The organism is Patescibacteria group bacterium, from assembly GCA_041659765.1.
Taxonomy (GTDB): Bacteria; Patescibacteriota; Patescibacteriia; order UBA9934; family UBA9934; genus JAGORL01.
On record JBAZXR010000001.1, the window covers coordinates 1 to 54973 of the forward strand.

Annotated in this window: 62 protein-coding genes and 5 tRNA genes (1 of these 67 cut by a window edge); 39 read left to right on the forward strand and 28 right to left on the reverse strand. The window is 52.8% G+C overall.

All coding sequences use genetic code 11. The features are described 5' to 3' along the window. Window positions 1–50: 50 nt before the first annotated feature. A tRNA-Ile gene (locus WC813_00005) sits at window positions 51–127 on the reverse strand. 101 nt (window positions 128–228) lie between these two features. Beyond that, on the reverse strand, window positions 229–603 hold the full coding sequence (locus tag WC813_00010; GenBank protein ID MFA5946394.1) for a hypothetical protein: 375 nt from the start codon (window positions 601–603) through the stop codon (window positions 229–231). A 54-nt stretch (window positions 604–657) separates the two neighbouring features. On the opposite strand from WC813_00010, the gene WC813_00015 reads away from it, so the two are divergent. Next, entirely contained in the window at window positions 658–1782 is a 1125-nt protein-coding gene (locus WC813_00015) for a hypothetical protein (protein ID MFA5946395.1), read from the forward strand. A 257-nt stretch (window positions 1783–2039) separates the two neighbouring features. Here the strand turns inward: WC813_00015 and WC813_00020 are convergent. Further along, window positions 2040–2115, reverse strand: a tRNA-Pro gene (locus WC813_00020). 59 nt (window positions 2116–2174) lie between these two features. Between WC813_00020 and WC813_00025 the strand changes: the two genes are divergently transcribed. The 8 genes from WC813_00025 to clpP are packed head-to-tail and all read left to right on the forward strand — an operon-like array spanning window position 2175 to window position 8476. Beyond that, window positions 2175–2795 (forward strand): ribonuclease HII, encoded by a 621-nt coding sequence (locus WC813_00025; GenBank protein ID MFA5946396.1) that lies wholly within the window; start codon window positions 2175–2177, stop codon window positions 2793–2795. Beyond that, on the forward strand, window positions 2792–3481 hold the full coding sequence (locus WC813_00030) for a polyphenol oxidase family protein (GenBank protein ID MFA5946397.1): 690 nt from the start codon (window positions 2792–2794) through the stop codon (window positions 3479–3481). Before WC813_00025 ends, WC813_00030 begins: the two co-directional genes overlap by 4 nt. Window positions 3482–3520: 39 nt before the next feature. Next, complete coding sequence (sufB, locus tag WC813_00035; GenBank protein ID MFA5946398.1) at window positions 3521–4837, forward strand: Fe-S cluster assembly protein SufB; 1317 nt, start codon at window positions 3521–3523, stop codon at window positions 4835–4837. A 36-nt stretch (window positions 4838–4873) separates the two neighbouring features. Next, a complete protein-coding gene (locus WC813_00040) occupies window positions 4874–5557 on the forward strand; it encodes a SufD family Fe-S cluster assembly protein (protein ID MFA5946399.1) in 684 nt (227 codons plus the stop codon). Window positions 5558–5608: 51 nt separating this feature from the next. Then, complete coding sequence (locus WC813_00045) at window positions 5609–6757, forward strand: aminotransferase class V-fold PLP-dependent enzyme (GenBank protein MFA5946400.1); 1149 nt, start codon at window positions 5609–5611, stop codon at window positions 6755–6757. Then, window positions 6738–7100, forward strand: a complete 363-nt coding sequence (locus tag WC813_00050) for an iron-sulfur cluster assembly scaffold protein (protein MFA5946401.1) — start codon at window positions 6738–6740, stop codon at window positions 7098–7100. The genes WC813_00045 and WC813_00050 overlap by 20 nt, the downstream gene beginning before the upstream one ends. Window positions 7101–7158: 58 nt before the next feature. Beyond that, window positions 7159–7815: an ATP-binding cassette domain-containing protein gene (locus WC813_00055; GenBank protein MFA5946402.1), complete on the forward strand. Its 657-nt coding sequence runs from the start codon at window positions 7159–7161 to the stop codon at window positions 7813–7815. Window positions 7816–7870: 55 nt separating this feature from the next. Then, window positions 7871–8476, forward strand: coding sequence for an ATP-dependent Clp endopeptidase proteolytic subunit ClpP (gene clpP, locus WC813_00060; protein ID MFA5946403.1), 606 nt, complete (start codon window positions 7871–7873; stop codon window positions 8474–8476). 240 nt (window positions 8477–8716) lie between these two features. Here the strand turns inward: clpP and WC813_00065 are convergent, their stop codons facing one another. Beyond that, entirely contained in the window at window positions 8717–10651 is a 1935-nt protein-coding gene (locus WC813_00065; GenBank protein ID MFA5946404.1) for a VanW family protein, read from the reverse strand. 3 nt (window positions 10652–10654) lie between these two features. Then, window positions 10655–11005 carry an Hsp20/alpha crystallin family protein gene (locus WC813_00070; GenBank protein ID MFA5946405.1) on the reverse strand — a complete coding sequence of 117 codons (351 nt, stop codon included), beginning with the start codon at window positions 11003–11005 and terminating at the stop codon, window positions 10655–10657. A 491-nt stretch (window positions 11006–11496) separates the two neighbouring features. On the opposite strand from WC813_00070, the gene WC813_00075 reads away from it, so the two are divergent. The 6 genes from WC813_00075 to WC813_00100 all read left to right on the forward strand — a co-directional run bounded on the left by WC813_00075 (window position 11497) and on the right by WC813_00100 (window position 17911). Further along, a complete protein-coding gene (locus WC813_00075; GenBank protein ID MFA5946406.1) occupies window positions 11497–12873 on the forward strand; it encodes a sulfite exporter TauE/SafE family protein in 1377 nt (458 codons plus the stop codon). A gap of 6 nt (window positions 12874–12879) precedes the next feature. Beyond that, window positions 12880–15033, forward strand: coding sequence for a heavy metal translocating P-type ATPase (locus tag WC813_00080; GenBank protein MFA5946407.1), 2154 nt, complete (start codon window positions 12880–12882; stop codon window positions 15031–15033). Window positions 15034–15136: 103 nt separating this feature from the next. Further along, a complete protein-coding gene (locus WC813_00085) occupies window positions 15137–15394 on the forward strand; it encodes an RNA-binding protein (protein ID MFA5946408.1) in 258 nt (85 codons plus the stop codon). Between the two features lie 65 nt (window positions 15395–15459). Continuing rightward, window positions 15460–16512 carry an AI-2E family transporter gene (locus WC813_00090; GenBank protein MFA5946409.1) on the forward strand — a complete coding sequence of 351 codons (1053 nt, stop codon included), beginning with the start codon at window positions 15460–15462 and terminating at the stop codon, window positions 16510–16512. A 206-nt stretch (window positions 16513–16718) separates the two neighbouring features. After that, window positions 16719–17153, forward strand: coding sequence for a hypothetical protein (locus WC813_00095; GenBank protein ID MFA5946410.1), 435 nt, complete (start codon window positions 16719–16721; stop codon window positions 17151–17153). A 215-nt stretch (window positions 17154–17368) separates the two neighbouring features. Beyond that, the gene (locus WC813_00100; protein MFA5946411.1) at window positions 17369–17911 is read left to right on the forward strand and encodes a hypothetical protein; all 543 of its coding nucleotides are present in this window, start codon (window positions 17369–17371) and stop codon (window positions 17909–17911) included. A 110-nt stretch (window positions 17912–18021) separates the two neighbouring features. Here WC813_00100 and WC813_00105 read toward each other — a convergent pair whose 3' ends face one another. Next, window positions 18022–19248, reverse strand: coding sequence for a hypothetical protein (locus tag WC813_00105; protein MFA5946412.1), 1227 nt, complete (start codon window positions 19246–19248; stop codon window positions 18022–18024). 243 nt (window positions 19249–19491) lie between these two features. Then, window positions 19492–20043 (reverse strand): hypothetical protein, encoded by a 552-nt coding sequence (locus tag WC813_00110; GenBank protein ID MFA5946413.1) that lies wholly within the window; start codon window positions 20041–20043, stop codon window positions 19492–19494. Between the two features lie 89 nt (window positions 20044–20132). On the opposite strand from WC813_00110, the gene WC813_00115 reads away from it, so the two are divergent. Further along, window positions 20133–20207 (forward strand) — tRNA-Glu (locus WC813_00115). A 40-nt stretch (window positions 20208–20247) separates the two neighbouring features. Here WC813_00115 and WC813_00120 read toward each other — a convergent pair. Continuing rightward, the gene (locus WC813_00120; protein ID MFA5946414.1) at window positions 20248–21066 is read right to left on the reverse strand and encodes a carbon-nitrogen hydrolase family protein; all 819 of its coding nucleotides are present in this window, start codon (window positions 21064–21066) and stop codon (window positions 20248–20250) included. Between the two features lie 138 nt (window positions 21067–21204). On the opposite strand from WC813_00120, the gene WC813_00125 reads away from it, so the two are divergent. Continuing rightward, entirely contained in the window at window positions 21205–21726 is a 522-nt protein-coding gene (locus tag WC813_00125) for a hypothetical protein (protein ID MFA5946415.1), read from the forward strand. Window positions 21727–22000: 274 nt separating this feature from the next. Here WC813_00125 and pyrC read toward each other — a convergent pair whose 3' ends face one another. Next, complete coding sequence (gene pyrC, locus WC813_00130; protein MFA5946416.1) at window positions 22001–23026, reverse strand: dihydroorotase; 1026 nt, start codon at window positions 23024–23026, stop codon at window positions 22001–22003. Window positions 23027–23053: 27 nt separating this feature from the next. Further along, complete coding sequence (locus tag WC813_00135) at window positions 23054–24016, reverse strand: hypothetical protein (GenBank protein ID MFA5946417.1); 963 nt, start codon at window positions 24014–24016, stop codon at window positions 23054–23056. A 64-nt stretch (window positions 24017–24080) separates the two neighbouring features. Between WC813_00135 and WC813_00140 the strand changes: the two genes are divergently transcribed. Next, on the forward strand, window positions 24081–24536 hold the full coding sequence (locus WC813_00140) for a hypothetical protein (GenBank protein MFA5946418.1): 456 nt from the start codon (window positions 24081–24083) through the stop codon (window positions 24534–24536). Between the two features lie 94 nt (window positions 24537–24630). On the opposite strand, the gene WC813_00145 is transcribed toward WC813_00140, so the two are convergent. The 4 genes from WC813_00145 to WC813_00160 are packed head-to-tail and all read right to left on the reverse strand — an operon-like array spanning window position 24631 to window position 26625. Beyond that, entirely contained in the window at window positions 24631–25269 is a 639-nt protein-coding gene (locus tag WC813_00145; protein ID MFA5946419.1) for a hypothetical protein, read from the reverse strand. Window positions 25270–25276: 7 nt separating this feature from the next. Continuing rightward, window positions 25277–25672 carry a 6,7-dimethyl-8-ribityllumazine synthase gene (locus tag WC813_00150; protein MFA5946420.1) on the reverse strand — a complete coding sequence of 132 codons (396 nt, stop codon included), beginning with the start codon at window positions 25670–25672 and terminating at the stop codon, window positions 25277–25279. Window positions 25673–25690: 18 nt separating this feature from the next. Further along, window positions 25691–26299: a riboflavin synthase subunit alpha gene (locus WC813_00155; protein ID MFA5946421.1), complete on the reverse strand. Its 609-nt coding sequence runs from the start codon at window positions 26297–26299 to the stop codon at window positions 25691–25693. Then, window positions 26284–26625 (reverse strand): riboflavin kinase, encoded by a 342-nt coding sequence (locus WC813_00160; protein ID MFA5946422.1) that lies wholly within the window; start codon window positions 26623–26625, stop codon window positions 26284–26286. The genes WC813_00155 and WC813_00160 overlap by 16 nt, the downstream gene beginning before the upstream one ends. Window positions 26626–26675: 50 nt before the next feature. Between WC813_00160 and yjjX the strand changes: the two genes are divergently transcribed. Next, window positions 26676–27203 carry an inosine/xanthosine triphosphatase gene (gene yjjX / locus WC813_00165; GenBank protein MFA5946423.1) on the forward strand — a complete coding sequence of 176 codons (528 nt, stop codon included), beginning with the start codon at window positions 26676–26678 and terminating at the stop codon, window positions 27201–27203. On the opposite strand, the gene WC813_00170 is transcribed toward yjjX, so the two are convergent. Next, complete coding sequence (locus WC813_00170) at window positions 27200–27772, reverse strand: Fe-Mn family superoxide dismutase (protein ID MFA5946424.1); 573 nt, start codon at window positions 27770–27772, stop codon at window positions 27200–27202. The genes yjjX and WC813_00170 overlap by 4 nt on opposite strands. Window positions 27773–27835: 63 nt before the next feature. Here WC813_00170 and tsaD point away from each other — a divergent pair, with 63 nt between their 5' ends. Both tsaD and tsaE read left to right on the forward strand, forming a co-directional pair. Then, window positions 27836–28897 (forward strand): tRNA (adenosine(37)-N6)-threonylcarbamoyltransferase complex transferase subunit TsaD, encoded by a 1062-nt coding sequence (tsaD, locus tag WC813_00175; GenBank protein ID MFA5946425.1) that lies wholly within the window; start codon window positions 27836–27838, stop codon window positions 28895–28897. Beyond that, complete coding sequence (gene tsaE, locus WC813_00180; protein ID MFA5946426.1) at window positions 28894–29325, forward strand: tRNA (adenosine(37)-N6)-threonylcarbamoyltransferase complex ATPase subunit type 1 TsaE; 432 nt, start codon at window positions 28894–28896, stop codon at window positions 29323–29325. Before tsaD ends, tsaE begins: the two co-directional genes overlap by 4 nt. Here tsaE and WC813_00185 read toward each other — a convergent pair. From WC813_00185 to WC813_00195, 3 genes are read right to left on the reverse strand one after another with little or no spacing between them, the layout of a single operon-like run. Next, window positions 29322–30026, reverse strand: coding sequence for an RsmE family RNA methyltransferase (locus WC813_00185; GenBank protein ID MFA5946427.1), 705 nt, complete (start codon window positions 30024–30026; stop codon window positions 29322–29324). The two genes, tsaE and WC813_00185, sit on opposite strands and share 4 nt — an antisense overlap. A 3-nt stretch (window positions 30027–30029) precedes the next feature. Beyond that, entirely contained in the window at window positions 30030–31895 is a 1866-nt protein-coding gene (locus tag WC813_00190; GenBank protein ID MFA5946428.1) for a GspE/PulE family protein, read from the reverse strand. Between the two features lie 3 nt (window positions 31896–31898). Then, complete coding sequence (locus WC813_00195; GenBank protein MFA5946429.1) at window positions 31899–32891, reverse strand: hypothetical protein; 993 nt, start codon at window positions 32889–32891, stop codon at window positions 31899–31901. A gap of 261 nt (window positions 32892–33152) precedes the next feature. On the opposite strand from WC813_00195, the gene WC813_00200 reads away from it, so the two are divergent. Then, window positions 33153–33941: a hypothetical protein gene (locus tag WC813_00200; protein MFA5946430.1), complete on the forward strand. Its 789-nt coding sequence runs from the start codon at window positions 33153–33155 to the stop codon at window positions 33939–33941. A gap of 68 nt (window positions 33942–34009) precedes the next feature. Here WC813_00200 and ftsH read toward each other — a convergent pair whose 3' ends face one another. Both ftsH and WC813_00210 read right to left on the reverse strand, forming a co-directional pair. Then, the gene (gene ftsH, locus WC813_00205; GenBank protein MFA5946431.1) at window positions 34010–35860 is read right to left on the reverse strand and encodes an ATP-dependent zinc metalloprotease FtsH; all 1851 of its coding nucleotides are present in this window, start codon (window positions 35858–35860) and stop codon (window positions 34010–34012) included. Between the two features lie 97 nt (window positions 35861–35957). Beyond that, window positions 35958–37088 carry a S1 RNA-binding domain-containing protein gene (locus tag WC813_00210; protein MFA5946432.1) on the reverse strand — a complete coding sequence of 377 codons (1131 nt, stop codon included), beginning with the start codon at window positions 37086–37088 and terminating at the stop codon, window positions 35958–35960. A 105-nt stretch (window positions 37089–37193) separates the two neighbouring features. Between WC813_00210 and WC813_00215 the strand changes: the two genes are divergently transcribed. The 7 genes from WC813_00215 to gyrA all read left to right on the forward strand — a co-directional run bounded on the left by WC813_00215 (window position 37194) and on the right by gyrA (window position 43161). Continuing rightward, window positions 37194–37895 (forward strand): hypothetical protein, encoded by a 702-nt coding sequence (locus tag WC813_00215; GenBank protein MFA5946433.1) that lies wholly within the window; start codon window positions 37194–37196, stop codon window positions 37893–37895. A 107-nt stretch (window positions 37896–38002) separates the two neighbouring features. Then, window positions 38003–38314 carry a hypothetical protein gene (locus WC813_00220; protein MFA5946434.1) on the forward strand — a complete coding sequence of 104 codons (312 nt, stop codon included), beginning with the start codon at window positions 38003–38005 and terminating at the stop codon, window positions 38312–38314. 134 nt (window positions 38315–38448) lie between these two features. Continuing rightward, window positions 38449–39006, forward strand: coding sequence for a hypothetical protein (locus WC813_00225; protein ID MFA5946435.1), 558 nt, complete (start codon window positions 38449–38451; stop codon window positions 39004–39006). 185 nt (window positions 39007–39191) lie between these two features. Continuing rightward, a complete protein-coding gene (locus WC813_00230) occupies window positions 39192–39557 on the forward strand; it encodes a hypothetical protein (protein MFA5946436.1) in 366 nt (121 codons plus the stop codon). Window positions 39558–39700: 143 nt separating this feature from the next. Continuing rightward, window positions 39701–40339 (forward strand): MBL fold metallo-hydrolase, encoded by a 639-nt coding sequence (locus WC813_00235; protein MFA5946437.1) that lies wholly within the window; start codon window positions 39701–39703, stop codon window positions 40337–40339. A 10-nt stretch (window positions 40340–40349) separates the two neighbouring features. Beyond that, on the forward strand, window positions 40350–40661 hold the full coding sequence (locus tag WC813_00240) for a hypothetical protein (GenBank protein MFA5946438.1): 312 nt from the start codon (window positions 40350–40352) through the stop codon (window positions 40659–40661). Between the two features lie 4 nt (window positions 40662–40665). Beyond that, window positions 40666–43161, forward strand: a complete 2496-nt coding sequence (gyrA, locus tag WC813_00245) for a DNA gyrase subunit A (protein MFA5946439.1) — start codon at window positions 40666–40668, stop codon at window positions 43159–43161. A 47-nt stretch (window positions 43162–43208) separates the two neighbouring features. Here gyrA and WC813_00250 read toward each other — a convergent pair whose 3' ends face one another. Beyond that, entirely contained in the window at window positions 43209–44159 is a 951-nt protein-coding gene (locus WC813_00250; GenBank protein MFA5946440.1) for a hypothetical protein, read from the reverse strand. A gap of 92 nt (window positions 44160–44251) precedes the next feature. On the opposite strand from WC813_00250, the gene rpmF reads away from it, so the two are divergent. Genes rpmF through rnc form a run of 3 tightly spaced genes read left to right on the forward strand, consistent with a single transcriptional unit; the run spans window position 44252 to window position 45793 of the window. Next, window positions 44252–44533, forward strand: coding sequence for a 50S ribosomal protein L32 (gene rpmF / locus WC813_00255; GenBank protein MFA5946441.1), 282 nt, complete (start codon window positions 44252–44254; stop codon window positions 44531–44533). A 45-nt stretch (window positions 44534–44578) separates the two neighbouring features. Beyond that, window positions 44579–45097, forward strand: a complete 519-nt coding sequence (gene nusB / locus WC813_00260; GenBank protein MFA5946442.1) for a transcription antitermination factor NusB — start codon at window positions 44579–44581, stop codon at window positions 45095–45097. Between the two features lie 3 nt (window positions 45098–45100). Then, window positions 45101–45793: a ribonuclease III gene (gene rnc / locus WC813_00265; GenBank protein ID MFA5946443.1), complete on the forward strand. Its 693-nt coding sequence runs from the start codon at window positions 45101–45103 to the stop codon at window positions 45791–45793. Between the two features lie 80 nt (window positions 45794–45873). Here the strand turns inward: rnc and WC813_00270 are convergent. Continuing rightward, a tRNA-Arg gene (locus WC813_00270) sits at window positions 45874–45950 on the reverse strand. A gap of 67 nt (window positions 45951–46017) precedes the next feature. Here WC813_00270 and WC813_00275 point away from each other — a divergent pair. From WC813_00275 to WC813_00285, 3 genes are all read left to right on the forward strand, one after another. Continuing rightward, window positions 46018–46093, forward strand: a tRNA-Lys gene (locus WC813_00275). A 53-nt stretch (window positions 46094–46146) separates the two neighbouring features. Further along, a complete protein-coding gene (locus tag WC813_00280) occupies window positions 46147–46353 on the forward strand; it encodes a hypothetical protein (protein ID MFA5946444.1) in 207 nt (68 codons plus the stop codon). Window positions 46354–46379: 26 nt separating this feature from the next. Then, window positions 46380–47636: an aminoacyl--tRNA ligase-related protein gene (locus tag WC813_00285; GenBank protein ID MFA5946445.1), complete on the forward strand. Its 1257-nt coding sequence runs from the start codon at window positions 46380–46382 to the stop codon at window positions 47634–47636. Between the two features lie 453 nt (window positions 47637–48089). Here WC813_00285 and WC813_00290 read toward each other — a convergent pair whose 3' ends face one another. The 4 genes from WC813_00290 to WC813_00305 form a co-directional block, all read right to left on the reverse strand. Beyond that, the gene (locus WC813_00290; protein MFA5946446.1) at window positions 48090–48407 is read right to left on the reverse strand and encodes an HU family DNA-binding protein; all 318 of its coding nucleotides are present in this window, start codon (window positions 48405–48407) and stop codon (window positions 48090–48092) included. A 41-nt stretch (window positions 48408–48448) separates the two neighbouring features. After that, window positions 48449–49975: a ribonuclease Y gene (rny, locus tag WC813_00295; protein MFA5946447.1), complete on the reverse strand. Its 1527-nt coding sequence runs from the start codon at window positions 49973–49975 to the stop codon at window positions 48449–48451. Window positions 49976–50004: 29 nt separating this feature from the next. Next, a complete protein-coding gene (gene truB, locus WC813_00300; GenBank protein MFA5946448.1) occupies window positions 50005–50670 on the reverse strand; it encodes a tRNA pseudouridine(55) synthase TruB in 666 nt (221 codons plus the stop codon). A gap of 142 nt (window positions 50671–50812) precedes the next feature. After that, complete coding sequence (locus WC813_00305; GenBank protein MFA5946449.1) at window positions 50813–51280, reverse strand: NUDIX hydrolase; 468 nt, start codon at window positions 51278–51280, stop codon at window positions 50813–50815. A gap of 72 nt (window positions 51281–51352) precedes the next feature. Between WC813_00305 and WC813_00310 the strand changes: the two genes are divergently transcribed. Both WC813_00310 and mutM read left to right on the forward strand, forming a co-directional pair. Further along, window positions 51353–51901 carry a nucleoside monophosphate kinase gene (locus WC813_00310; GenBank protein MFA5946450.1) on the forward strand — a complete coding sequence of 183 codons (549 nt, stop codon included), beginning with the start codon at window positions 51353–51355 and terminating at the stop codon, window positions 51899–51901. 2 nt (window positions 51902–51903) lie between these two features. Continuing rightward, window positions 51904–52719: a bifunctional DNA-formamidopyrimidine glycosylase/DNA-(apurinic or apyrimidinic site) lyase gene (mutM, locus tag WC813_00315; GenBank protein MFA5946451.1), complete on the forward strand. Its 816-nt coding sequence runs from the start codon at window positions 51904–51906 to the stop codon at window positions 52717–52719. 40 nt (window positions 52720–52759) lie between these two features. On the opposite strand, the gene WC813_00320 is transcribed toward mutM, so the two are convergent. Both WC813_00320 and WC813_00325 read right to left on the reverse strand, forming a co-directional pair. After that, window positions 52760–53200 (reverse strand): hypothetical protein, encoded by a 441-nt coding sequence (locus tag WC813_00320; protein ID MFA5946452.1) that lies wholly within the window; start codon window positions 53198–53200, stop codon window positions 52760–52762. Window positions 53201–53295: 95 nt separating this feature from the next. Then, window positions 53296–53658 carry a hypothetical protein gene (locus tag WC813_00325; GenBank protein ID MFA5946453.1) on the reverse strand — a complete coding sequence of 121 codons (363 nt, stop codon included), beginning with the start codon at window positions 53656–53658 and terminating at the stop codon, window positions 53296–53298. 58 nt (window positions 53659–53716) lie between these two features. On the opposite strand from WC813_00325, the gene WC813_00330 reads away from it, so the two are divergent. After that, the gene (locus WC813_00330) at window positions 53717–54214 is read left to right on the forward strand and encodes a hypothetical protein (protein ID MFA5946454.1); all 498 of its coding nucleotides are present in this window, start codon (window positions 53717–53719) and stop codon (window positions 54212–54214) included. A 38-nt stretch (window positions 54215–54252) separates the two neighbouring features. After that, a protein-coding gene (gene infB / locus WC813_00335; GenBank protein MFA5946455.1) for a translation initiation factor IF-2 crosses the window boundary here: on the forward strand, window positions 54253–54973 show its 5' portion. Its footprint extends 1304 nt past the window's final position; the window shows 721 of its 2025 coding nt (coding positions 1–721); it begins with the start codon at window positions 54253–54255; its stop codon lies beyond the right edge, outside the window.

Consider the following 54973-nt stretch of genomic DNA (forward strand, 5'->3'; position numbering starts at 1 on the left):
CGACACAAGGTTCTTCAGACCTTTGCTCTACCACTGAGCTACCCCGGCCCTGGTGGGCGTGCCTAGGATCGAACTAGGGACCTCGACATTATCAGTGTCGCGCTCTAACCATCTGAGCTACACGCCCGAAATTGACTTCGGTAGTGTAGCTTCGGTCACAGTAAGAGTCAAGATTAGTCTAATCAAAAAACCGACCCTCACGGGCCGGCTTTTTTAACCTTTTTAACTCTATAGATCCACGATGAACCACTTACCGTTCTTCTCTACTACCTGAACACCATTAGTAGTGTTCCTGGTTTCGCCATCAACGGAGAGGACCATGTCTACGTTTACGGTGTTACCGTCCACCTTCTTGATGGTGAAGGCGGTCAGTGGAACCTTTATGACATCACTCCAACCTTCGTCAAACTGCTTGGCGATGTCACTATCTGGATCAGCTACTGCTTTAGCCGAAGCCTTATCCTGATTTTTGATGGCGTTCATGAACGTGGTCACTACCGCTTCCGGAGATGATTGGTCCACTTTCGCACCACCTGCACAGCCTGCGCCCAAGAGCGCGAGCATGCATACTGCACCGGCCAAAACCTTGTTGAGTTTTACCATAGGCAAATAAAGTATTATGGATGTATGATAGCATGCAGAAATCCATTTTTCATTATGAAACGTCTTTTTTCCGCCTTCGTACTTGGCTCCATGTTTCTTCCGTCCCTAGCTTCGGCTCAGGCTCTGACGGACGTCTACGGTGATTTAATTTTTGCTCAATCGGCTTCTAATATCTTATTTGCTGATCGTGCTACGGGCGGTCCTGATGGTCAGTACGCTGATTTTAGAGCTAAAGACGCTTATCTAACCATAGATATGGGCGAGGGAGAGGAAGGGTTCAATGATCTCATTATTACGATGAAGATTTTTGATCTGAATGCAGTTGGCCGGGCTACTTTGTATGATAAAGATTGGAACGTTCTCACTACCTCTTTTCCGGCGCCTTTCTCAGTAGGTCAAACATCCTGGATCATTCCGTACAGCGGCGAGACGCCGTATCGTTATGTGAAGATTGAATCAACCGACACAAAACAGTGGAGTGTGGACGCTGTGCAGGCAACGCAAGTGAGCACGCCAGCCCCAGTGGTTACAGAGCCAGCGGTTGAAACTATCCCATACTGTACGTTTGCCGATTGTGGGAGGGCTGGTGATATTTTGAAATCTCCAGACAGCTCGTCTGTTTATTTTATTGGACTTGATGGCAAACGCCATACATTCCCCAATGGAGCCACCTTAACATCCTGGAGTTATTCATTCGATCAAATTTTTGGTCTGATCGCTGACCAGCTGACCAATGAACAATTAGCCGTTTACCCAATTGGCAGAAACATGACCGTTCGTCCGGGGACGTATATGGTAAAGATTGTTCATGACCCAAAAGTCTACGCCGTTGAACCTGGCGGAGTGCTTCGTTGGGTAGTCAGCGAGACGGTCGCGACTGAGTTGTACGGTGATGATTGGAATAAGCAGATCATCGATATTGATGAAACCTTCTGGAAAAACTATACCGTTGGCACGCCAATTACTGATTCATTTGAACCGCCAGTAGGTTATTACTTCATTGATCATGATAACCACTATATCGTGACTAAGGACGGGGCGAGACCATTAAACGCCGAAGAAGTGACCGCGCTTAGACTCGATGCTCAGTTTGCAGGAAGCTACGAGGTAGCTGCGCTAAACGCCACCCCTGGCTTGGCCGATAACTCAGACCTGTCCGTGTTCGTCGAAGCATATTAAAGAAAGCCGCCCCGCAAGGGGTGGTTTTTGGTAAAAAACAAAAGTACCTACACAGCAGTGCAGGTACTTTTGGTCGGACCGGCGGGGCTCGCCCTCGGCTCTCGGGTCGTCGTCATTCCCCTCGGCCTGGGCACCGCCTCGCGGTTCCGTCTGGTGACGGAACATCGCTCCGGCGTTCTCGCCCCGACGCAAGCCAAGCAGTTGGCTTGCTCCGGTCGGTGCAATCAAAAACACCCATACAGCAGTACGGGTGTTTTTGGTCGGACCGGCGGGGCTCGAACCCACGGCCTCCTGGTCCCAAACCAGGCGCGCTACCAACTGCGCTACGGTCCGACAATAAGAAGCGGGGAGAGTGTACTAGGAAATGATAAACTTGGGAAGGAGGCTAGGATATGTATGAAATAGAACGCTTTACCCAGGGGGTCCAGGTCATTATTGGTTGTGATGAGGTCGGTCGAGGTTGTCTCGCTGGTCCAGTGGTGGCGGGGGCGGTGTTTTTTGATTGGTCGAAGCCGAAAATTGTCGAAGAACTCGGTCGGCGGGTGCGGATTGCAGACAGTAAGACGCTAACTGACCTACAGAAGGCCGAGTCTGACCGGGCGATTCGGGAGGTGGCGATAGGAATTGGGATCGGGGTTGTCCGAGTAGAGGTAATCGACGAAAGAAATATCTTGCAGGCGAGTTTGTTAGCTATGCGTAAGGCCGTCGCCAAAGCACTCGAGGGTGCACCCGAAAATACTCGGTCATTTGTATTCATCGACGGGAATCAAAGGATTCCATACGCCAGGTTTGATCAAGAAACGGTTATAGACGGAGACGCGAAAGTTTTCTCTATCGCCGCGGCGTCTATCATTGCTAAAGTGTACAGAGATACCCTCATGAAGCGCCTTCACAAGCGTTTTCCGGTGTACCATTGGGACGAGAACGCGGGGTACGGGACGCCAGCGCATAAGGCGGCTATCCGCGAACACGGGCTAACACCTTTTCATCGAACATCATTTAAACAACTATGAAGGCACTTTTTGCGACCTCGACCGCCACCGACGGCCCAATGGATAGCACTAGCTCTTTAACGGAAGTAGGCAAGGTTAACCGGGCAAAATTCGTTAAGGATAACTTTGGTGAAGGTGTTCTGGTTCCTGTCATGCTTCAGCAGACGCATAGCCCAAGCATCCATGTGGCTATTGCCGGGGACGCGGGGAGTGTCATGCAACAGTGTGACGGCCTTTACACAGAAACGCCAAACCTCCCGATCATGATTACGCATCAGGACTGCGTTCCGGTGACCATCACGGATACTGCCCAGTCATTTGTGTGCGTGTTGCACGCTGGTTGGAAGGGCACGCTGGCAGCCATTTTGCCGAGAGCAATTGATTTGTGTAAGTCGCGCGGAAAAAAAGTCGAGGATCTTCATATTAACTTTGGCCCAGGCATTCAACCTTGTCACTTTATAGTTAAAGAAGATGTGGCCGGTAAGTTCCGAGCTCTGTCTCGGTCTAGTGTAGTAGAGCTGGCTGCCGGTGTATTAACCGTGAATCTTTATTCGGCTTTGCACGGCCAGGCTAAGGCCGCCGGTGTTCATCCGGCCAACATCAAGTATTCCGCTGAGTGCACTTTTCATGATCCCGGCTACTTTTCCTGGCGCCGTGACCATAAGGCTGAGACAAATATGGTGACCGTGGGGATGCTGATGCCGTAGCTCGACTAAGCCGGGCGCAGGTTGTAGTGTGGTGGCATTATGGCCCTGTCGGAAGCCACAATTCGCGATATATCAGCGAAAAAGAACGAGCCTGCTTGGATGCTAGAAAAGCGTCTATCGGCCTTTTCTTTTTTTGAGAAAACCCCGATGCCGAACTGGGGACCGTCGCTTGCAGGACTCGACCTGAACCAAATTGTCTATTTCGTGCCGTCTACGACCGAGTCGAAGAAGTGGGAAGACGTGCCGGCGGAGATTAGGCAGACCTTTGAAGACCTTGGCATTCCTGAGGCCGAGCAGAAATCCCTCGGTGGAGTTGGCGCACAGTACGATTCAGAGATGGTGTATCACAACCTGCGCGCTGATCTTTCGGCGCAGGGGGTTATTTTTGAAAATATGGACGTTGCTGTCCGCGAGCATCCGGAACTTGTCCGCGAGTACTTCATGACGCAGTGTGTTCCTATCTTCGACCACAAATTCGCCATGCTGCACGCGAGTGTGTGGAGCGGCGGGACATTTATTTATGTGCCAAAGGGCGTGAAGGTAGAGATTCCACTTCAGGCCTATTTCAGAATGAACGCCGAGCGTGGCGGGCAGTTCGAGCATACTTTGATCATCGCCGACGAGGGTAGCGATATTCATTACATCGAGGGTTGTTCTGCGCCGAAGTATGACCAGGCGGCGCTTCACGCTGGGTGCGTAGAACTCATTGTGAAGAAGAATGCCCGCATTCGTTACTCGAGTATCGAGAACTGGAGTAAGAACACCTATAACTTGAATACGAAGCGGGCGATTGTGGACGAAGACGGAACTATCGAATGGTTGAACGGTAACATGGGCAGTGGCACGACGATGCTTTATCCGATGTCGATTCTGCGAGGAGAGCGTGCCAAGAGCGATTATCTCGGCGTTGCCTTTGCGGGGCCTGGCCAGGAGCAGGATACTGGGCATAAAGTAGCCCTGGTGGCTCCTAGAACGTCTGCCACGGTGCGGGCAAAGAGTATTTCAGCCGGGGGAGGGATTTCGACATATCGAGGTCTTGTCAAAGTGACCCACGGAGCAGTCGAGAGCGCCGTAAAAGTGCAATGTGACGCGTTAATGCTCGACGGACAGTCGATTTCGAAGACCATTCCCGTTATGCGCATTGAAACGGGCCGGTCAACAGTCTCGCACGAGGCGTCGGTCGGTAAGATAGGTGAAAAAGAGATGAACTACCTCGCGTCCCGAGGTTTCGACCAAGAGCGGGCGACGCACCTACTCGTTGGTGGGTTCCTTGACCCCATTACGAGAGAGTTGCCACTCGAGTACGCAGTAGAGTTTAAGAAGTTGATTGAGTTAGAGATGAGGAGCGTAGGGTAGGGGCACAACGCGTTGTGCCCATACGAACGCGACGATATGAAAACGATGTTTAGACCAATTTCAGAGATGTCGTTGATCCCCCCAGTGGGGGACAGGATTGTCGTTGGCGCGAACGAGAAAAAGTTTTTGAGTTTTGGGGTCGAAGCACTTGCAGGGGAGAAGAAAGAATTATTCTTTGCGGCTGATGTTTTTGAAAATGCATCACTTGAGGTGGCAGTTTTTGTGCGGGGTGGAGGAGAGATTTTGCTTAGTCGAACACTGAACGTACTCGGTTACGGGGCGAAAGTTTCACTCAAATGCTCAGGCATCATGGAAGGAACGGGGCGAGTGTTAGCGGGAGATGATGTTCGAGTAACCGGCGAAAGAGCACAAGTAGATATTCGAACAAAAATTGTACTCAGAGATTCCGCAGTTTCAGAATCTCGCTCGCGCGTTGTACTCGAGCACTCCGCGAGGGGCGCAAATGCGTTCGCACGGATCGATCACTTGCTCCTAGGCGAGCACGCGAAGGGATCATCCATTCCCGAACTCGACGTACGGATAGACGACGTGACATGCGGGCATGCGGCGAGTTCATCGTCCCTCGCGCCCGCGAGTCTTCAGTATCTGACCGGGAGAGGACTCGATGAGAAGACGGCGAGTGACCTGCTAGTACATGGATTTCTTGATCAGGGTGTCTCCATCCTGAGCGAGAGCGAAGGATCCGACTTTCAGGCCTGAGGGTCGGACTCTGCGCATGGCTCAGAGTGGGAACCAGAAAATGACGACATTATGGACGACTTCAGACATTTATTCCCTGAGTTCACGCTCGGCACATACCTTGACTACGCTGCAACGGCGCCGGTGTTTTTAAGCGTACTCGATGCGATGCGGGAGTATGAGATGGGCGGTCGAGGTAATCCTCGGCGAGGCCTGCACGCCTACGCAGCGCGAGCGTCTGACGAACTAGAGCGCTCGCGCGCAACGGTCGCTGGCTTTGTTTGCGCTGATCCGTCTAACCTCATCTTCACGAAAAGCGCCACCGAGGGGCTAAACCTTGCGATCGAGTCGTTTACGAAGGACCTCGGCCCCGGCGACGAGGTTGTTCACACGATTTATGATCACAATTCGGCGTATTTGCCGTTAAAGCGGGCGGCCGATGCGCGTGGTTTTGCTCTGGTTGAATTGGGCCTCCATAACTTTACAACTTTACAACTCTCACCACGCACCAAGCTCGTTGTCCTTCCGCACGTTTCAAACGTCACCGGCGAGGTTTTTCCCGTGGCGGAGATCGTGAAAATGGCGCACGCCGTCGGAGCAAAGGTCATCGTTGACGGAGCACAGGCGGTGGCACACATGCCGGTGAATGTGGCCGACCTTGGCGCAGATGCGTACGCTTTTTCTGCGCATAAAATGTACGGGCCGATGGGGATTGGCGCAGTCGCGTTCTCGAAGGCCGGATTCGACGCGGCAACCCCCTTTGTTGTCGGGGGAGGCATGGTTGAGCCTGGGATCGCGATGTTTGAAGCGGGAACACCTAATGTTACGGGCGCGGTCGGATTCGCAAAAGCGTGTGAGGAGCTATTAAAGATTGGATTCTCGAAGATTCAAGAACATGAATGTGAGATTATGGCGCGAATTGTCTCCACTCTGAGCGAGAGCGAAGAGTCAGCCTCTCACAGCGGGGAGGGTCGTATCCTTCGCATGGCTCAGGATGGATCCATCTTTTCATTCGTCGTCCCGGGCGTGCACCCGCACGACGTCGCTCAAGTACTCGCGGATCACGGAGTTGCCATTCGGGCGGGGCATCACTGTGCGCCCCACATCTCGAGAACTTTAGACCCCGCCGGCGTGGTTCGTGTGAGTATCGGCCTTCCAACCACGACCGAAGATATCGATCAATTCTTCGCAACCCTAAAATATGTCGAATCTCTACGCTGAAGACATTTTGTACTGGGCCCGGGATCAGCGTTTTCGAGGAATCCTCGTGAATCCTTCGGTCACCGCACATCGCGAGAACCCTTCTTGTGGTGATTCGTTGACGTGCTTCGCGACAACGACCGACGGGAAGTTCGAGCGAGTCAGATTTGACGGTACGGGCTGTGTTATTTGCCTTGCTTCGGCAACAGTCCTGGCGGAACGCGCGGAGGGGTCGACGATCGACACCGTACTTGCCTTCAACGAGACAAACATGGTCGAATGGCTCGCCTGTGACGTGGGACCCATGCGGACGAACTGTATGATGTTGGCACTGCTGACGTTGCGGGATGCCCTGAAACCCTGAACCTCCCTACCTCCTCCGACTCCTCCTTGGAAAGGAGGAGAGAAGCGATGACCCTGATATGACACCGATTCTTGAAGCAAGAAACCTAACTGTTAAACGCGGAGAGAAAATTGTTCTCTCTGATATTTCTTTTTCTTTGAATAGAGGAGAAGTTCTACTTTTGACGGGAGGGAACGGGGCGGGGAAGTCCACGCTTGCGGGTGCCCTCATGGGTTTTGCGGATTGCGTCGTCGAAAATGGTTCCATCAAGCTCGACGGACAGGATATTTCTTCTGTTCCGACATTTGAACGCGCACGTCGAGGGATATTCTTGGCCCACCAGGAACTTCCGGCTATTCCCGGTGTTTCGGCTGTCGATGTCTTACGCGCAAGTGCAGAGGCGACTGATCCTGAGGGTTTTTCGTTGTCGGATTTCTATGCACGACTCCGCGCAGCCCTCGAAGATTTAGGTCTCACACTCGACTTTGCCAAAAAAGAACTGCACGTGGCCTTCTCGGGGGGCGAAAAGAAAAGAATCGAACTTTTGTCACTGCTCATGAGTCGGCCGAAGGTTGGGATCCTTGACGAACTCGACGCGGGGATGGACGCTGAGGCGCGCGAAAAATTGCTTTCTACTATTCAAAAAATGCAGGGAGAGGGAACCGCTTTTCTCATTATTACTCATCAGCCGCAATCATTTGCCAAGCTTCAACCGTTATTGAAAAAGGTCCTATAAAATACCTGGATTACGAATTTGCACTCTCACACGTCGTCTGCTAAAATGGGTTTATATGATTGAGCCAAAAAACAATTATCTTATCCCGACGGTTATTGAAAAGACCTCATACGGCGAGCGCGCTTATGACATTTATTCCCGCCTGTTGAAAGATCGAATCGTCTTTCTTGGTAGTGCTATTGATGATGGTGTGGCTAACGCGATCATCGCTCAGCTTTTATTTCTTGAGAACCAGGATAAGGAGAAGGATATTAAACTGTATATCAACTCCCCGGGAGGCTCAGTTACTGCTGGCCTGGCCATTTACGACACCATGCAGCACATTAAGCCAGACGTTTCGACTATTTGTGTCGGTATGGCTGCGTCGATGGGCGCGGTGTTGCTTGCTGGGGGAGCTGCTGGTAAGCGTTTTTCCCTGCCAAACTCTGAGGTCATGATTCACCAGGTGTTGGGCGGGGTAGAGGGGCAGGCTACAGACATTAAAATCCACGCAGAGCGCATTTTGGCGCTTAAAGAGAGCTTGAACCAGATTCTAGCCACGCACACCGGGCAGACGCTCGCAAAGGTCACGAGCGACACGGAAAGAGATAACTTCATGACCGCCAAAGAGGCCCAGAAATACGGGTTAATTGATAAAGTCATTAAGAAGGGCGAAGGTTAGATAAATACTTGACAATTGAGAGATAATCCTCTAGTATTCTTTGTTACCGCCACTGGTAGCGAAAGAACTGCGGTCACGACAAGCATGGGGATGCATTCCGCCGTTTCAACTGGATCCGTCTGGTTTGACAACTGCATATGTATCTTCTTGACCGCAGTCCCTTCGATATCAGGGTGTGAATGAGGAATACTGAGGAACAAAAAAGAACCACGTTGGATGGCTCTTTTTTGTTTTTAGTGGTTACTCGACTGGAACTCCTTCTGGGATGACGTCGAGCGGAACGGGATCCGTTGTTCCGGCTACAACAGGCGGGGGAGCGTTCGGGTCTTTGCCCACGAGACAGATGGTGGGAAGCGCTCGGTACGTAGAGGGGAAGTCCCGGGTTGTTACCGTTCCATCCGCTCGGCTGATGTTATAAGTAAAGATCGTGTTTGCACCTGGGTGTGCTGCCTGACACTTGGTGACGCCGGCGGGCAGAGAGTCTGTTTCTTTGGTTACTTTTTCACCTGCGCCAATCCAGTTAAGGACAATCGGTGGCGTGTAGGAGCCTTCACGGCCATCCGACGTTCCCCAGAAAGAGAAGGACAGGGTGCTGGTAGAGGTGTCATTTTGTGTGAGGAGAACAATGTTGGTCGCGGTGTCGTTGTGAATCTTCAAGTCTGGAGCCGGGTCATAAATAGTGGCGTCTGTGCCTGGTTTGCCGTTTGCGAGGTCATTGTAGTAGGTGACTACGAGCGAGTGGTTTCGGCGTTCGGCAATATCAAGTCCGGAATTCATGGCTGCTCTAAAAGTGGTGGTTCCGATCTGGCATAGCCCGCCGCCGATTTCTGGTTTGATTTCATCGCCCTTAATGACGAGTTCTGGGAAATAACCATCCTCTGCCGTGAAGGGTCCTAGTTCTTCAATGAGCGAGAGCGTTTCTCCGGGGGCCACAATGATCCCGTAGAGTTTATCTACACCATGTTGAATGTTTTTTCGGCGATTAGCTGGGCTCCCGCTATATTTAGAGACACCTGTTCCAAGAACCTCTTTGATGCCAAGCGTGTTTGACTCTGCTGTTGTTATTTCAGGTTCGGTTACCATGACGGACAGTGATACCTCTCTCAGATCGCTGCCAAAAGCCGCTACGAGTGATCTTATGAGCGCGTCATCATCTACCCGCAGGCCTTCTCTGCTCGGCTCAAATTTAGTGACGCGATTGCCATCAGTTTCAAATACGGCATCATGCGCGCTGATGTCGAGTTTTGCGTGGATATCATCAAACAACGGCTTCATGGCTTCGGTATCAAGCGTAAGCGCAGGCCGATTATTTGTTTTGGTGGGCAAGAGCCATGTTTTGAGGTTTTCTACTGTAACCGGGAATGTGAAGCGCTGCTTATATTCGTTTGTAAAGGAGAGCGTGTATGGGCCGCCTTCTAGAGCCTTTTCCGCGTTAGCAATAAGTGACTCTGCCTCCGCTTGTGAGATGACTGCCGCACGTTCGCTCAAAGCCAGATCAACCGGGGAGATGGAGAAGTCCCGAGCGTCGCGTTTTATTTTCTCAAAGGCAGCGGATAGATCGAGCGTGGCTCCGGAAACTGCGGGGGAGACGGTGATGACGTAAGGAGCTTTTGTGCCTTCCACGACAAAATTAGTCGGCGCACCGGATGATTCCGCATCAGGAAAGACTGAACGAATAGAATCAGCCAGCTTTGTCTCAGCTACTGTGATAGTCGGCGAGATTAGACGTTGGCCGAAGGTACTAAACCAGAGCGGTCCAAAGTAATCTGCCAGCGTATCTCCAGTTCGTCCGGTTTTGTAGGCGGCCTCTACTGCTCCTTGAATGTCTGAGTCGATTAATGGGTACACCAAGTCTGGGTCAGTAGCGCCGGCCGGGGCAAGGTCCACGGTTTTTGTTTCATTGTACAGTTCTACAATCAGACCGCCCGCGATCATGTGGTTATAGGCGTCTTGGAGTGTTTGGGTGGCTCGATCCTTGCTCATGCCGCCGATCGGGATACCGGCTACGCTAACATTGCGATACATTCTGTTCTCAAATGTTTTGGCTAGCGCGATGTTGGCCGAGATAATGAGAAGTATCATCACGCCCAGGATAGTTATACAAAAAAAAGTAACGCCAATAGCCTTTTTGTGCGCTTCAGTGAGTCTGCGTTTTTTCTCAGTCGGTTCGGTCATAGGTTACGTTCGCACCTGGATGCGGTTTTTCTTTTGGGCCTTGGGGATGGTGATGGTAAGGATGCCATTTTTCAGTTCGGCATCTGCTTCGTCTGACTTCACACGAGTAGGGAGGATGATCGAGCGGGAAAAAGCGCCCCAGAAGCATTCTTCATAGTGGGTGGTAGCGTTATCCTCCACCGTCTCATGCTGGCGTTCTCCCCGAATGGTAACCATGTCGTCATTAACAGACACATCTAAATCCTTTTCATCAACTCCCGCAATAGCAGACCTAATAATGACTTTATCAGCCGTCTCAAGCACATCTACCGCTAATTGTCCTTCCGACGACGGAAAAAGCGCTGTGTTGTCCATACAATTGACTATATTGTACCTTAGAAAAAATGAGTTGAAAAGGAATTTGATTCCAATGTCAGGAGAGCGTATGCTCTGGAGGAGCCTTATGCGTCTTTTGGTAGTCTTTTCTATTTTAGCAGCCCTTCTCGTGTCCGCGTCTTTATCAATGACGCATGTTTTTCCGATGTCTGAAATGTCCGGGACGGATTGCGGGGTTGGACTTAGGTGTATTCAGACTTCCGGTTCTCCGCTGGTTGATTGCTTGGAACATTGTTTGGGTCAGCAGATTCCTTCGAGCCCTGTAACGCCGATGGTTTTTGATTGGAGTGTTTTGTTGCTGATTGTCGCCTTCGCCTCATTTAGTTTCCCAAATTTTGTTCGAAGTGCCGTTTTGAGATCTGGGCGGGACGCGCCTTTTGGATTGATATCAAGACTTTTACAACTGAGAACTGTTGAAATTAAGAGCTAGCACTTTTTGGGCGGGCTAGTTTTTATTCCTCATATTTTTTATGGCTCAAAATAAAAAAATTAGTTTTCAGATTGATGGCATGCATTGCCGGAGCTGTGAAGTGCTTATTGAACGTGCAGCGAGGGAGTTGCCAGGAGTGAATGGAGTGCGTGTAGACGCGAAATCAGGAACGGCTATCGTTTATTGTTCTTCGGAAGGGAATGTGGATTCTGATCAGCTTGAAAAAGCTATTGGAAATTCAGATTATCGCGTTAGGCTGGGGTCTACCCAAGCGTCGACCCAATCAATAGCGAACGTGAAGCCGAACGTCCCAGAGATTATCTTTCTCTTTGGCGCTGTGTACATTGTAGGATGGCTGCTTGGCCGCCTTGGATTCCTCTCGGCGGGATTTGATGCCACCGCGCAGGTGACGGTGGTCGGCTCATTTCTTATTGGACTTCTGGCGGGAACGTCATCGTGTCTGGCGGTTTCTGGCGGATTGCTTCTTTCATCCGTGTCCAAAATCAATGAACGGTTTGGCGGTTCTACCGGGGCGGAGCGCATGATGCCAGTTGTGCTCTTTGTTATTGGGCGAGTTGTTTCTTACGGCATTTTTGGTGCCTTGATAGGTGCGGTCGGCCAGGTTCTGGTTCCTTCCCCGGCTGTTACCGCGGCCCTCACCATCCTGGCCGCGGCCATTATGGTGGTGATGGGCTTGCAGATGCTGGGACTTGCTCCTGCATGGCTCATGAGCGCCTTGCCACGGATGCCGAAGTTCCTGAGCCACAGGGCACTTGGTACCGAGAAACACGGCGGCTACTTCGCGCCGTTTATCCTTGGGGGAGCGACGTTCTTCCTGCCCTGCGGCTTCACCCAATCGCTGCAGATTTACGCGTTGACGACGGGGAGCGCAGTGACGAGCGGGCTGATCCTTGCCTCATTTGCCCTTGGTACCGCACCGATGCTGCTGGCTCTTGGAGCCGCTTCAACCTCCCTTAAGGGCAGGGCTGGATATTGGTTTTTCCGTTTTTCTGGAGCGCTGGTCATTACCCTTGGCCTCATGAACGTGAAGAGCGGACTGTTGTTGTCTGGTGTCACCCTGCCATCTATTTCTTTCGGTGTGCCGGCAGTTCTGGCCGACGCGAATGATCCGAATGTTAAGTTCAACGGAAAAGAGCAAGTGATTGCCATGCGCATCACGGCTAATCCACCTTACTCGCCGAGTGATCACTACACGGTAAAAGCCGGAATTCCTGTAAGAATGGAAATTAGCGGAAAAGGTACCGGCTGCAGAACCATTTTCACCATTCCGAAAGTAAATGTTTCTACACCGCTTAACAAAGATTTGAATATTGTGACTTTTACTCCACAGAAGCCGGGCAGATTAGTGTTTAGTTGTTCCATGGGTATGTATTCGGGCACGATCGACGTAATCTAACCCTATATGAAGACGCGATTTCCGATTGAAGGAATGCATTGCAGTTCCTGCGCGGTTAATATTGCTAAAGATCTGAAGGGTACTCCCGGAGTTAAGGATGCAATGGTGAATTATGCGTTATCGAGTGCTTCTGTAGAGTTCGATGAATCAAAAGTGAAGGAACATGAGCTGCATGGTGTAGTTGAAAAAGCTGGTTACAAGGTGGTCAAGCCTTCGCCTATGCACGAAGGACACCATGAAGGAATGGACATGGGCGAGAACCATCTGAAGCACGGTTCTGCGCCAAAGGTAGCTGGCCGTAAGGCGGCCTGGGCTCTGGGGCTTTCGGCACCTGCGTTGTTGCTAGCTATGACCATGGCACCGGTTCCGTATTCGCCCTTGATTCAGGGGGTGCTATCGACCATTGTTGTGCTGTACTTTGGTCGCGAATTTCACATCATGGCGCTTAAATTGCTTAAGCGAGGCCGGGCGAATATGGATACGCTCATTTCCATGGGAACCATGGCGGCGCTTTTGTTCAGTTGGTGGCAGTTGACGGTGAATGGACCGCTGTACTTTGAAACCGCTGCGCTGATCACTGGTTTGATTCTGCTTGGACGATATTTCGAGGCCACTAGTAAGGGTAAGGCCGGGGCAGCCATTCAAAAGTTGCTCGAGCTTGGGGCGAAGACGGCGCATCACATTCAGGCGGATGGTTCGGTCATGGAGATGGATGTGTCGATGCTTCGAGTTGGCGACAAAGTACTCGTGAAGCCGGGGGAGAAGGTTCCGCTCGACGGAAAAGTGATAGAAGGATCGAGCGAGATCAATGAATCCATGCTGACGGGGGAGAGCCTGCCGGTCTCGAAAAAAGTTGGCGATCTAGTTTTTGGCGCGACTATTTCCATCAACGGAGCTTTGACGGTTGAGATTACCAAAGAGCCGGGCAACACGGCCTTAGCTCGGATTGTCGAGCTCGTCCGTTCAGCCCAAGAGACCAAAGCGCCGATCGAAAAACTGGCGGATCAGATTTCGGGGGTATTTGTTCCTATCGTGATGGTTGTTTCAGCGGTGACTTTTGTGGTGTGGATGTTGGCGGGTGCGAGTGTTACTGACGCTTTCGTGCCGGCGGTTGCTGTGCTTGTGATCGCGTGCCCATGCGCCTTAGGACTCGCGACTCCGACGGCTATCCTTGTTGGTACAGGCCGAGGAGCTAGTCAGGGTATTTTGATTAAGAATGGCGAGGCCATGGAACGGGCGAGGGGGATCACGACGGTCGTGTTCGACAAGACGGGCACGCTAACTGAGGGAAAGCCGACGGTTACCGATATTGTTGCGGCTGACGGCCAGACGAAGGAGTTACTTCAACTCGCTGCATCGGTAGAGGCTAAGTCCGAGCATCCACTAGCGCAGGCTATTGTCGAGCGTGCAAAGGCCGAAGGGCTTTCGATGATGCCAAGCGAAGGATTTCGTTCTCTGGCTGGGAAGGGCGTCCAGGCCATGGTGAATGGATCGATTATCGCCATTGGCAAGATCGAGGAGACCGGCGGTTCGGCGGAGATCGAAAAACTCAGGCATGAGGGAAAAACAGTCGTGACTATCTCGCTCGGCGGACAGTATAAAGGTTTGATCGCGATTGCCGACGCTCCAAAGAAGGGGGCGAAAGAGGCGGTCGTGCGACTTCTCAAAGACGGACTCGACGTGATTATGCTGACGGGCGATCACACGCTGACCGCGCAGGCGATTGCTAAAGAGTTAGGCATTGAGCAAGTGATTGCTGAAGTGATGCCCGAAGACAAGCTCGACGAATTGAAAAAATTACAGAAAGCTGGCAAGAAAGTGCTTTTCGTTGGCGACGGTATTAATGACGCACCAGCTTTGACGCAAGCCGATTTGGGAATCGCCATGGGAACAGGCTCGGATATCGCTATCGAGTCCGGGCACATGGTGCTTGTTGGTGGGGGACCCGAGAAAGTTGTCGATGCGCTTCAACTAACGCGCCAAACATACCGAGTGATTAAGCAGAACCTCTTCTGGGCGTTTATCTACAACATCATCGGCATTCCTTTGGCGGCTTTTGGTCTCCTAAACCCCATTATTGCCTCCGGAGCCATGGCTTTCTCTAGTGTTTCCGTTGTTTTGAACTCTTTAAGGCTTAGACGATCAAGGTCAGGACATTGACATTTTTTGGGGTTTATGCTATACTCTTGTGGCTAAGCATCCATGAGGTGAGGCTTCTCCGTGAGGAGAGTGAGCACTGCATCGGAGAAGTAACAATAGTCCTATGGCAGACAATGCCCGCGTCTACGTTGGTGGAATTCCATATTCCGCTACCGAAGATGAATTGAAGGCACATTTCAGCCCAGCTGGCGCAGTTGTATCGGTATTCCTACCGATCGACCGCGAGAGCGGCAGAAAGCGTGGCTTCGGCTTCGTGGAGTTCAACACTCCCGACGAACAGGCAAACGCTATCAAGATGTTCGACCAGACCGATCTCGGTGGTCGCACGATCAGCGTTTCCGCAGCTCGCCCACGCGAGTAATACAAACAGCTCCCCGCAAGGGGAGCTTTTGTTTTTGGTGAAAAGCATTGTATTATGCACTTACTATGCAAAACGTCACTCAACATGAAGCGGTGGCTCGTTGGTTTTTCTTGGGTATTGCGGCCGTCATCATTTTTCTTTCTTGGAAAATTGTTGAACCCTTTTACATCGTACTGTTGACGGCAGTGATTGCCTCGGTCGTTATGACGCCGATTGAGAAGCGATTGAGACATTTGGTAAAGAGACCATGGCTGTCTTCGTTGATTATGGTGCTTATTATGTTTGTGATGATTGTTGGCCCGTTAGCCACCGTGACTGTTATTATGGCTCAGCAAGCGGCCGATATTATCAAGGGTACTGTGGCGAATTCTGACTGGGTTGCCCATTTCAAGCTCGCGGAGCAGCCGTTCATCATGGCACTTCCAGGTTTTGCTAGAGACTATTTGTTGTCTGTTAACATTTCCGAACTTCTGGGAGCCTTTGCCAAGTGGGTTAGTGAGAAATCGTTAGCTATCTTATCGGGGGGCGCGACTTTCGTGTTGAATACCAGCATTTTTTTCATCTGTGTATATTTTTTCTTGTTTGAACGAGAGAAGATAAATGTCGAACTAATCAAAATTAGTCCCTTTAAGGACACGGTTGATCGCGGCATCATGGTGCGAATGTCTGAGACCGTCCGCGGTGTGGTTTTTGGCTCCATCATTGTTTCCATAATTCAGGGAATAGTGGCGGCTATTGGTTTTACTATCTTTGGCGTACCCGGTGCACTTATTTGGGCGGCGGTGGTAGTGGTGGCTTCGCAGATTCCGATGATTGGAACCTCGAGCGTTACGATTCCGGTGGTCATTTACCTCCTACTTATTGGCCACATTCCGGCAGCCATCGGTATGGCTATTTGGGCCATTCTAGCTGTTGGTTTAGTTGATAACCTGGTTTCTCCTTTTATTGTGGGTAGCCGCACTAAGATGCACAGCTTACTCATTTTGTTGTCTATCTTGGGCGGTATCCAGTATTTTGGACCAATTGGTTTTATTCTTGGCCCGACCGTTCTGGCAGCCCTCCTGGTGGTGCTTGAACTTTATAAGGCGGGGATACTTGAGAGAAAAGACGTTGCTTAGGCTAAAGCTGAGGCTGCCATGAAAAAGGAATAGGAAGAGAACAGTTAAATAAAGATCGGAGGAAGCTCGACAGATTTCACACAGATAAAGACCCGGCAGAATTATGTTGGGTCTTTTTGTTTGACTTCTTTGCGGATATAAGCTATTATTCTCCAGCTTTTTCGTATCCCACGAAAGACACCCCATATCCCGCCCGGGAGTTCTCAATGGAAGTTGACCGTAATGATCTGAACCTCCGTTTCGCGTCCTACGTGAACATGCTGTCTCGTCACCTCGCTGACGAGTTCGCGGTCACCACCCATCAGCTCGATGACCAGTACACCGACCATCTTGCGCCCCTGCGCAAGTTCGAGGCGGACGTTCCCGGCCTGAAGGACAAGCTCGACGTGTTCGAGGCCATTCCGCAGGTGACGTCGCTCGACAGTCGGGAAGAAGAAGCCAAGGTGCGGTTCGTGCGCGCTCTCCAGATCGCCACCTCGGCTGATGCGGGAAGCCGCGACATCCACCTGAACCGCCTGGTCTCCATGTTCACCGTGCGCCGCGGCAGCTGGTTCATCTCGCTCTTCACGGACAGCCTGCCGGCCGTGAAGCTGAATCCGATCTATGGCGTGCGGGACGACATCGTCGCCACCGCCAAATAGACTTCACTCGTTGTTCGCCCCGTCGTTGTTGAGCTTAGCTCGACCGGCGGGGTGTTTTTTATGAAGTTATTGATCGCTTTTCTCCCTGCTGCCTAATTTGTCCCGCGTACGTTTTCTTTCGGCCATTATACCGATGTCCCTATCTGGTACACCGACTGGACGTCGAGCGAGTTTTCTGGGAGAATATTGCTCGGCAATTTCTGCCGGAGGTTCTCATGATCGTCGTTTCATTCCTGATCGCTTGCGCCACCACCTCGCCGGAGGTGGCCGTACCCACCGAGCCGGCTCCCGAAGTGTTGGCCGAGGTCATTCCCGCCACCGAGCCTGTTCCCGTGGCCGAGGAGACCGTTCCTACGTTCACCGTGGACCCGTCCACGCCCGCCGTGCTCGCGCTGTTTGGCCAGGCCACTCAGTACTTCGGCGACAAGTCCTTCGTCATCACCGCCGTGCTCCTCAACTCCGAGGACGCCGGCAAGGACGGCTGGAAGAGCTGCGCCAAGCTCGTGCCCGCTCAGTTCGGGCTCACGAACGCCACGCCGAGCGTGTTCCTGACCGAGAACGACAAGACCTGCGAAGAAGACCCCGACGGCTTCGTCAAGAAGGTGTTCGTGGCCGCGCCCGAGCAGATGGCCTTCCTGCCGTTCGAGATGAACGGCGAGAAGCTCGAGGTCCTGAGCGTCACCACCGTGGTTCCCAGCGCGCCGGCCGTGAATACGCCGCCGTCCACCGAACCTGCCGTCGCTGACGGCACCAAGTAGACCAGACCCGCGTCACATACGAACGCGCTCGAGCAATCGAGCGCGTCTTTTTATACACAAAAAAAGCCCCGGTAGCACAAGGGCTATCGGGGGTATCCGGTTGAAGTTCTTTACTTTGCGCCCACAGATACTAGGCTGGGTTTTTCAGTTTCCAGCCTTTTATGCCACCGTCTCACACGCTCGGGATCTACATTCGTGAGGGCTCCCTCGAGCTTGACGCGGATTGCCTCGAAGTTCTTTGAGCGAACGGCAAGTTTCGAGTCTTCGAGCCAGCGGATCAGTCCGAGGATGGCCATACCGAGGCCGTCCAGGTTGTTGATGATCGCTTGCTGGCGTTGGCGTTCGGAGCTGATTTCGGGGAGGGCATGCTCGATGATCTGGATGATCTCATTCGGGCGCGAGGTGTCCATGATGTACCGCTGGACCGTTTCCATGGTGCGGTCGAACTCATTTTTCAAGGGTTTTTCGCTGGCCGCGTTGAAGAGCCTGACAGCCAGCTCCATAATTGTCGCGAGTTGCTTCCGCTCTGAGGCGATCTTCGGGAGATCCCGTTCGATCAGCGCGTCGAGCGACGTTGAACGGTCCAGGTAGGTGTATACCCCCTCGAAGTTCCGGTAGCCAGACTCCGACGGCCTGCAATTGGCCAGGAGTTTTTCTGCCTGGTTCACGGTGCCGAGTGCTTCGCGAACGCTTCCGCAGCGGGCGACAACCGCGAACAGTTCCGGAGCGACGGCGGGGTACTTGCAGGGAACCGTAATGGTCCCGCCCAGCCAATCCTTGATCGTCGTCGTTCCGTGATGGATTCCGTTGGCACTTCCCGTGAACCGGAGCTTGGGCGGTTCCCATCTGTTTACGACGCCGGTGGAGATGAAAGCGTATCCTTCATATCCTCCCCACAGTTCCATGATCTGCTCGATGCCGCCCACAGAGACGGCCCACCGCGGACCCCGATCTTCGTTCGTGAATTTCGGGTCGTACAGGTGAACGTGCAACGTGCCGTCCGAGAGCGTCTGCACGGTGTGTGCTCCGCGGATGTGCGCCCGGTAGAACCGGGGGAGGAGCATGACGCCCTGCACACTGGTGGCGAAGATCGCCGTCATGACGCCGATGATTCCGGCCTTCGCGACGACGCTGATGGCAGTGATCGAGAAGATTGGCGTGAGGATCAAGCTGGCCACGACGGGCAGAAAGAACGAACCGCGCAGGAACACCAGATCCCAGATCACGGCTCCGACCATGATGAGGCCGAAGACTGTGTGGGCGAGGTTCCAGCTGCTCGGCGGGATTCCGATGTACTTTGATGCGTCTTCACATTTCCGACACGTGTATGTCGGCATAACGTCACACCTCATGAGACACCCCAAGCGATAGGCCCAAAGTCCTATCGGTCGTGGCGCCGGAGAACGGCCATCCCGCCACCATGGCAGGCATTCCGTTATCAGGCATTTTTGCTGGAAACCAGCAGGCGTAGATTACGGAAATAGTTGGCTTTGAGCAAGGACATCAGTAAAAAAAAAGCCCCGCGAGCTTGAGGGCTAGCGGGGCGGGGCGTTGTTGTCAGACAGCGACGCTGGCAGCGGTCACGCGCGGTTTGGCATCATCTGATGGATGTCGTATGACATGTCCGTCAGGCGCTCGAACCAGGCGTTGCCGTTGTGGTGGGCGAACCGGTATTTGGTGTCGAGGTGGCGAGTGATCTCGAACGGCTCCTTGAAATGTGGAGAGAAGCACAGCGCGGCAGTGGCGTTGTAGATGCCCCAGTTCACGAACCAGGGGGCCACAAGCGGCAGCTTTTTCTGCGTGTCTGCATCGAGCTGAAGCATGTGTGTCTTTCGACCATGCTGGCAGGTATGCCAGATGACCCGGCGGGACTTGGTGTCGCACTCGTCCAAGAGCGCGTCCAGAAATGCCATGACCACCGGTGCCAGCCAGTAGCCGTCGTTGTGTAGGGCGACGACGTACTTCTCTGGGCTCGGCCAGATGCCGGTGTGCGCCACATCTGCCTTGGAACGGGACAGGAGCGCTTGGTCGAACAAGACTTGGAAGAACTCGATGTTTGACCACGCTCGCTTCCGCTTGTGCGGATCGTCTTCACGGGCAATGAGGTCACTCAACTGGGCGATGTCGTTCATGGAACCTCCGGCCAGGATCCTACACTATGGGGTAAATTTTGACGATTTTCACCTTCTTCGCTATACTTCCCGCGCATTTCCCACTAGACGGCCTCATCGTCTAATGGTTAGGACACGGGCTTTTCAAGCCTGTAACCCGGGTTCGACTCCCGGTGAGGTCACCAAAAAAGCATCCACTTGCTGGGTGCCTTTTTGTTTGTGTCGTTAGCCTTTGTTCTTTAGGTCATGTCGAACTTTGTAGGACTCCTCGGCAACTTTCAGGATGGCGGTATCGACGGTCTTCACGAACATGCCTTCAGTGTTGTGAGTAAACTTCTTGATTGCGCCCTTAAAAGGGACAGTGATTTGGGAGTGTCCAATAACGGCATCTGAGAAATTGCCCTGGGTGAACTCGCCGGCGGCGTTGCAGAAGACGAGGGCGATTTCGTTCTCGAAGGCTCGACCAACGCACAAGGCATCGACCAGCTTAATTTCGGAGTTCTTATCGTATTTGAGACCTTCGCCCGCATCCTTGAAACACCAGTAGGCAGGACAGAAGACCAACTCAACTCCTTGATCAACCATCTTTCTAAAGATTTCCGGGAACATTAAGTCCCAGCAAATCGTGAGGCCGATTTTCCCAAATTTTGTTTGCACCACCGGCATTTCGTGGCCGGGGATGAAATGGCCTCGTTCAGACAGCCACAGATTAACTTTTCTGTACCGGGCGAGCACCTCGCCGGTCGAATCGATGTAATAGGTTGTATTGAATAGTCCCGCATCGTCTTTTTCAATAAATGAACCGGGGATGATGTCGATCTTGTACTCTTTGGCGAGACGCTGGAAATGGTTTCGGTAGACGTGATCAGCATCAGCCAGTTCTTTTTTGTGTTCAATAGGTCCCGTGACAAAGTCTTCGGGGAAGACGATGATATCGGCTTTTTCTGCGGCGGCCTGTTTAATAAAGGTTTCTGCTTTAGCCAGATTTTTCTCTACCGCGAACTGCGTAATCTCAAATTGAACCACGGCAATTTTGCACTTCATATTTGCCGATGATACCGGATGACAAGAAAAGAGGCGATATCCTCTACAATGTTGACCAATGTTAATTTATTGTCTAGGCTATGCGGTCTACCATGTGGAGGTACGATGGATGACAAGAAGAGGGAAAGACCGTGGAGAATGGCGCTTGCGCGCGAGCGGCTTCAAGATGAGTTGAAAGTGAATGGCGTCGAGAACGTTGATGACGCCGCGGCGAGAGCGAGGAACGCGATTCTCGAGATCGTCCGGAAGGAATCGTCCTTCGCTTGGAACGTCTTCAACGCGCTGCCGTGGCACGACGCTTTGACGGAGTACCAGAAGGTGGCTGCAGAGGTAGCTGCGTTTTCGGGAGAACGGATCGAGGAACCTGACCTCAGACTCGGGCGCTGTCAGCGGGTGATTGGAGGTCTTCTCCGTTCCGCGTCAGCGGATGGCGTCACACGGGAGTACCTGGAGAAGCGGCTGGAGCTGCAGGGGATTTCCACGTCTTCGGACGTGATGACCCGGTTCTTGGTGTCTGAGCTCAATGCGGAGTTGGAACTGCCACGGGTAATTGGCATCATTTCGCAGCTCCCCGAGCACAAGCCTTTCTACGTGGCTCTGCCGGACATGGCGGGACTCCCGAGCGAGTTTCTGACCGTGTGTCGGATCTTTGATCACTAGATTGCAGGTTGGGGAGCCAAACAACAAGCCCCGCGGATTCGCCGCGGGGTTCTTTTTAATCTTCAAATTCCATAAACGTGATGAGGGCTGCTAGTGGTTTTCCTGGGTCCCACGGGGGGTCATCGTCCACATCCTTTTTTGGGGCAGGGGATGAGGCGTGCGCACTATGACTCGAGGGTTTTTTAGTGGAGGAATTCATAGAGCAAAAATTATACTCCTAAAAAAAGAACCCGCCGCCCAGCTTTCGCAGGGCAGGCGGGCGACGGGCACGGGACTAACTCTTGACCTGCCAGAGAATAGTTTCACCGGCCATGAAGGGGATGACGCCGGATATTTCTCCCGGCATCCGCCAGCTCGTTTTTTCGAGCATGACGGTTCCCTTGTTCAGCGGGAGTCCATAGAACTCTGCACCGAATCGGCTCGTGAAGTCTTCCAGGCGTTTGAGGGCGCTCTGGCGTTCGAACAGCTCAGCGAGGAGGGGGAGAGCCACGGGCGCGGTGAAGATGCCGGCGCAGCCGTCCGCGCACTCCTTTTTTTCCTTGAGGTGCGGCGCGCTGTCCGTCCCCAGGAAGAACTTTCTGTTGCCGCTCGTAGCCGCCGCGACGAGTGAGGAGCGGTCCGTAAACCGTTTGGCCACCGGCTTGCAGAAGTGGTGCGGCTTCAGCATGTGGCCGATGACGTTGTTCAGGGTCAGGAACAGGTGGTGCACGGTGATGGTGGCGGACACGTTGTCCGGCATCGCCATGACGTTCGTGACTGCAATGGTGGTCGTCACGTGTTCAAGGACTATCTTGAGTTTCGGGAACGTTTGGTTGATCCAAACCAGGATGTCCATGAAAGCAGCCTCCCGATCCAGACAGTCGAGCGTCTGGGACGGGTGTTCACCGTGGAGGGAGAGGATCATGCCGACCTCTTCCATGGCGCCGAAAACGTCGTGCAGAGAGCGGTAGTCTTCCACGCCGTTCTCGGAGTTCGTGGTCATGCCTTTCGGGTAGACCTTGCCCACGCGGACGCCACGGTTCATGGCGAACTTGATGTCTTCCGGTTTGGTGTTGGGAATCACCTGGAGGGACATGATGATGGTTGGGCGCCTGGGGTACAGGTGCATGGCGGACACGATTTCTTCCATGTACCGGCTCGCGTCATCCGCGTTCAGGACCGGCGGAACGATGTTCGGCATGACCATGAGCCGGCCGAACCCCGCAGAATGCGGAAGGACGTCCTTCAGCATTTGGCCTTGGCGCAGATGGACATGGAAGTCATCTGGCTGGCGAATGGTCAACGTCTGTGTTTCTGACATGCGTACTCCTTGCCGTTGTCGAGACGGCTATTTACTGAGGATACTGTGAGCGTAACGGATGGTGGACTGCACCCGCCAGGGGCGGAGCATGGCCATACAGCCAAGGGAGACGCTGTTCGCCCCCGCATTGACCAGGGTCAGCACATCGCGCGGGCAGAGGATGCCGCCGCCGGCGTTGATGTGTTTGGTTACGCCGAGCGCCCGAAGGCGCAGGACGTATTCGGCGACGAGCGGGAGGAGCGGAGCTCCGGAGAGACCGCCACCGCCCAAGTGGGCGAGGGGCGAGGTCTTCCCGTAGAGCTTGTCCCAGTTGATCTTGTCCGGGAGCTTCCCGAACTTGACCGTGTTGCTGACGCAAAGCGCGTTGCACACGTTGTGCGCCGCAATCTCCGCTACTGCCTTCGGGTCCATGTCGATGCTCACCTTCACGATGACTGGTCGTTTGATGATGGACATGGCGTCCAAGAAACGAGCAGCTTCCTTGATGAGCTTTCCCGTATCCGCGTCCGTGTTCGGACAGGACAGGTTCAGCTGGATGCCGAACTCGCCTACAAACGCGCGATTGTGCTGGCTCAGCAGGTTCGAAAACTCGACTACCTCCGCCAGTTGCTCTTCCGGGCTACCAGCCACCGTCATGAAGGAGGTCATGAAAGGCATAGTGCGGTTTTGCCACCGCCTGGTGGCCAAGAGTTTTTCAGCACCAGGACCCGAGAGACCCCAGGCATTCAGCGTGTACCCGTACCAGAATCCACGGACACCCACATGGACGCTTTTTGGGAACATCTCGAGTGGTTTGAAGTTGTCGTCAAGCGGCGTGTTGCCAACGCGCTCCTTGAGCGTGGTGGTTTTCGCCACGAACGTTAGGCCGTCAAAGTCCGGCGCTAGGGGGCCGAGATACCGGTGGAACCGATACCCCTCCCCAAAGAATCCCTGTACGCCAGACGCACCCCAGACGGGGCCGAACAGACGGCTGATTTCATCGTTATCCAAAGAGCACCTCCGCGCGAGAGTTTAATGTATACGTGGACTTTGTGCTAGTCTGTAGGGAGGAGGTGTGAGATGCATTGGAGGGCGCATGGGACAGCGGTTGCTCTTCATGATGGTGCTTCTTACGCCCTACGGGTGCAAAGAAGCGACTGAACCCGACCGTTTCGAGCCTGTCGGGATCTACTCAGGACCGGTCACGCTCGACGATACGTCCGTTATTGTGACGGACGTGGACGAGGCGGTGCTGACGGTAGTGTTTGTGGACTGCGAGGGCGTCACGTGTGCGGAGGTTATGCTCGATGGGACTATCGAGACCGCACTCGGGGACATTGGCGACGGCACGATGCCGGTTGAAGAACTCGTGTTCGATGACCGGCGTGTTTCTGGGAAACTGGAGTACAACGGCTCCTTGCATTCAGTGAAAGGTACGTTTTCAGAAGACGGCCTCTCACTGGACGCCAAAATCAGTTTTATCGGGCACATTATTCTGGACCTTTCGGCCGACGCCGCCGAAGCAGAATGACCCGCGTTCTCAGGGCACCAAGTACGCTTGGTGCCCTTTACTATTTAAAACAGATGCCCGCCATCCCTTGTGGGGAGGCGGGCGTGAGATTGAACTACATGGATGCGGCGAGGACGGCGGTGCAGCCATCCACGAAGAACGTGAGGGAGTTCCGCTTGAACAGCATGTTTTTTTCGGTTGCGGCACGGCCGTCCCCGTGCATGTGGCGCGGGTTGAACTTCGGCTCGTTGGCCACCGCGGCGCTGATGTCTGAGAGGTACGTCTGCGCCGGTTTGGCGTAGATGCTCTGTTTCGGCACGGTGGTGTTTCCCTCGCGGAGCCCGAGGATCATGGTGTTCTTGAAGTACGTACTTTCCTCGATGATTCGGAAGACCGTGTGATCCCAGTCCACTTCCGGGATCTTTTCCTCGAGCGGGATGACGAGGAGATCCGTCGCGAACGGGTCTGCCGGGTACCCGTGGGGCTTCCCGACTCCGATCAGGAACTCTTTCGGGCCCACAGTGATGACGCTGAGCTCTTGGTAGCTCATGACGCCCGTGCGGGTCCGGTGACCGTCGCTGTCATCTGCCACCTCCGCGCTCGCACCCGCAGGCGGGGCGTAGCGCAGGGTGCGAGCAGGAAACCGGGTCACGAGACCCAAGTAGATGCCGTCAAAGAGCTGCCAGACATTCAAATGTTCGCTTTCCATTGAACCTCCGGCAGGGAGGGTACTAAAAACACTGCTTTTGCGCAATTATTTGCTATCCGAGCATCTTCGCCGTGGCTTCAACCGCGGCTCTAGCATAGGGGAGGATGCGGGTGGGAATTTGGTCGGGTTCAATGTCGGGGCCCAGGATTCCTAGGCCGATGGGTTTCATGAACTCAAGCTGGAGCTGGATGACGGCGTCCATGACGGACTGACCCATGACAAAGCCGTGTTTGGTGCCACCTTTTTCAATAATTCCAAGAGCGACTGCACCGTCGATTTCCGGTTTCATGAGGAGACGCTTGAGAGCGAGAGGTTTTTCAACTGACCCCGGCACCCAGACTTCCTCGACAATCGTAAGGCCGAGTTCGGCGGCAGTTTTTCGGGCTTCTTCAAGCATCATGGTGACTTCTTTGATGTGAAAGGAGCCGAGGACGATGGCGATGTTCATATTTATTAAAGGCGGGGTTTAAAACCCCGCTTTTTTGGTGGTTATGTGTTCGATAGTATCGACAATGGTTCGGGTTTGTTGGTCTATCTCGACGTTCACCAGATCGCCAACTTGAGCTGAGCCGAAGGTTGTTCGTTCGAGGGTCTCCGGTATCAGTGAAACCGAGAGTGGCGAGGTAGAGATGACGGTTAGACTGACGCCGTTTAAGGCGATGAAGCCTTTCGGGAAGATGTATTTGGAAAGTTCGGCGGGGGGTTCGAGCGTGATGGTGACGTTGTTTTCTGTTTTTGTGATGTCGAGGATCCTCGCGGTGCCGTGAACGTGGCCGGAGACAAGGTGGCCGCCCACTTCGTCACCAACTTTGAGCGAGCGCTCGACGTTGACTTGATCGCCGGTCTTGAGGGAACCGAGAGTTGTGAGGTCGATGGTTTCTTGCATCACATCGAACGTGATGTGATCGCCTTCAATCGATACCACCGTGAGACAGACGCCGTTCACGGCAACGCTCGCGCCCGTTTTTAGGCCTTCGACTATTTCTTCTGGGACTGAAATAGAAACATGCATCATGCCGGGCTCGACTATGATATCCGCGATAGTTCCTTGGGCTTGGACTATTCCTGTAAACACAGTTTTACTTTTTTGAGATCTTTTTGAATTTTATCGCGCATCTGTTCGACAGAGATCATGGGGTCAATATCGCTGACCTTGTCTAGGATTTCGACCGTGATGGTTTGGCCATAAAGGTCGCCGGAAAAGTCTAGCAAATGTGCTTCTAGTTTGTCTTTGCTGGCGCCATAGCAGATGGCTGCGCCGTAGGTTTTATTGCTAACGGTGACTTTGCCTGAATAGATGCCCGGTCTAAACCAGCCACCAATAGTGATATTAGCGGTTGGCAGGCCGTAGATGGGGCCAGCCTCGCCCTTACCTTTTTCTACAATTCCTGAAACCATCATATATATCCACACTAGCACTTGGGGGTTATTTTGATAAGATACAGCTAATTATGATGAAAATTGTTGTTTCTTCAAAGAATCCAGTGAAGATTAATTCTGCCCTACTGGGGTTCCAATCGATGTTTTCTGAAGAACAGTTTGAAATAGTCGGTGTCTCGGTTCCGTCTGGCGTGCCTGACCAGCCACTTGGTGATGAGCAAACGTTGCTTGGAGCGATGAATAGAATGAATGGCATTCTGACTCTTGGCGAGGCTGATTATTACGTGGGGATTGAGGGTGGAGTTGAACACGTCGGTAATGATGTCGAGGTTTTTGCTTGGGTAGTGGTGCGTGGGCCAGATGGGCGAGTTGGGAAGGCAAGAACGGGAATGTTTTTATTGCCAAAGAAATTGGTCGAGCTTGTGAGGCAGGGGGTAGAGCTTGGGACGGCATCGGATATGATTTTTGATGAAAGTAATTCCAAACAAAAAGGCGGCACGGTCGGCGCCCTTACTTCTGGCGCCATTGACCGCACCGCCTATTATCATCACGCTGTAATTTTAGCCCTATTGCCGTTTAAGAATCCTGACTTGTACTAGGTAAGACGGTTTTCGACTACGCCCCAGTTCACATTCGCGAAGAACGCCTTAATGTAGTCGCCCTTCTGTGCGGGGACGTAGTCAACCATGAAGGCGTGCTCCCACATGTCCATAGCGAGGATGACGTCTGTGCCGGCCAGGTGGCCTACTTCGTGATCGCTGACCCAGATGATACGTATTGAGTCGTTTTTCGAATCTCGAACGAGCAAAACCCACCCGATTCCGCGCATGAGACCCACGGCGGTGAGTTCGGCCAAGAATTTGTCGGTTGATCCGTACTGATTTTCGATGGCCGTCTTTAATGCACCATCCGCCATGACGCCATCGCCGCTGAGTGCCTCAAAATAGAGTTCGTGCAAGCGCATGCCGTTGAATTCAAAAGCGTACCGGCGAGTTAATTCGGAGAGCGCGAGGGCGTTTTTCTCGGAGTCAGCTTTGAGTTCGTCGATTTTGGTTGCGAGCGCGTTTACGTTTTTCACGTAGCCAGCGTAGAGCTTCAAATGCACGTCGATTTGTTTAGCTGAGAGACCTTTGAGTTCGAGAAGTTCGAACTTCTGTTCCGTGTACATAGATGCAAAAGTGTTATTGTCTAGGCTTAGTCTATCCGGTACAGTAGTGTTCGACAAGCAATTATGCGCATACTCGGGATTGAAACAAGTTGTGATGAAACGGCCGTGTCCGTTTTAGAGGGCGAAGGCGAAAAGCTGACGGTTGTTTCGTCATATGTGCGTACCCAAATCGATATTCATGAAGTGTATGGGGGAGTGGTGCCGGAAGTTGCTGCGCGCGAGCACTTGCAGATGCTTTTCCCTATGCTTCATAAGGCAGTTTCGCTAACGGGCGAGGGGATTGATGCGATTGCCGTGACTACGGGTCCCGGTCTTGCACCTGCTCTCCGAGTCGGCACTGAAGCTGCAAAGGCACTCGCGTATGCGTGGGGGAAACCGCTCGTGCCCGTCTGCCACCTTGAGGGTCACATTTACGCGGCGTGGCTTGCGCGGAGCGGTGAGAGCGTGGCAAGCCACGCCCGTACACCAAGCTTTCCGGCTTTGTGCCTTATTGTGTCTGGCGGCCACACAGAATTGGTGTTGATGAAGGGCCATGGTGACTTCGAAAGACTTGGCGAGACGTTGGATGATGCGGCCGGGGAGGCGTTCGACAAGGTTGCGAAGATGCTGGGACTTGGTTATCCCGGAGGACCAAAAGTTGCGCAGTTGGCCATGGATGGAGATGCTAAGGCTTTTGATTTCCCGCGGGCGATGCTTGATAGCAAGAATCTAAACATGAGTTTTTCTGGTTTGAAGACGTCCGTTCTCTACACGCTTCGCGAGAAGGAATCAGAGATTGATAATCATGCGTTTCGCGCGAATATTGCCGCTTCATTTCAGGAGGCCATTGTTGATGTGCTCGCCAAGAAGACGTTGGCGGCTATCAAAAAGCACAAGCCGGTTTCGTTGATTCTCGCCGGGGGAGTGGCGGCGAATATTGCGCTGCGGGAAAGATTGTTGAAGCTAGCCGAGGAAACGGGTGTGGTGTTGTTCTTGCCGCCTTTTGAGTACTCGCTCGATAATGCGGCGATGATTGCAGCGGCGGGATATTTCCGTGCACGTGAGACGAAGGGGTTTGGCGGCGCCAAACCCTTACTTCCGGATCCAACTCTCGTTAAAGTCGATCCGAACATGGATATCGTATGATTACCCATTCTGCAGAAGAGACGAAAGCCCTGGCCGCTGAACTCGCCAAGTCCCTGAAGGGCGGGGAAGTGATTGCGCTCGTTGGCGATCTCGGGGCGGGTAAGACGACCTTTGCCCAGGGGCTAGTTGTTGCCCTTGGAAGCACGGCGAGGGTCAAGTCCCCTACGTTTACCGTCATGAATGAATATAAAATTGATCCGCCAACGCGGAGTTTAAACCCCGCCATCGCGAGGGTGGTGCACGTTGACTTCTATAGGTTTTCTGACGAGAGAGAACTCGGCGCGCTATCCCTTGACGATGAAAAGCGACCAGATACCGTCATTCTTGCGGAGTGGCCCAATATTTTTAAAAAGGACGTCTTGACGCCGGATATCACGGTGAAGTTTGAATACGGGGAAGGGGACGAGAGAAAGATTGAGATCAGCTAGGTGAATCGCAAGAGTGTGACGCCAACCATGGCTGCAGTCTCAGCGCGGAATACTAAGTCGCCAAAGGTGACGATGTGCGCGTGGGCGTCTTTGAGGGTCGCGAGTTCTTCGTCCGTAAAGCCGCCTTCGGGTCCGATGAATAAGGCAATCTCGCTTGTTTTGTGGATTTTAGGAAGCATTGATCCTCCTGTTTCATGCATGGCGATGCGCACCATTCCGTCCGTGTGACCAACAGCCGCGCCGAGGGACATGGGATCGACCAGGTTGGGGAGCGTGAAGCGTCCGGACTGTTCGCTCGCTTCTTTTAGGATGAGATGAAGCCTTGGCGAATTTTCCTTTGTCCGCTTAATCGTTCTATCCGTAAGAATAGGAATGAACTCCGTTGCGCCGAGTTCTGTGCACTTTTCCAGCATCCATTCGAAAGAATCCCGTTTAGTCACGGCTGCGCAGACTGTAATCTTTGGCGCGACGGGTTTACCGACGATCGAACCAGCGATTACGCCCATGACCGCAGACCGGGTGATCTCGGTGATCCTGCACGCGAGTTCAGTATTGTCGTTCGTAAGTAATGAAATCTGATCGCCGGCCTTCATGCGGAGCACAGCGACGATCTGTTTGTGTAAAGGCCCAGCTGGAATACAAAACGCCTCAGCCGAGCTTGCAATCCACTCAGCGGGAACAAAGAAACGTGCAGTTCGCATAGGCTATAGACCGACAATTCTCTTCACTTCGTCCACTGATGTTAATCCTTCGGACGCTTTTAGTAAACCATCCTGGGCCATGGTGACCATGCCTTGTTTTTGGGCGATATCGCGCATCTGATATTCAGAAATACTGCCGCCAAGAATGGCTTTTTCAATTTCTGCGTCCTTAATGAGAATTTCATAGGCACCCACGCGGCCTTTGTAGCCGGTGTTATTGCACTTGTCGCAGCCTTTGGGTCCGTAGAATTGCAGTTTGGAGGTACCAACTTTTGGTTCGCCGGAATTTGGGGAGATTGCGTCAAGCTGTTTTACCACTTCAGCCATGAGCTCTGGTTCAAGGGTGATGGGCTGTTTGCATTCCTGACAGAGTTTTCGGAGGAGGCGTTGACCCATGATGGCGTTGATAGCTGGCGCAAGCAGGTGAGGGGCAACACCCATGGACATGAAGCGGGGAACGGCGCCGGCAGCGTCGTTGGTGTGGATGGTTGAAAGCAACATGTGACCCGTGAGCGCGGCCTGAATAGCAATCTCCGCAGTTTCGAGATCTCGGATTTCGCCGACCATAACAATATCTGGGTCTTGGCGAAGGATGGAGCGCAAACCTTTGGCGAAGGTGTAGTCTTTTTTTGAGTCGATTTGCGATTGGTTGAGACCTTCGACCTTATATTCCACCGGATCTTCAAGCGTAATTATCTTAGTGTCCGCTGTATTCAAACGCTTCAAAATTGCGTAAAGCGTGGTCGTTTTTCCAGAACCAGTTGGTCCTGTCGTGATGATCATGCCGTTTGGACGCTCGACTTCCTTCAAAATCTTCTTCAGTGCCGGCGGACGGAAACCGAGCTTTTCAAAATCAAGCATGATCGTGTCAGGATTCAGCAAACGCATAACTACAGACTCGCCGTACGCAGTTGGGATTGTCGATAAACGCACGTCGATCTTTTTGTTCTTTTGGAAAATGGTGAAGCGGCCGTCTTGCGCTTGATCGATCACGTTAATCTTCAGGGATGCGATGAGCTTGATTCGGCTGATGAGCTTTTTCCACTGGTTACTATCTAGTTTGGCGATTTCTTGCAGAATGCCGTCCACGCGGAAACGGACGGCGATGCCCGATTCTTCAGCTTCGATGTGAATGTCTGACGAACCAAGCTTGAGCGCGGCCGCGATGACAATCGAGAGGACCGAGGTCACTGTTGCTTCCTTCACCATCTTGGCGATTGACGCGGTGTCCGTCATCTCAGCGGCGTATTTGGCTAACTCGTCCTCCGTAATCTGTACGCCCTTCACGATGATTTTAATCTGCGGGAGCGCGGCATACAGCTTCATGGCCTGGTTGAAGCTTTCTTCGGAAATCAAATACAAAGCGGCGTGCGTTTTATTGCGTTCTTCAAGCGCGAACATGAGTTCTTTTACTTTTGGATCATCTGGTCGCATGGTGCCGACGCGCATTTCTGGGCCATTGAACAAGAAGACGACCGTTTGCAGTTCCTTTGATTGCTCTTCCGGGATCAGGCCAATTGCTTCCGGGCTTACCGGGAAGCCTTTGAGGTTAATGGTGGGGATGCCAAGCGAGGCCGCCATTTTTTCTGTTTCCTCTTCTTTTTCGCCCTTCTTAATGCTGGACATCTTTTCAGCAAGTTTTGCCGTTGTGTCGTCATCAGAAAGATGGAGGCCTGATGGGGGAGTAACCGGCGAGGACGCAACGACCTGAGAAGGCGGGGTTTTTAACCCCGCATTTACATCGGGCGTGGTCACAGGTGTTGCAACCGACGCCGTAACGGGCGGGACCTTCACTTCACCCTCAACCGGCGCCGAAGGGGCGGTACGTTTCTTGAGTAAGTCGGCAATTGAGGGAAGATCGGCGGACACAGGCTATTTTTGTGCAAAGAATCTAGTTCCGTGCGCGTGGAGACGCGGGCGTACAGGAGACTTAGCTTTAGAGAGTTTATAAACGAGTTCAGTCCAGGCAGATAGGGTGAAGGTGGTCACAAACCCGGCGGTACCAATGGTGAAAGTTAGGAACGAAACGATTAGGCCTAGACTGACTGCGCTAACGGCCGTGAGCGAGCCGGAAGAAATAGCTAGACCAAAAAGGAAAAGGAATGGGACGGCTATGGCCACGATGCCGAGTACAAACCCCACGGTAATCAAGAAGTTTATTCCGAAGAGTATAGCCGACATTTCAAGCGAAACTGCTTTGTGGTCGCTAAATAGTTTCCAACCGTCTTGTATGGCGTCTACCAGTCCGTCATTAGCTTTAGCAACTTGAACTAGCGAGAAGACTTCAAGCACGTTCAGGGCAAAAACGATGGCGACGATTGAAAAAGCAAAGATAAAACCAAAGAAAGCATCAGAAATAACGGTCGAAGTATTCAGACTTTGGAGCATGAGCGAACCTACCATGAGCGTATTGACGATCAATAGTTTGAAGAACAGATTGATCACGAATAGCCTAATAAGTCTTGGCTGTTCGGCTTCATTTGCGAGTACTCGGAGCGAGAGTTTCGTTTTTTGCTGAGTGGCCCGATGAATGGCCCGCAGAATGACGTGTTGCGCGGTGGTGATAATGAAAACAGCAGAAGAAACTATTATTGCTAAGAGAAAAAAAGAGGCAATCGCATTTTGCGGAGTGGAAGCGACTAGATGTCCAAAATAAATTTGAAAAAATGAGATAAAACTAAACGCCCCCCCACCAGTTTCCGGAAACGCTAACGCGCCATTTCCTTGGGTAATGATGTCATTAAGCACCGTGCCAGTGCCAGCGATACCCGCTACAGCCGCAATAGGCCAAAGCTCCTTGTGGAGCCAAGCCGTTTTCAGGGCACGCAAAATGATTGGCCTGTAGAGAGGCTGATCGGACTTCATGCCCACCAAGTATACAACAGGTGAATAGTGCGTATTGGACCCCGACGTTAGGAGGGGTCTAGAGGTGGATGGATTGGTGGCATGTGCACAACGCCCGGGTCGACACCAGGCGATGCGGGTTCAAATCCCGCTGTGTCCACCAGATTATTTTTTATGATTGACAAATTCTTTATTTGTGCTAATATAAGTCGTTTCTGAGTCGTCATAAGGACGACCCGGAAGCATGCCGACACGGCGGAAACCGTGGACCAGGAGGTTGTCATGAGTACGAATAATCGGCGGATGGAAAGGCTGTTGCCGCACATGAACGGAGCAGCCGCGGCGGCTCTCGCCGGCATGTCGGCCTCCACGCTTCAGCGTCTGATCGAGATGCCGCGGGATGAACTGGCGGCCGCCATCGCCCGCGCCTTGGACGGAACGACGACGGCCGTGCGACTCCCAAAGTTTGAGGAGTCCCCGCTGCATGCGGAGGCTCGCGCCCTCATGGGCGAGAACTTCCTGGGCATCCCGGAAGTGCTCAAGACCTTCGGCGTGATCACGCAGGCGGAGGTCGACGAGCTGGTGCACATTCCGTTCTCCGAGCACACGCTTCAGCACTGCAAGGACACGCACTTGCTCATTGCCGATGTGGGTTCGTGCATTCAGGAGTTGCGCAAGATGAGGCCGAATTTGCTGATTCGTACGGGCGACACGGCCTGGGATAAGCCTTTCGGTAAACGCAATCCGAGACCGAGCTGGTTGCTCATTCGGAAGACACGGGTTCCTGGCTCGGCGTACAAGACGTTTGAGGAACAGTGCCGGCTTTTGCCTGCGCTCGAAGACGTGCCAACGGCTCGGCAGCTAGTCTACGCGACCATGGTTACTTACGTTGCGACCGGCAGGGTTCTCTGTGGTCACTTCCAGGTTCCCACGTCCGATTTCGATGAGATCTACCGCGTGTACGTGGGCGCTACGGAGGACATTCTGTTCACTACCGTGTACCGCGGCGAGGATAGCGGTCCCCGCAATCCCGACATCCACCTGATTACCATGCAGAAGTTCGACGCCTGACGTTTGGTTCCATGGTTTGCGTATGCGAGTCAACAAAACGAGTCCCCTCCTGGGACTCGTTCTTCTTTTTATACTGCCTTCGGCGCAAACTTCGGAGCCTTATGGGCGGGGCCGAAGAGTTTTTCGAAGTCTTCTTTTTCTATGGTTTCTTTGGTCATCAATTCGTTAACGAGCTGATCCATTTTTGGTCTGTTCTCGGTAACCACCTTCGTTGCTGTTTCGAGAGCAGCGTTGATGAGTTTGGTGATTTCTTCGTCGATCTTTTCAGCGACCTTCTCTGAGTAGTTGCGGTTTTCGTGGAAGGACTTGCCGAGGAATGGCATGTCGTCGCTTTCGCCGTAGGTGCGGGGGCCGAGAGCGTCACTCATGCCGAACTGCGTGACTAGGTCTTTGGCGAGGCCGGTAGCACGCTGGAGGTCGTTGCTGGCGCCAGTGGTGTAATCGCCAAAGATTGTGCGTTCGGCAGCGTAACCGCCGAGCATCATGGCGAGCTCGTCAATGAACTCAGCGCGGGAGTGCATCTTTCGGTCTTCCTGCGGGATGCTCATGGTGTAGCCAGCCGCCCGGCCACGGGAGATGATAGAGACCTTATGCACGTCATCGCAGTGGGGGAGTAGGTGGCCGACAATGGCGTGACCAGCTTCGTGATATGCAGTGAGCAAACGCTCGTCAGCGGACAAGATGTGACTCTTGCGCTCGGGGCCGAGCATGACTTTCTCAATTGCATCGAGGAGATCCTTCTGGGTCGTCGTTGTCTGATTGCGACGAGCAGCAAAGATGGCGCCTTCGTTCATGATGTTGCCGAGGTCAGCACCGCTCATGCCGATTGTTCTCTCGGCAATACGCTGGAGGTCTACATCTGGGGCGAGCGGCTTTTCTTTGGCGTGAATGCCGAGAATAGCTTTTCTGTCCTTGAGGTCTGGGCGGTCGAGCACCACGCGACGATCGAAGCGACCTGGACGCAAAAGGGCTGGGTCGAGCACGTCTGGGCGGTTGGTAGCTGCAATAATGATCACGCCGAGGTTGGCTTCAAAGCCATCCATTTCAACGAGAATCTGGTTGAGCGTCTGCTCGCGTTCGTCATGACCACCGCCAAGACCGGCGCCGCGCTGGCGTCCTACGGCGTCAATTTCGTCGATAAAGATAATGCAGGGAGCGGCCTTCTTTGCCTTGGCGAAAAGATCGCGGACGCGGCTTGCACCAACACCCACAAACATTTCGACGAACTCAGAACCGCTGATGTGAAAGAACGGTGCATTGGCTTCGCCAGCAACTGCGCGCGCGATCAATGTTTTACCGGTTCCTGGAGGACCCATGAGTAAAACGCCCTTTGGAATCTTTGCACCAAGGTCTACGAACTTCTTTGGCGTTTTCAAGAACTCGACAATTTCTGCCAGTTCTTCTTTGGCTTCTGTGTTACCCGCGACATCGTTAAATGTCACTTTATTGTTTTTACCGTTTGACTCGCGGGCATTCGATTGGCCGAAAGATAACGCCTTGTTGTTCGCACCCTGCATTTGGCGCATGAAGAACCAGAGGGCGACTGAGAGACCGATTACGAACAGGATTGTCGGTACCACGGAGCGCACGAACTGCATCGTTGCCGAAGGCTCCTTTACGTCGATTGAGAGTGCGGTGATCTTCTCTTCAGAAACACCTAAGTTCGTCATGACTTCGATCACGGACACGCCGTCTTCTTTCTTGGTTGTAAACGCCGGCTTTTCTCCCTCGTAGCCCGTGAGTGTGTTTTCGACTACGTCCAGTTTCTGAATCTTGCCGTCCTTCACCAGGGTCACGAACTCAGAGACCGAGACAGCCTTCGGTCCCACCGGCTTGTTCACGGTTAAAGACGAGAAGAGAATACCAATAGCGAGCAGAACAATGAGAAAGAAGAGGATGTTTTTTGAGAGGGGTTTCATAAGAAGACAGGTTGCAGGTTTCGGGTTGCAGGTTACCGGAACCACACGGTCGGGTCAATAACAAAGAACAGCCCGTTTGGGCTGCTCAGTGTTCGTCTTATGCTGCTGCGACGACTTCTTCTTTCTTTTCTGCTTTTGGCGCGTCTTCCTTGCGGAGAGAAAGGCCGAGGCGGTGTTCATGTGGTTCGATGGAGACCACGCGGAACTTCATGGTTTCTCCAATTTTTGCGAGAGAGGAAGGATCCTCAACCTGTTTGTCGGAGAGTTCAGAGACGTGGGCCAGGCCCTGGATGTCTTCGTCCAATTCAACAAAGAAACCAAAGGGGTTCACCTTAACAATCTTGCCCTCTACCCAATCGCCAACCTTATAGCGCTTGGCAACATCCTTCCATGGGTCATCCGTGAGCTTCTTCATGGAGAGGAAGATTTTGCTGCCCTCAATGCCGATGATCTCGGCGCGAACATGATCAGCCACCTTCATGACGTCACGAGGATGGTCAATGCGTTGCCAAGCAATTTCCGAGATGTGGACCAGTCCTTCAAGCGGAACGTCCGTACCCGTTGGGTAGAACTTCACGAAAGCGCCGAAGTCAGCTACCGCGGAGACGTCGCCGGCAATTACATCGCCAACTTTGCACTGCGCAATAATGTTTTTCTGTTCATCTTCCCACACAGCCTTTTCAGAGACAATCAGCTTGCCGTCGCCTTCCTCAACATCTAGTACCTTCACGCGGAAGTCCTGGCCAACATAGCTCTTGAGCTTCTCCAAAATCTTCTGCTTATCACCGCCGGTGACGCGCGGATAGTGCTCTGGAGCGAGCTGAGAAACTGGCAAGAAGCCCTGGACATGGCCCACCTTTACAATGAGTCCGCCCTTGTTGGCATCAAGCACCTTTACGGCCATAGCACTGCCGGCCTTAGAAAGATCTGTAAGATCAGACCAAGCGCGCTTCTGACCAGCGTGACGGAAGGAGAGTTCCATTTCGCCGTCCTCATTTTCGAGGTCGACTACTGTTGCCTCAACTTCATCTCCTGCCTTCAGGTTCTTGTAGATATCAGCTTCAGCGTACAGCTCGCGGCCGCGGACAACGCCGACCATGAGACCGTTCACGTCAATCTTAATCTTGCGGCTCTTGGTAGAAAGGACTTTGCCCTTCACCAAATCGCCCTTCACCGGCATGGAGAAATACTTTGAATCCTCCAACAATTTATTCAAGGCTTCGGACATAATGTTTCTCCTGACAGAGTCGAAACCGACGTTTCGAGCCATCAGGCGCTAAGAGTAATAAGCTCCGGGATGGTATACTTTTGCCTGAACCATGTCAATTTTTATATGTCTCATCCGCATCAGTATTTACTCGAAGAATATAGGCTTTCAGTTGAAAAACTCGTCCCACTGACCCCGCAGGAGGTTATTGATGAAGCAAAGAAGCTTTATGACGAGCTTATAGCGAATGAATCCGCCTCAGAACGCCAAATCATCCAGGCCCTTATTCATATTGGAAAGAAGGAATACCCGTACCGGAAGGCGTACATGGAACTTTGCGCGTCTGATGAGGAGAAACGGCTCGAAGATTCCGCGTATGCCAAGCTTGATCCCGAACTTGCGGCCAAGATTAAGAAAGTAACGGAACACGGTGTGCATCTCACGGATTACGTGAAGAGTAAACTTTTCGAGTCTGAACTGACGGGGGACGAGCGTCTCCGGGTAGAAAACGCCATTCTTGAGGCACACGATGTGGTGGGCAAGCAGTGTGATGAGCGCGCGCATGAACGCCAGCAGAACTTTAACCAGCTCGTTGAACACTGGAAGAAAGAACAGGAGCGTATTCAGGGATTGATCGACCATCTTCGTTCTATGGCTTCTCGCGATGAACGCTGGAAAACCGAAATCACCGGCAAGGCCGATGTTTTTGAAGAGGGTTGGTCGATTGTCGAAAAGGATCCGGACGAAGAAGAAATAGTAAAAGAAATTGAAAACTGGGCCACGGTGCTTGAAGAGGGGGAAGAAGAGAAGGAGCAGTCGGTTGAGTAGAGCTTCACGCCTTTGTCGATCCCGATCATTGACGAAACGTCATTTTTCGGGTATTTTTGTGGCCGTCTAGTGCGGCAATTTTGCTGTATTAATCGTTGGGGGCGACCATGGTGACCGATCTGCCATTCCAGGTGATTATCCAGTCCAATGACCGTGATCTTTTGGCAGCAACGCTGAGCGTTCGTCAGGCCGGTGACAACGGCAATTCCTCCGGTGACGATGGCGAGATCACGGTGCTCTGCTTCGCGGCAGACGCCTCCTCGGCACATCGGGTGATGCAGCGCGCGGACAACGTGATCCGGGGCGAATGCAGCCATTCGGACTTCATCAAGGGGCCCGAGCAGTTGGTGAACTTCCTCCGTCGCAACTTCCGCGACGACGAAGACGAGGACCTCATCAACTTCGTCACGAACCCCTAGCTACCCGTCCGGCTCCGCCGAATCATCCCCCGTCTGCGCTTTGCGTAGCGGGGGATTGTCTATTTTGGAAAAGTTCGTTAATGTCACCCGTCCGTCATCCAGACGGCGAATGTTTTTGGAGGTGTTTGATGGGTATGGAGAACGTGGATCCGGCACCGGGTGTGGGCGTTGGCGAAGTTCGGATGCTTGTTCCTTCTGAGCTTCCGCTCACAGCCAAGCTACGCGAGACGTTCAGTTTTCCGGACGAGTACACGGCGCATGAGGATAGAAAATGGGACCGCGGCAACTTTTGGGGGAGCGTAGAGTGGACTCCCCACGATTCACTTGAAGGTCTTGAGGTGTGTCCGGGTTGGCACACGTTTCGGCTGGAGCCTTTCTACCGGTGCGTCGACGCTATGGCCTGGAGGGCGCGTGCGCGCGGATGGCGTGTCGCTACGCCCGTAGAGGCGCTGGCGTTTGACGTTCTGTATCCGGCCTTGAAATCCCGGCATGAAATCGTAGCCTTCGGCTCGATACATTCGTGCATCGGTTACCACGGCTGGCCAATGGAGAACGCGCATCTGGTGATTGCGAAGCGGCGAATTAAAGATCCGGAGCAGATCACCGGCCACATCTGGTTTCGGCCGGGAAATACTCACCCCGAGCCGGGCAAGGGAGATTCTGAAGCCATGTGCCTCCTCGTGAAGATCTGAATGGTTGACTCGAACTCGTTTGGTACCCGCAGCCCCGTGGCTGACGAGGGTACCTGACGGGTTCTTCTTTTTGGCTTATATTAAACATAATATATCTGTTTTTGCTTGACAAAAGTCCATTTTTTTGCTATATTTAAAGGGTTCCGCGGGGTATTCCTGCCCCAGATAACAGTCCCGGAGGGAACATGCGTGTCATTCCGTTTACGTGCAAGGTCGTGCTCGAGTGGAACGAGGCAGAAACCGAGGTTCGTGCGGCTGTCCGTAAGCTGGGCGACAACGAGAACTCGTTCGGAAATCTCGGGGGCATGATGCTCTTGTGCGATGCCGAGACCGAGCAGATCGCCGGAGAGGTACTCGCCAGGGCCGAGTACGTGATCAGCGAGTACGGCGTGGTGAAGGCGATCGAGGATGCGGACCGCTTCGCGGAGCGGCTCGGAGCCTACTTCCGCTCGATCGGTCGGGCCGGGCAGCTGGAATTTAGCAGCCTTCGTCCGTTCGTCGGACTTCTTCCCCTGGAGGAGAGCGACGCCGAGCCCGATCTCGAGTACTAGTGCAATTCGTCAGCAACCCGTTCGGTGTTTGATTCCCAAGAGGGGAGTCGGCGCCGGACGGGTTCTTCTTTTTGTCTTTAGGGTGTGTAATTTGTAGTTGGTATTTTGTGAGAGCCGTGGTAATCTGTACGGGAAATACACCTATGCAGATTGCTTATAACGGACTCGGGAGTTTTACGATTACCGCTAAACCAATGCAGGCGGATGTGACTTTGGTTACGAATCCATTTACTAGCCCGAACACTAAATTTAAAAGTCAGGTTGCATCGCTGGTTGTTAGTAGCCATGACGGAGACGATGCGAATAACTTTAAGGCCGTAGAACCTGAGCATCCTGAAGATCACAAAAAGGTGTTCAACATTCCGCACGCGGGTGAATATGAGGTCGGTGGCGTGGCAGTAGCGGGTGTCGACGCAACTCGGAAGGACGGCACCGCTCACACTATTTATCGTTTTGATATTGAGGGCGTGAAGGTTGGGTTCCTGGGCGCGCTCGACAGAACATTGTCCGAGAAAGAGGTAGAAGGTCTCGGCCCGATCGACATTCTCATTGTCCCTGCAGGTGGAAAGAACGTGTTGACTGCCTCGCAAGCCGCAGAGGTTGTCGCCCAAATTGAGCCTCGCATGGTCATCCCTTCCTATGTAGATGGGGGAGATGACTACGGCATGCCGGATGCGCTCAAGCGTGAGCTTGGCTGCCCTACGGAAGAAGTGAATAAGCTGAAGATTGTTAAGAGCGGTTTGCCGGAAGAAGATATGAAACTCGTGATATTCACGAAGTAGTTAAAAAAATATGGAGGGAAGCAAACTCATTCTCAAGCGCAAGATCCCAAGGGGTCGGCAGCAGATAGCAGCAATATTTGTTGGAGCCTTTGCGGTGATCGCTCTGATAGCTATCGCGCAAATGAAGACTACGCTTTCGGCTCACGCCTTAGCCTCAGTCAAAGAGGACTTTGCTAGCATGAAGACACAGTTTGGGGAGACTGCGGCTGCACCTACGCCTATGAGTGGATCGACGGAGGCGTCGACCCCTACCGCGACCCCTGCTGATACTGCGGTTGAAAAATTTAAGAAACTTTTGCAAGATGTGCCGGTAAAGGAGTGATTTTATGGCGAAAGAACCTGAAGAACAGAAGCTACAGCCGATTGGGACAATCATTAGTCAGAGTATTACGGAGGAAATGCGCCGGTGTTATCTGGATTACGCCATGAGCGTGATTGTTTCGCGCGCGCTGCCGGATGTTCGTGACGGTTTGAAGCCGGTGCACCGCCGCATTTTGTATGCCATGTGGTCTATTGGCCTCAGGCCAACGGCGCGTTTCCGCAAATCCGCCAACGTGGTTGGAGAAGTGATGGCCAAGTATCACCCGCACGGTGACAGCGCCATTTATGAGTCCATGGTGCGCATGGCGCAGGACTTTTCTACTCGCTATTTGTTAGTCCAGGGCCAAGGAAACTTTGGATCCATGGACGGAGACTCGGCCGCTGCCATGCGTTACACGGAAGCTAAACTTTCCTACATTTCTGAAGAATTGCTGACGGACATTGAGAAGAACACGGTAGACTTCCGCCCGAACTATGATGGTTCTCATGAAGAGCCGTCTGTTTTGCCGACCAAGCTCCCAAACCTCCTCGTAAACGGCACGCTCGGTATTGCCGTGGGTATGGCCACAAACATTCCTCCACATAACGTGAAGGAAGTGTGCGCTGGGCTTTTAGCGTTGATTGAGAACCCTGACATGACGGTGGAAGACCTCATGGTGCACATTCCGGGACCGGATTTCCCAACGGGCGGAATTGTCTACGGCGCGAGCGATCTCAGAAATGCCTACTCGACGGGTCGAGGTGGCGTGGTTTGTCGTGCGACGGCCGAGATCGTGGAAGGCAAGAAGGACATGAGCATGATTGTGGTGTCCGAGATTCCGTACATGGTGAACAAATCGACTCTCATCGAAAAGATCGCCGATCTTGTCCGCGAGAAGAAGATTGAGGGCATTCGTGACCTTCGTGATGAGTCCAACAAAGAAGGTGTGCGCATTGTTATCGAGCTCAAGAAAGACGCCTATCCCCGCAAGGTTTTGAACATGTTGTATCAGATGACCCCGCTCCAGACGTCGTTCCACTATAACGTTCTTGCTCTTGTTGACGGCATTCAGCCGCGCATCTTGAACTTGAAGCAAATCCTCGAAGAACACGTAAAGCATCGCCGAGTTGTCGTGAAGCGCCGCACGCAGTTTGACCTTGATAAGATTAAGGATCGATTGCACATCCTGGACGGTTTGATTATCGCACTCGAGAACATTGACGAGGTGATTGCTGTTATCAAGAAGTCTGAAGATAAGGACGAAGCTCGCGTGAATTTGATGAAGCGTTTCAAGATGACGGAGCGCCAGGCTATTGCCATTCTGGAAATGCGTTTGCAGGCCCTAGCTAACCTTGAACGCATCCGCGTTGAAGAGGAGCATGCCGACAAGACGAAGATCATGAAGGAGCTCGAATCCATCCTCGCGTCTGACAAGAAGATGATGAAGGTGATTACGGACGAGATCGAAGTCCTCATGAAAGAATATGGCGACGAGCGCCGAACCAAGATTATCAAGTCTGGCGTGAAGGAGTTCTCTATGGAGGACTTGATTCCTGATGTCCAAACTGTCGTCCTCATGACAAAGGACGGCTACATCAAACGCGTCTCCCCGGACAACTTCACCGTTCAAGGACGCGGTGGCAAGGGAGTTATCGGTCTCACGACGAAGGAGGAAGATGCGGTCGAAAATATCTGGTCCACGAGCACGCATGAAGACATGATGTTCTTCACGTCTCGTGGTCGAGTGTTCCGGCTCAAGGCATACGACATTCCAGAGGCGAGCAGAACCGCTAAAGGGCAGGCGATTGTGAACTTCCTTGAGCTCGGTCCGGGCGAGAAGGTCACCGCTGTGCTGACCGGCGATCTCAAGAAGAGCAAGGCGAAGTACATTGTCATGGTGACGAGCCGCGGAACCATCAAAAAGACCGAACTCGACGACTTTGAGAACGTGCGCAAGTCCGGACTCATCGCCATTAAGCTGAACGACGGCGATAACCTCCAGTGGGTGAAGACCTCCACGGGTAAAGACGACATCTTGTTGACGACGTTTAATGGAATGTCGATCCACTTCTCTGAGGCGGATGTCCGAGGTATGGGTCGAGTCGCGGCCGGAGTACGCGGTATTAAGCTCAAGGGCGAGGATGAGGTAATTGGTATGGATGTGATTACTCAGGATGATTTGAAGGAAGGCCGATTGTTCCTGAACATCATGGAGAACGGTTACGGCAAGCGTTCGGACGTGTCTGAATACACGCTCCAGAACCGCGGCGGCCAGGGTATTAAGGCCGCCCAGTTGTCCACCAAGACTGGCAAGCTCGTGGCGTCACATATCGTGAAAGAGAAGGACGGCCGAGACATGCTTGTAATGTCCATGGCTGGACAGATCATTCGCACGCCGGTAGACACTGTGTCTATCCTTGGTCGCGCCACGCAGGGCGTGAAAGTCATGCGTTTCAAGACTCCTTCAGACAAAGTCGCCACAGCGGCGGTGGTGGAGGGGGAGAAAGAAGGAAAGGAATAAAAAACGGGCCGACCAGAAATGGTCGGCCCTTGCGATTCTGAGATGTTCTACGCCATACCGGCGAGCGTCCGTCCTGCTTCCGTGAGGAGCTTGTACGTTTCCTCCATGTTGATCGGACGTTCTTCCGTATGGAACGGATCCAGGCCCTGTGCTGCGGCGTTGAGATGGTTGAGGCCGTACTGGAACGAGACCACGTAGTCGACACCCATGCTGTGATGGAGTGCGGCCTTGAGGTGGGCAAATTCGTTGCGGATGTCGTTGATCTGGTGGAACGCCCACTGCGCCTGCTTCTTCGGGATGCCGATTTCTTTACGGCGCGCGTCAGAAGCGAGGAGCGTGATCTTGAACAACTGCACCAGGAGACGCGGAGCCTTCAGTGTGGCGCGCGCACTCGACAGGTTCCCGTACACGTCCGTGACGGTACCGTTGCCGGTCTCAATGATCTCGAGCGCTTGATCGATCAGCTTGCCACTCGCGCCGAAGAACCGAGCGAAGGGGCGAGTGGACACTCCCCGCAGAGCGTGAGCGGCGTCGCGGAACTTCTTGATTTCCGCATCGTTGCGCAAGGGGAGTCCGTTGTCTTGGAGATCCTCCACCATGATCCGCACTTCTGCACTGCCACGGACCAGGTCGGCGCAGTATTCGTCCACGGCCTCGCGGCAGTCAGACACGAACGCGTACTTTTCCGCGTTCATGGCTTGCAGGCCGTTTTTGAGGGACAGGAGACCGTCTTGGTAGAGGTTCACGCGGAACGCATCCGCGCGGTCTTCCACCGATCGCCAGGCTGCGGTCTCGGCGTCGTCAACCATGATGATGGCTCCGGCCGGGACGTATGCAGCTTCGGTCTTGCTGACCACGAAGAGGCGGTTCGGGAGAACCTCCACGCACAGGACGTGCGGGTCGTACGGGTAGGCTGAACGCGGGTGTGGACCGTTCTCCGGCGGTGTGAACACCACAGGAAGAACAACACGGGGCTTGCGGGAATCAAAGAGCAGCACGGGCACCTCCAGGGGAAAAACGGGCTTAGAGCCTATTCTTCTTGACGGATTTCGTCAATCTTTGTACTATTCCGCCAACCTTAAAGACGCCTATGCCACTACCATCATTCCGTTCCTCACGCTCTAAAGTTCGCCGCCGCCGGTCACATCACGCCTTAAAGGCTGTGGTTACTGCTACGTGCGCTGGTTGTGGTTTTGTCACCTTGCCACATCGCGCTTGTAAGAATTGCGGTAAGTACGGTGATCGCTCGGTCAAGAAGACTGGCATGGATGAAGTAAAGAAGGTCTTGAAGAAAGAAGCTAAGGCGCCTAAAGCAGCCAAAGCTCCAAAGAAAGCAACTAAAGCTAAGGAAGAAACGAAAGCCGCTGAATAAGCGGTTTTCACTTTTTAGTGGTTCTGGTATTCTTCGCCGTGAACTATGTCTAATCGTCACCTCGCCAGAACTATGGCGATGCAAGCTCTTTACGAATGGGATTTCCGTGGCCGAGAACTCTCTCGCCTGCCGGAAATTATGAAGTTTGTTAAGGCTGAATTCGCGCCTGATTTTGACGATGGCGGATACGTAGAAAAACAGGTGACGGATATTGTGAAGCGGATGGGGGAAATTGATGACATTTTGAATCGCTTTGCTCCAAACTGGACGGTGGACACCATGACGCTGATTGATAGGAACGTGCTGCGTCTCGGTGTGTATGAATTAAAAATCGACGAGTCTATTCCGTCAAAGGTTGCCATTAACGAAGCTATTGAACTCGGTAAGACCTTTGGCGGAGATGCTTCTGGTAAATTTGTGAACGGCGTGCTCGGTGCGATCTATAAAGATACAGTCGATAGTGGAATCGTGAAGCAGATCGACATTGACATGGAGAAGAAGAAAGCGGCCGAGATGGTAGGGGCGACGCTTGCGACGCCCACAGAAACTGAGGACGCGGAATAAATTATGGAAAAAAACATCCAGGAATTGGCAGACAAGTTGGAAATCCCATTTAAAGCCGACGGTCACCTCGAGCAATCTGTTGTACACCGTTCGTATTTGAACGAGCATCCTGATTTTCCGCTTGATCATAACGAACGATTGGAGTTTCTCGGAGACGCCGTGCTCGAGCTCGTCGTCACGGAGAACCTCTATATCAACCACCCGAATCCGGAAGGGGATTTGACCACCTGGCGTTCAGCGCTCGTGAATGGGGATTCCTTGGGCGAAATTGCCCAGGCACTGGGTATTGAGCCATATCTATATTTGTCCAAGGGCGAAGAGAAGGACACGAACTCCAAAGCCCGCAAGTATATTTTGGCGAATGCGATCGAGGCAATCATTGGCGCCATTTATTTGGACTTTGGCTGGGAGCTTTCGAAAACGTTCATCACTAAGAACGTTCTTTCGCATCTGCCTAACATTATTGAAAAGCGTTTGTTTGCGGATCCTAAGAGTGTGTTCCAGGAATCTTCCCAGTCCAAACTTGGCATTACACCAAGCTATAAAGTTTTGAGTGAAACCGGTCCCGACCACGCAAAAATCTTCGTCGTCGGCGCGTTTCTTGGCAAGGACCTCGTGGCTCAGGCCAACGGATCGAGCAAACAAGAAGCCCAGGTAGCCGCTGCTCAGGCGGCAATACAGGCAAAAGGGTGGTAGAAACAAAAGAGAGATATCTCGTTAAAATTTGAGTCGGATTACCTCCTAAAAATTTTACCAAAATATCTCTCTTTTGTTTCTGGTGCGGTGTGAGGGATTCGAACCCCCGACCCTCTGCTTCGAAGGCAGATGCTCTATCCAGCTGAGCTAACACCGCAGAACCACTGAATACTAGCAAAAATCTTGACCTCAGTCAAAGCATTTGGCATACTTTCCACCGTTACGCATCGGTAGCTCAGTTGGTAGAGCAGTAGACTCTTAATCTATTGGTCGCGGGTTCGAGTCCCGCCCGGTGCACCACAAGCCGATCCCCGAAAGGGGGTCGTTTTGTTTTCTGATATACTGTACACAATATGTCTCCACTTCTTTTAGTTGGTATCGTCCTGGCCGGTGTTCCCGCGCTTCTTATTCTGGGATTTGCGTCGTATATCTTTATCGGGTTCGTGACTGATGATAAAGACGCCAAGTCCATTTTCCAGCTTGCTCTGATTATTATGGGCATCGGCGTCGTGTTGATTATTGCCCACATTGCCGGAACCGTTATCCAGGTGACACCGTAGGGAAGGGGTGCTACCATCCTTTCACTATGCGCTACTCCCAACTCTTTTCGAAATCTTCTAAGAACCGGCCTGGCGATGCGGATTCCGTGAATGCGCGGTATCTGGTGCAGGGCGGATTTGTCCACCAGGAAATGGCCGGTGTTTATTCTTGGCTGCCACTCGGCTTGCGCGTTTTGCGTAACGTGGAAAAGATCGTACGTGAGGAGATGAACTCACTTGGCGGTCAGGAGATTTTGATGACTGCGCTCCAGCCTAAAGAGAACTGGCAGAAGACTAACCGTTGGGATTCAGTTGACGTGCTTTTTAAAGTTCCGAGCCAGACTGGTAAGGAATACGGTCTCGGCCCAACTGCTGAGGAGCTCGTCACTCCGCTAGTGCAGGAATTCGTTAAGTCCTACAAAGACTTGCCGTTGGCTGTCTATCAAATTCAAACAAAGTTCCGCGATGAGCTCCGCGCCAAGAGCGGCGTGCTTCGTGGTCGAGAGTTCCTAATGAAGGACATGTACTCGTTCCATACATCCGTCGAGGATTTCGAACGCTTCTACGAACAGGCCAAGCAGGGATACCTGAAGGCCTACTCGCGAATGGGACTAGACGCGAAAGTTACCGAATCTTCCGGTGGTTCATTCTCGAAGAAAGCCTCTCATGAGTTCCAGGTTGAAACCCCTGCCGGCGAAGATGATTTGATTCTCTGTCGCAACTGTTCGTTCGCTCAAAACACGGAGATCGCCACGGTAAAGGCCGGTGACGCCTGCCCAAACTGTAAGGGTGAGCTGGTCGCGACAAAGGGGATAGAGGTTGGAAACATTTTTGATTTGTCCGACAGATTCTCTAAAGACTTTAACTTTGTGGTGCAGGGCGAAGACGGAAAGTCTATGCCGATTCTCATGGGCTGTTACGGCATTGGCGTGTCTCGACTCGTTGGCGCTATTGTCGAAGCTTCCCATGACGATAAGGGAATTATTTGGCCGAAGGCTGTGGCTCCATTTGCCGTAAACTTGGTTACGCTAAACGCCAAGAGCGCCGAGGTTCAGAAATCAGTCGATGAGGCTGCTGAGAAGCTGTACGTCGAGCTTTCCGGAAAGGGGATTGACGTTCTTTGGGATGACCGCGAGGGCGTTGCCCCTGGGGCGAAGTTCGCCGACGCTGATCTTGTGGGTATCCCGGTGCGGGTAGTGATTTCTGAGAAGTCTCTCGCTGCTGGTGGCGCAGAATGGAAGGAGCGCGCAGGTGGGGAGGCTAAGATTGTGCCTCTGGACGATGTGCTTACAGCCCTTAAGTAAACGAAATCAAAATACTCCGTTCGGAACTGGAGTCGGATTACCTCCTAACAGTTCCTCGCGGAGTATTTTGTTTTCGTTTACTTGTGGTAGAGTATTAATGTTTACCTTTGGAGGAAACGTGGCAGAGTATCAATTTACCGTTGATCGGACCCTGGAGTTTGGCCGGGGTACAACCCGGCCACCGCCTAGGTTGGCAGCGTCGTCTGAGTTCATGGCCGCAGTGCATGTTTTGACCTTTCGGGTTACGGCCCTCGGGTGGGAGCACGCTTACATAGAGCGTCTACTGCATCGCCAGGTCTTTGACCAGCGGGAAGAGCGCGTGGTTGAGGCGTGGAAGAAAGTCCGCGTGGTGGGCGCAAACGTGCTTTCGGAGCAAGCTCCACTGTGAATACCGTTGTCAGAACGTAAAAGTCCCGCACCATTCTACAGGCGCGGGACTTTCTAAATTTGTTTTTAGGAGGCGTTAGCTACTGGTGCCGACTTACTCATGTTGGTCTTCTTTAAAGCGTCCTTCAGACCCTTACCAGCTTTGAACTTAGGCACGCGGACTTCTGGCACACGGATCTTTTCCGTTGGGTTCCGTGGGTTCACGCCCATGCGAGCGGAACGTGTGCGAGCAGAGAAGGTACCGAAGCCAGCAATCGTTACTTCATCGCCTGCTACGAGCGCCTGCACAACTAGCTGTTCAAAGTTCTCAATGAGATCTTCGGCTAGCTTTTTAGGGATATCCAAGCGCTCTGAGAGCTTAAGGGACAGTTCAGCTTTGTTCATAATGCGCTTATGTTAGCGGAGTATGAGAATGCCGTCAAGTATTACCTAGCAAACTCGATTACCCGAGTCTCGCGGATAACGGTCACTTTGACCTCGCCTGGGTAGGTCAGCTCGCTTTCAATCTTCTTAGCAATATCGCGAGCCAGCTCATGGGCCTTGAAGTCATCTATCTCGCCCGGCTGAACGAATACACGCACTTCACGGCCCGCCTGAATGGCGTAGGCCTTCTCAACTCCTGGGAAGCCAGCGGCCGTCATTTCCAGGTTCTGGAGGCGTTGGAGGTACTCTTCTACAGAGTTACGGCGAGCACCCGGGCGAGCGCCTGAGATGGCGTCAGCGGCTTTCACAACCACGCCCTCGATGGTTCTTGGTTTGTCCTCATGATGAGCGATTGACTGGTAGCACAGCTCCTCTGGAAAGCCGAACTTTTTCATGATGTTGTAACCAATCTGTGGATGAGAACCCTGCATGTCATGGTCAACGGCCTTGCCAATATCATGGAATAACCCGCCTTTCTTGAGCGGGAAGGGATCCATGCCGAGCTCCTCGCCGATCATGCCGGAGATGCGGGCAACCTCGATTGAGTGCTGGAGTACGTTCTGTCCGTAGCTCGTGCGGTACTTGAGGCGACCAAGGATAGAGACGAGCTTAGGATCGATCGATGAAACAGGAATGCCGAGCTCGTACAACGCATCTTCACCGGCTTTCTTCATTTCTTTAGCTAGGTCGTTCTTGGATTCTTTAACGGCATCTTCAATCTTAGCTGGTTGGATTCGACCATCTTTCATTAGGATCTCGAGCGCGCGCTTGGCTACTTGGCGGCGAACGGGGGAGAAGCCGGAGATGGTGATCATGCCCGGAGTGTCGTCAACGATAAGTTCACAGCCCGTGAGGTGCTCAATTGCTTTAATGTTGCGGCCTTCTTTGCCGATGATACGACCCTTAAAGTCCTCGGACGGGAGATCGACGAACGTGGTGGCAGAATCTACGACCTGGCTCGACGCAAAACGCTGAATAACAAGAGAGAGCACTTTGCGTGCGTGGTTCTCTAGTTCTTCTTCTGTGTGCTGGTCGTACTTGCGGATCAAGCTCATGAGCGCATCCTGCTTGTCTTCTTCAACTCGCTTCATGATCACTTCGAGTGCTGCCTCTTTACCCATGCCAGCCACTTCCTCAAGTTTCAATTCGGCAGCTTGGCGAACCTCGTCAATCTTGGCCTTAGCAGCCTCAAGCTTGCCTTTATAGTCATCAAGCTGGAGCTTGCGAGTCTCAAAATCCAAGAGCGTCTTATCAAAAAGCTGCTCGCGGTCAGCGAGACGGTCATGCATGGACTTAACGTCACGTTCCTTAACTTGCAACTCCTTTTTGCCCTCCTCAACGTAGGCCAGGGCCTTCTCTTTAGCCTCAATGATGATTCGTTGTTCCTGTTCTTTAGCCTGTTCTAATACTTTTACAGCACGTGCCTCGGCGGAGTTTGTTTGATTTTTGACAATGTTGGCGCGGATTAAATATCCACCAAGACTACCAAGGATCAACCCCCCGAGAGCAAGAATAAGGGGGATAAGCATAATTTAGTTCTACGAGATCGGTCTTACGCCTAGGAGGGTAACACGGGAGAGGTCAGCTCGCCAAGCGTTTTTGCAGAGGTTACTGAAAATTCCCCGATTTTCGTTCGGCGAAGGCTTGAAACATATCCAGTTGTCCCCAGGAGTATCCCCAGGTCTCTCGCGAGCGCGCGAATGTAGGTGCCAGACGAACAGAAGATGCGAACCTTGATCATGACTGGCCAGGTCGTTAAATTCGGCTCGCCGAGCAACTCGAAGGAGTGAACCGTGAGCTGTCGCGGGGCGACTTCGATGGTCTTTCCTTGACGGGCTAGATTATAGAGTTTTTGTCCGCCGACCTTAATGGCCGAGTGCATGGGGGGGATTTGTGAGATTTCGCCGGTCAGCTTTTTCATGGCATCGAGGATCATCTGTTGGTCGATAGAGACAGCAGGCGAGGGAATGACGGCCCCTTCTGGGTCGAGCGTGTCCGTAGTTGCCCCAATTACAAACTCGGCCTCGTATTCCTTATCCATACCAAGATATGTCGAAAGCTGTTTGGTACAGTCCCGGCCCACGCCCACGATTAAAAGCCCTGTGGCAAAGGGGTCGAGCGTGCCGGCATGGCCAACAGTCCGTTCGCCAGTGATTTTGCGGACTTTGTCGACGACATCATGAGAGGTGATACCGGCGGGTTTATCGATTAGGAGGAAGGGCATAGGATACGGTGGATTACGGTATTCGACTCTGAGCGCAGGCGAAGAGTCTAGAGGTGGGCTATTGGATTCCGAGAGTATGCCAGACTTTCTAGAAATAACGAGATCCGCCCCCGGAGGAGCGGATCTTAGACGAGAGCGTTCTTTACCGCCATGCCATGTATAGCCGGGCGATATCGAGCGCGATATTCTGAAATTCTTTGTCCTTCGCCTTTTCCATGTTTACCCATTCAGCAGGCCCTTCTTCAGGGTCTTCCCTGCTGATCTGCCAATCGCCGTCTACTTCTGCGGTGTAGATCAGCAGATGGACGTGGTAGGCCTTTTGGGTTGGATCGTAGTATGCGAAGTTCTCGAACATCTTCCAGAAGTTCACATTTTTGAGCTTGAGGCCGGTTTCTTCGAAGACTTCCCGAACCACTGCGTGTCCGGCAGATTCACCGGGTTCGATCCCGCCACCCGGCAAGAACAACTTGCCGGTAAGCTTCATACGTATCAATAGAAGCCGATGCCCGCGTCGGACGAGCGCATACGCACTCGGCCGGAACTCCAGCTCATCCACGGGAACCTCGATATAGCCACCCAACACACGCACACACTGAACGGTCTTTCCCACGTTTTCTCCAAAACAAGGCCTTTTTTGTACTGCTCTTTTACTGAACGGTCAATTGCGCTATTAATACCCGGTATGACTTACAAAATAATTGTCTACGGTCTTCCTGGGGCGGGGAAGGATACGCAGTGCGAATTACTCGCCAATATTCTTGGAATTCCGCACTTTTCTACGGGGCAGATTTTGCGGGATGAGATTGCCAAGGGGAGCGAGCTAGGCCTGCTCGTAAAACCCTATGTCGAGTCTGGAACCATGATCCCCAAGGGCGTGGCCACTGACATCTACAAAGACAAACTATTGTCCCCAGAAATTCAGAAGAGTGGATATATTGTGAATGGTTACCCCAGATCTGTGGATTCGTTGAAGACATATCTCGAGTTCGAGAAGCCAACGCATTTTATTCACCTAATTATTCCTGACGAGCTGGCTCGCCAACGTCTATCTGCTCGTGGCCGAGGTGATGATGTCTCTGAAGTGATCGAAACCCGTCTTCGCCGCTATTACGAAACCGAGAAAGCGGCGGCGGATTATGCTCGAGAGCATTCGACGGTTCAATTTATCGAAATCAGCAGCTCAGCCTCCCCGGATGAGGTCACTAAAGTGCTCCTCGAACGTCTTAAATAGCTATGCCCGAGCTCCCAGAGGTAGAAACAATCAAGCGTCAATTGAATGAACGCTTGGCCGGGCGAGTCATTTCGGGCGTAGAAATCTGGAAGACTGGTCGGGAGACTCCAAGCGGGAAAAGATTCGAGAAGAAGGTGGTAGGTGGTCGGTTGTTGGCCGTTGGAAGAAGAGCAAAACTTTTGATTTTTAAATTTGCTGACGGGACGGCGATAATTGGCCACTTGAAGATGACGGGTAAGTTTTTGTTTGTTGATAAAAAATATATTAGGCAGAAACACGACCGAATACTTTTTGTATTCGACGGGGGCAAAGAGAGGGTGGTGTGGTCTGATGTGCGGACTTTTGGGTATCTGAAATATGTGTCGGCGAAGGGCCTTGAAGAGGTGCTGTCGAAGTATGGTCCAGAGCCACTCGAGACACCAGTTAAGGTACTTGCTGAGTGCTTGAAAACCCCGGCCTCAAGAACCGTCAAAGCTGCGCTGTTAAACCAGGAATGTATTGCTGGCGTGGGCAATATCTACGCGGATGAGGCCTGTCACCGGACCGGGATTAGACCCACTAGACGGCTTTCGACTTTGACCGAAAAAGATCGAGTAACTTTGATCAAGGAAGTGCAAAAGATTCTGCTCAAGTCGATTGAGCTAAACGGGACCACCGCCAACGATTACGCGGATACTAATGGTGCTCAAGGCGGTTTTTCCGCTTTGTTAAAAGTTTATGGTCGCGAGCAAGAGCCATGTAAGAAATGTAAAACGCCAATTAAGAAAATAGCGCTGGCTGGACGCGGCACGCATTATTGTCCCAGCTGTCAGAAATAAGGACACCGCCCGTCCCGTGCGCGGGAGGGCGGTGTTTGTTTCAGGCTTGAGCCTGATGTGCGGCTTCGATGGGGTCTACCGCTTCGGAGCGCGGAGCGGCGGGGTAGAGGTTTTCCATTTCGCGCTTGAGCTTCTCGAGGACTTTGGTGAACAGGTCTTCCACCACGAACGGCACCTGGAGTTCCAGTCCGTCCTTAGCCCTGGCTTCGTCCTTCAGGTATCGGCTGATGCCGGGGCCGGATTGGTAGGCCAGGCCGCGGATGAGTTCGTCCCAGGCTTTCTTCACGCATTCATCGGAGAACTGATCGGTGGTGTCCAGACGCCAAGAGGTGATTTGGACTTCGCGGCCGTTCCAGTTGAAGCTGAGTTCCTGCAGGTAGACGGGCTTTTGGTCTCCTTTGTGTTCGAAATAACCCTGGTGGACTGAGGCCGAGCCTTCGACCTTGTGGGAGTGGTCGATTGTTTCGGAGAATGCAGACACGGAGAGCGGTGGCATGGGACTCCTCGGGGGGGCGGGGACTCTATAACACAACACGGCCCCCGGTGAAAAGGGCCGTGCACGGTATGGTCGCGTGATCACTTGAGGATGTCCGCTGCGCGGTCACGCCTCTTTAAGAACTGCCTGACCAGATCGATGATAGCGTTCTGGATTTCCATGACGCTGTCTGAGGCCCGTCGCCACATAAAATCGCTCTGGACGGTTTGGTTGACCACTTCGTCTGTCAGCCAGTCGGCAATGCCGCTGGGCGTTTCCTGGGGCCCGGATTCGAGAGTGATCTCATCCGACCCTGGGTCATCGGCATCGTATCCGTAGCACAGGTCAATCATCTTCACTTTGGCGGCTGTTTGCTCCGGATTCACAAGGAGCGCACACATATACCGGCCGTCGCCGGCCGTGAACCGTTCTTCTTTGGGTTCGCTGTCGGGGTCGTCAGGCATGGTGCCTCCTTTGTGGTTCCACCTTAACCTTAGCGAAAAATCCGGTATAATGCAACATATGCCTCATGGCCACTTCATGCGCGGAACCAGGCTTGATTATCTATTGGTAATCGGGCTTTTGATAATTCTAGTGATTGTGATTGCGCTGGCGGTGAATCCTGTTCGTTCATTGTCACTTGCTCGAGACAGTCAGAGAAGCGATGACGTTCGCCAGATCATGACCTCTATTCTGACCCTCTCCCAGCAAAAGAGTGATAAATACGACGCCCTTCTTCGCCGGCTCAAGGCTAACGAGGGTGAGAAGTATCTCCTCGGCACTGGTTCCTCGTGCGCCGGCGACTGGGGGAGATTTTGTCCGACCGAACAGATCGCTGATAACTGTCTGCCTCCCGAAGAAATCTTCCCAACTGCAGAAGACGCCCCAACTGACCCTTCTCATTCACTTTTCGGCTCCTTCGGCACCGGCTACTACGTCACTGCCCATGACGACATGATTGAGGTTGGTTCATGCGGGGCTGATACCGGCATTATTCAATTGGAGACTTTTGCCCCGTAGCTTTTGACGGAAAGACCACTTTCGACTACTATCTTGGCATGAATATTTCGGAACTCGCGCGACGCCTACGGGTGTCCACAGAAGAATTGAGAAGCAAGCTGCCGGAGCTTGGTTTTGACATTGGAGGAAAGGCGTTGAAGATTCCAGATCGTGACGTGGGAAAGATTCAAAACGCCTGGCAGGATTTGAAAAAGCGCCAGTATCTCCAGAAGAAAATGGAGGACCAGAAGCTTCGCGCTGAGAAGAAGCTCCAGGTGCTTTCTGGTACGGCTGAACACGTAAAGATTCCGGGCAAGATTACAGTGCGCGAGTTTTCGACTCTCCTGAACTTGCCGGTGCAGAAAGTGATGCAGGAACTGATGCGTTCCGGTATTTTGGCGTCTTTGAACGAGCCGATCGACTTTGAGTCAGCTTCTATTATTGCCGAGGACTTGGGCTTCATTGCCGAGCCTGCAGAACTTCAGACTGAGTCTTTGCTTGGTGCTGGTGAGGACAGACTTGCGAAGGCTCGTGAAGACGAGAAAGCAGTAGGCGCACACTTCGTGACGCGTCCTCCAGTTATTGTCGTCATGGGCCACGTTGACCACGGCAAGACATCGCTTCTCGACGTCATCCGTAAGGAGAACGTCATGGCTGGTGAAGCTGGCGGTATCACGCAGCACATTGGCGCGTACCAGGTTGTTCGCAATGATCGTCTTTTGACCTTCATCGACACCCCAGGTCACGAAGCGTTTACGGTTATGCGTTCCCGCGGTGCGA

Bases quoted from the DNA above. Each gene is read 5' to 3' on its own strand.
- WC813_00110 (MFA5946413.1), bottom strand. From the start codon at position 20,043: ATGAACGACATCGCCCAGTTGAGTGACCTCATTGCCCGTGAAGACGAT.
- yjjX (MFA5946423.1), top strand. From the start codon at position 26,676: ATGATGAAAATTGTTGTTTCTTCAAAGAATCCAGTGAAGATTAATTCT.
- WC813_00280 (MFA5946444.1), top strand. From the start codon at position 46,147: ATGTCTCCACTTCTTTTAGTTGGTATCGTCCTGGCCGGTGTTCCCGCG.
- WC813_00160 (MFA5946422.1), bottom strand. From the start codon at position 26,625: ATGATGGTTTCAGGAATTGTAGAAAAAGGTAAGGGCGAGGCTGGCCCC.
- WC813_00325 (MFA5946453.1), bottom strand. From the start codon at position 53,658: ATGCCTGACGACCCCGACAGCGAACCCAAAGAAGAACGGTTCACGGCC.
- WC813_00210 (MFA5946432.1), bottom strand. From the start codon at position 37,088: ATGTCCGAAGCCTTGAATAAATTGTTGGAGGATTCAAAGTATTTCTCC.
- WC813_00070 (MFA5946405.1), bottom strand. From the start codon at position 11,005: ATGGACAACACAGCGCTTTTTCCGTCGTCGGAAGGACAATTAGCGGTA.
- rpmF (MFA5946441.1), top strand. From the start codon at position 44,252: ATGCCACTACCATCATTCCGTTCCTCACGCTCTAAAGTTCGCCGCCGC.
- WC813_00095 (MFA5946410.1), top strand. From the start codon at position 16,719: ATGGAAGTTGACCGTAATGATCTGAACCTCCGTTTCGCGTCCTACGTG.
- WC813_00225 (MFA5946435.1), top strand. From the start codon at position 38,449: ATGGAGAACGTGGATCCGGCACCGGGTGTGGGCGTTGGCGAAGTTCGG.
- WC813_00100 (MFA5946411.1), top strand. From the start codon at position 17,369: ATGATCGTCGTTTCATTCCTGATCGCTTGCGCCACCACCTCGCCGGAG.
- WC813_00200 (MFA5946430.1), top strand. From the start codon at position 33,153: ATGAGTACGAATAATCGGCGGATGGAAAGGCTGTTGCCGCACATGAAC.
- tsaE (MFA5946426.1), top strand. From the start codon at position 28,894: ATGATTACCCATTCTGCAGAAGAGACGAAAGCCCTGGCCGCTGAACTC.
- truB (MFA5946448.1), bottom strand. From the start codon at position 50,670: ATGCCCTTCCTCCTAATCGATAAACCCGCCGGTATCACCTCTCATGAT.
- pyrC (MFA5946416.1), bottom strand. From the start codon at position 23,026: ATGTCAGAAACACAGACGTTGACCATTCGCCAGCCAGATGACTTCCAT.
- WC813_00185 (MFA5946427.1), bottom strand. From the start codon at position 30,026: ATGCGAACTGCACGTTTCTTTGTTCCCGCTGAGTGGATTGCAAGCTCG.
- WC813_00240 (MFA5946438.1), top strand. From the start codon at position 40,350: ATGGAGGGAAGCAAACTCATTCTCAAGCGCAAGATCCCAAGGGGTCGG.
- WC813_00120 (MFA5946414.1), bottom strand. From the start codon at position 21,066: ATGAAGTGCAAAATTGCCGTGGTTCAATTTGAGATTACGCAGTTCGCG.
- WC813_00170 (MFA5946424.1), bottom strand. From the start codon at position 27,772: ATGTACACGGAACAGAAGTTCGAACTTCTCGAACTCAAAGGTCTCTCA.
- WC813_00215 (MFA5946433.1), top strand. From the start codon at position 37,194: ATGTCTCATCCGCATCAGTATTTACTCGAAGAATATAGGCTTTCAGTT.
- WC813_00195 (MFA5946429.1), bottom strand. From the start codon at position 32,891: ATGAAGTCCGATCAGCCTCTCTACAGGCCAATCATTTTGCGTGCCCTG.
- gyrA (MFA5946439.1), top strand. From the start codon at position 40,666: ATGGCGAAAGAACCTGAAGAACAGAAGCTACAGCCGATTGGGACAATC.
- clpP (MFA5946403.1), top strand. From the start codon at position 7,871: ATGATTGAGCCAAAAAACAATTATCTTATCCCGACGGTTATTGAAAAG.
- WC813_00235 (MFA5946437.1), top strand. From the start codon at position 39,701: ATGCAGATTGCTTATAACGGACTCGGGAGTTTTACGATTACCGCTAAA.
- WC813_00075 (MFA5946406.1), top strand. From the start codon at position 11,497: ATGGCTCAAAATAAAAAAATTAGTTTTCAGATTGATGGCATGCATTGC.
- WC813_00085 (MFA5946408.1), top strand. From the start codon at position 15,137: ATGGCAGACAATGCCCGCGTCTACGTTGGTGGAATTCCATATTCCGCT.
- nusB (MFA5946442.1), top strand. From the start codon at position 44,579: ATGTCTAATCGTCACCTCGCCAGAACTATGGCGATGCAAGCTCTTTAC.
- WC813_00310 (MFA5946450.1), top strand. From the start codon at position 51,353: ATGACTTACAAAATAATTGTCTACGGTCTTCCTGGGGCGGGGAAGGAT.
- WC813_00080 (MFA5946407.1), top strand. From the start codon at position 12,880: ATGAAGACGCGATTTCCGATTGAAGGAATGCATTGCAGTTCCTGCGCG.
- WC813_00010 (MFA5946394.1), bottom strand. From the start codon at position 603: ATGGTAAAACTCAACAAGGTTTTGGCCGGTGCAGTATGCATGCTCGCG.
- WC813_00285 (MFA5946445.1), top strand. From the start codon at position 46,380: ATGCGCTACTCCCAACTCTTTTCGAAATCTTCTAAGAACCGGCCTGGC.
- WC813_00105 (MFA5946412.1), bottom strand. From the start codon at position 19,248: ATGCCGACATACACGTGTCGGAAATGTGAAGACGCATCAAAGTACATC.
- ftsH (MFA5946431.1), bottom strand. From the start codon at position 35,860: ATGAAACCCCTCTCAAAAAACATCCTCTTCTTTCTCATTGTTCTGCTC.
- WC813_00290 (MFA5946446.1), bottom strand. From the start codon at position 48,407: ATGAACAAAGCTGAACTGTCCCTTAAGCTCTCAGAGCGCTTGGATATC.
- WC813_00090 (MFA5946409.1), top strand. From the start codon at position 15,460: ATGCAAAACGTCACTCAACATGAAGCGGTGGCTCGTTGGTTTTTCTTG.
- WC813_00050 (MFA5946401.1), top strand. From the start codon at position 6,738: ATGTCGAATCTCTACGCTGAAGACATTTTGTACTGGGCCCGGGATCAG.
- mutM (MFA5946451.1), top strand. From the start codon at position 51,904: ATGCCCGAGCTCCCAGAGGTAGAAACAATCAAGCGTCAATTGAATGAA.
- sufB (MFA5946398.1), top strand. From the start codon at position 3,521: ATGGCCCTGTCGGAAGCCACAATTCGCGATATATCAGCGAAAAAGAAC.
- WC813_00220 (MFA5946434.1), top strand. From the start codon at position 38,003: ATGGTGACCGATCTGCCATTCCAGGTGATTATCCAGTCCAATGACCGT.
- WC813_00150 (MFA5946420.1), bottom strand. From the start codon at position 25,672: ATGAACATCGCCATCGTCCTCGGCTCCTTTCACATCAAAGAAGTCACC.
- rnc (MFA5946443.1), top strand. From the start codon at position 45,101: ATGGAAAAAAACATCCAGGAATTGGCAGACAAGTTGGAAATCCCATTT.
- WC813_00055 (MFA5946402.1), top strand. From the start codon at position 7,159: ATGACACCGATTCTTGAAGCAAGAAACCTAACTGTTAAACGCGGAGAG.
- rny (MFA5946447.1), bottom strand. From the start codon at position 49,975: ATGCTTATCCCCCTTATTCTTGCTCTCGGGGGGTTGATCCTTGGTAGT.
- WC813_00015 (MFA5946395.1), top strand. From the start codon at position 658: ATGAAACGTCTTTTTTCCGCCTTCGTACTTGGCTCCATGTTTCTTCCG.
- WC813_00125 (MFA5946415.1), top strand. From the start codon at position 21,205: ATGGCGCTTGCGCGCGAGCGGCTTCAAGATGAGTTGAAAGTGAATGGC.
- WC813_00045 (MFA5946400.1), top strand. From the start codon at position 5,609: ATGGACGACTTCAGACATTTATTCCCTGAGTTCACGCTCGGCACATAC.
- WC813_00330 (MFA5946454.1), top strand. From the start codon at position 53,717: ATGCCTCATGGCCACTTCATGCGCGGAACCAGGCTTGATTATCTATTG.
- WC813_00230 (MFA5946436.1), top strand. From the start codon at position 39,192: ATGCGTGTCATTCCGTTTACGTGCAAGGTCGTGCTCGAGTGGAACGAG.
- tsaD (MFA5946425.1), top strand. From the start codon at position 27,836: ATGCGCATACTCGGGATTGAAACAAGTTGTGATGAAACGGCCGTGTCC.
- WC813_00040 (MFA5946399.1), top strand. From the start codon at position 4,874: ATGAAAACGATGTTTAGACCAATTTCAGAGATGTCGTTGATCCCCCCA.
- WC813_00025 (MFA5946396.1), top strand. From the start codon at position 2,175: ATGTATGAAATAGAACGCTTTACCCAGGGGGTCCAGGTCATTATTGGT.
- WC813_00065 (MFA5946404.1), bottom strand. From the start codon at position 10,651: ATGACCGAACCGACTGAGAAAAAACGCAGACTCACTGAAGCGCACAAA.
- WC813_00030 (MFA5946397.1), top strand. From the start codon at position 2,792: ATGAAGGCACTTTTTGCGACCTCGACCGCCACCGACGGCCCAATGGAT.